Source organism: Paraburkholderia sediminicola (genome assembly GCF_046030555.1).
In the GTDB taxonomy this organism is placed as follows: domain Bacteria; phylum Pseudomonadota; class Gammaproteobacteria; order Burkholderiales; family Burkholderiaceae; genus Paraburkholderia; species Paraburkholderia sediminicola_E.
This window is the reverse complement of sequence record NZ_JAQQCH010000005.1, coordinates 173,014-230,684: the sequence shown is the minus strand read 5'-3', so window position 1 is coordinate 230,684 and position 57,671 is coordinate 173,014. Positions and strand designations below refer to the sequence as shown.

General features: G+C 62.3%; 53 protein-coding genes (2 of these 53 only partly in view). 38 read left to right on the top strand and 15 right to left on the bottom strand.

Translation table 11 applies throughout. From position 1 onward, the window contains the following. The 4 genes from pyrG to ftsB form a co-directional block, all read left to right on the top strand. On the top strand, positions 1-138 hold the final stretch of the coding sequence (gene pyrG, locus PQQ52_RS10395; protein ID WP_408210051.1) for a CTP synthase. It extends 1,536 nt beyond the left edge of the window; the window shows 138 of its 1,674 coding nt (coding positions 1,537-1,674); its start codon lies off the left edge, out of view; its stop codon occupies positions 136-138. Further along, the gene (gene kdsA / locus PQQ52_RS10390; RefSeq protein WP_097389693.1) at positions 135-989 is read left to right on the top strand and encodes a 3-deoxy-8-phosphooctulonate synthase; all 855 of its coding nucleotides are present in this window, start codon (positions 135-137) and stop codon (positions 987-989) included. Before pyrG ends, kdsA begins: the two co-directional genes overlap by 4 nt. Before the next feature lie 226 nt (positions 990-1,215). Then, positions 1,216-2,499 carry a phosphopyruvate hydratase gene (gene eno, locus PQQ52_RS10385; protein WP_097389692.1) on the top strand — a complete coding sequence of 428 codons (1,284 nt, stop codon included), beginning with the start codon at positions 1,216-1,218 and terminating at the stop codon, positions 2,497-2,499. Between the two features lie 107 nt (positions 2,500-2,606). Then, on the top strand, positions 2,607-3,038 hold the full coding sequence (gene ftsB / locus PQQ52_RS10380) for a cell division protein FtsB (RefSeq protein WP_408210048.1): 432 nt from the start codon (positions 2,607-2,609) through the stop codon (positions 3,036-3,038). Positions 3,039-3,228: 190 nt separating this feature from the next. On the opposite strand, the gene PQQ52_RS10375 is transcribed toward ftsB, so the two are convergent. The 3 genes from PQQ52_RS10375 to PQQ52_RS10365 all read right to left on the bottom strand — a co-directional run bounded on the left by PQQ52_RS10375 (position 3,229) and on the right by PQQ52_RS10365 (position 5,314). Next, a complete protein-coding gene (locus PQQ52_RS10375) occupies positions 3,229-3,609 on the bottom strand; it encodes a hypothetical protein (RefSeq protein WP_408210045.1) in 381 nt (126 codons plus the stop codon). 165 nt (positions 3,610-3,774) lie between these two features. Continuing rightward, positions 3,775-4,725: an Hsp33 family molecular chaperone HslO gene (gene hslO / locus PQQ52_RS10370; protein ID WP_408210044.1), complete on the bottom strand. Its 951-nt coding sequence runs from the start codon at positions 4,723-4,725 to the stop codon at positions 3,775-3,777. Between the two features lie 64 nt (positions 4,726-4,789). Continuing rightward, the gene (locus PQQ52_RS10365; RefSeq protein ID WP_408210041.1) at positions 4,790-5,314 is read right to left on the bottom strand and encodes a gamma carbonic anhydrase family protein; all 525 of its coding nucleotides are present in this window, start codon (positions 5,312-5,314) and stop codon (positions 4,790-4,792) included. A gap of 314 nt (positions 5,315-5,628) precedes the next feature. On the opposite strand from PQQ52_RS10365, the gene PQQ52_RS10360 reads away from it, so the two are divergent. From PQQ52_RS10360 to PQQ52_RS10315, 10 genes are all read left to right on the top strand, one after another. Continuing rightward, a complete protein-coding gene (locus PQQ52_RS10360; RefSeq protein WP_408210039.1) occupies positions 5,629-6,540 on the top strand; it encodes a ferritin-like domain-containing protein in 912 nt (303 codons plus the stop codon). Between the two features lie 85 nt (positions 6,541-6,625). Beyond that, on the top strand, positions 6,626-7,510 hold the full coding sequence (locus PQQ52_RS10355) for an alpha/beta fold hydrolase (RefSeq protein ID WP_408210037.1): 885 nt from the start codon (positions 6,626-6,628) through the stop codon (positions 7,508-7,510). Positions 7,511-7,612: 102 nt separating this feature from the next. Continuing rightward, complete coding sequence (locus tag PQQ52_RS10350) at positions 7,613-8,443, top strand: 3',5'-nucleoside bisphosphate phosphatase (RefSeq protein WP_408210035.1); 831 nt, start codon at positions 7,613-7,615, stop codon at positions 8,441-8,443. 136 nt (positions 8,444-8,579) lie between these two features. Further along, positions 8,580-9,215, top strand: coding sequence for an L-threonylcarbamoyladenylate synthase (locus tag PQQ52_RS10345; protein WP_408210033.1), 636 nt, complete (start codon positions 8,580-8,582; stop codon positions 9,213-9,215). A 47-nt stretch (positions 9,216-9,262) separates the two neighbouring features. After that, positions 9,263-9,925 carry a site-2 protease family protein gene (locus PQQ52_RS10340; RefSeq protein WP_408210031.1) on the top strand — a complete coding sequence of 221 codons (663 nt, stop codon included), beginning with the start codon at positions 9,263-9,265 and terminating at the stop codon, positions 9,923-9,925. Positions 9,926-9,931: 6 nt separating this feature from the next. Continuing rightward, positions 9,932-11,134, top strand: a complete 1,203-nt coding sequence (locus PQQ52_RS10335; protein ID WP_408210028.1) for a tryptophan--tRNA ligase — start codon at positions 9,932-9,934, stop codon at positions 11,132-11,134. A gap of 16 nt (positions 11,135-11,150) precedes the next feature. After that, positions 11,151-11,765: a class I SAM-dependent methyltransferase gene (locus PQQ52_RS10330; RefSeq protein WP_408210026.1), complete on the top strand. Its 615-nt coding sequence runs from the start codon at positions 11,151-11,153 to the stop codon at positions 11,763-11,765. Positions 11,766-11,808: 43 nt separating this feature from the next. Beyond that, positions 11,809-12,723: a 4-hydroxy-tetrahydrodipicolinate synthase gene (gene dapA / locus PQQ52_RS10325; RefSeq protein ID WP_408210024.1), complete on the top strand. Its 915-nt coding sequence runs from the start codon at positions 11,809-11,811 to the stop codon at positions 12,721-12,723. A gap of 126 nt (positions 12,724-12,849) precedes the next feature. Continuing rightward, positions 12,850-13,989, top strand: coding sequence for an NlpB/DapX family lipoprotein (bamC, locus tag PQQ52_RS10320; RefSeq protein ID WP_408210021.1), 1,140 nt, complete (start codon positions 12,850-12,852; stop codon positions 13,987-13,989). 7 nt (positions 13,990-13,996) lie between these two features. Next, positions 13,997-14,770, top strand: coding sequence for an MBL fold metallo-hydrolase (locus PQQ52_RS10315; RefSeq protein ID WP_408210018.1), 774 nt, complete (start codon positions 13,997-13,999; stop codon positions 14,768-14,770). Positions 14,771-14,912: 142 nt separating this feature from the next. On the opposite strand, the gene PQQ52_RS10310 is transcribed toward PQQ52_RS10315, so the two are convergent. After that, positions 14,913-15,611 carry a Bax inhibitor-1/YccA family protein gene (locus PQQ52_RS10310; RefSeq protein WP_408210015.1) on the bottom strand — a complete coding sequence of 233 codons (699 nt, stop codon included), beginning with the start codon at positions 15,609-15,611 and terminating at the stop codon, positions 14,913-14,915. 309 nt (positions 15,612-15,920) lie between these two features. Here PQQ52_RS10310 and ndk point away from each other — a divergent pair, with 309 nt between their 5' ends. The 17 genes from ndk to PQQ52_RS10225 all read left to right on the top strand — a co-directional run bounded on the left by ndk (position 15,921) and on the right by PQQ52_RS10225 (position 35,453). After that, positions 15,921-16,346: a nucleoside-diphosphate kinase gene (ndk, locus tag PQQ52_RS10305; RefSeq protein WP_012433533.1), complete on the top strand. Its 426-nt coding sequence runs from the start codon at positions 15,921-15,923 to the stop codon at positions 16,344-16,346. Positions 16,347-16,558: 212 nt separating this feature from the next. Beyond that, positions 16,559-17,710 (top strand): dual-specificity RNA methyltransferase RlmN, encoded by a 1,152-nt coding sequence (rlmN, locus tag PQQ52_RS10300; RefSeq protein WP_121112351.1) that lies wholly within the window; start codon positions 16,559-16,561, stop codon positions 17,708-17,710. Between the two features lie 217 nt (positions 17,711-17,927). Continuing rightward, positions 17,928-19,031, top strand: a complete 1,104-nt coding sequence (locus PQQ52_RS10295; RefSeq protein ID WP_408210012.1) for a helix-turn-helix domain-containing protein — start codon at positions 17,928-17,930, stop codon at positions 19,029-19,031. Positions 19,032-19,116: 85 nt separating this feature from the next. Then, positions 19,117-20,433: a flavodoxin-dependent (E)-4-hydroxy-3-methylbut-2-enyl-diphosphate synthase gene (gene ispG / locus PQQ52_RS10290; protein WP_408210009.1), complete on the top strand. Its 1,317-nt coding sequence runs from the start codon at positions 19,117-19,119 to the stop codon at positions 20,431-20,433. A 20-nt stretch (positions 20,434-20,453) separates the two neighbouring features. After that, the gene (gene hisS / locus PQQ52_RS10285; protein ID WP_408210006.1) at positions 20,454-21,794 is read left to right on the top strand and encodes a histidine--tRNA ligase; all 1,341 of its coding nucleotides are present in this window, start codon (positions 20,454-20,456) and stop codon (positions 21,792-21,794) included. A 66-nt stretch (positions 21,795-21,860) separates the two neighbouring features. Further along, positions 21,861-22,490 carry a YfgM family protein gene (locus tag PQQ52_RS10280; RefSeq protein ID WP_325047344.1) on the top strand — a complete coding sequence of 210 codons (630 nt, stop codon included), beginning with the start codon at positions 21,861-21,863 and terminating at the stop codon, positions 22,488-22,490. 75 nt (positions 22,491-22,565) lie between these two features. Next, entirely contained in the window at positions 22,566-23,711 is a 1,146-nt protein-coding gene (gene bamB, locus PQQ52_RS10275; protein WP_408210003.1) for an outer membrane protein assembly factor BamB, read from the top strand. A gap of 430 nt (positions 23,712-24,141) precedes the next feature. Continuing rightward, positions 24,142-25,479, top strand: a complete 1,338-nt coding sequence (der, locus tag PQQ52_RS10270; RefSeq protein ID WP_408209996.1) for a ribosome biogenesis GTPase Der — start codon at positions 24,142-24,144, stop codon at positions 25,477-25,479. Positions 25,480-25,632: 153 nt separating this feature from the next. Continuing rightward, a complete protein-coding gene (gene hfq, locus PQQ52_RS10265; protein ID WP_006051315.1) occupies positions 25,633-25,869 on the top strand; it encodes an RNA chaperone Hfq in 237 nt (78 codons plus the stop codon). A gap of 30 nt (positions 25,870-25,899) precedes the next feature. Next, the gene (hflX, locus tag PQQ52_RS10260; protein ID WP_408209993.1) at positions 25,900-27,114 is read left to right on the top strand and encodes a GTPase HflX; all 1,215 of its coding nucleotides are present in this window, start codon (positions 25,900-25,902) and stop codon (positions 27,112-27,114) included. A gap of 49 nt (positions 27,115-27,163) precedes the next feature. Continuing rightward, entirely contained in the window at positions 27,164-28,555 is a 1,392-nt protein-coding gene (gene hflK, locus PQQ52_RS10255) for an FtsH protease activity modulator HflK (protein WP_408209990.1), read from the top strand. Between the two features lie 12 nt (positions 28,556-28,567). Further along, entirely contained in the window at positions 28,568-29,470 is a 903-nt protein-coding gene (hflC, locus tag PQQ52_RS10250) for a protease modulator HflC (RefSeq protein WP_408209987.1), read from the top strand. A 44-nt stretch (positions 29,471-29,514) separates the two neighbouring features. Beyond that, positions 29,515-29,706, top strand: a complete 192-nt coding sequence (locus PQQ52_RS10245) for a DUF2065 domain-containing protein (RefSeq protein ID WP_408209984.1) — start codon at positions 29,515-29,517, stop codon at positions 29,704-29,706. Between the two features lie 229 nt (positions 29,707-29,935). After that, positions 29,936-31,087, top strand: a complete 1,152-nt coding sequence (locus PQQ52_RS10240) for an ATP phosphoribosyltransferase regulatory subunit (RefSeq protein ID WP_408209982.1) — start codon at positions 29,936-29,938, stop codon at positions 31,085-31,087. Positions 31,088-31,289: 202 nt separating this feature from the next. Continuing rightward, on the top strand, positions 31,290-32,636 hold the full coding sequence (locus PQQ52_RS10235; RefSeq protein ID WP_408209981.1) for an adenylosuccinate synthase: 1,347 nt from the start codon (positions 31,290-31,292) through the stop codon (positions 32,634-32,636). A gap of 3 nt (positions 32,637-32,639) precedes the next feature. After that, on the top strand, positions 32,640-33,230 hold the full coding sequence (locus PQQ52_RS10230; protein WP_408209978.1) for a phosphoribosyltransferase: 591 nt from the start codon (positions 32,640-32,642) through the stop codon (positions 33,228-33,230). A 336-nt stretch (positions 33,231-33,566) separates the two neighbouring features. Then, positions 33,567-35,453 carry a potassium transporter Kup gene (locus PQQ52_RS10225; RefSeq protein WP_408209975.1) on the top strand — a complete coding sequence of 629 codons (1,887 nt, stop codon included), beginning with the start codon at positions 33,567-33,569 and terminating at the stop codon, positions 35,451-35,453. Between the two features lie 148 nt (positions 35,454-35,601). Here the strand turns inward: PQQ52_RS10225 and PQQ52_RS10220 are convergent, their stop codons facing one another. Next, positions 35,602-37,944: a Tex family protein gene (locus PQQ52_RS10220; protein ID WP_408209973.1), complete on the bottom strand. Its 2,343-nt coding sequence runs from the start codon at positions 37,942-37,944 to the stop codon at positions 35,602-35,604. Positions 37,945-38,312: 368 nt separating this feature from the next. On the opposite strand from PQQ52_RS10220, the gene PQQ52_RS10215 reads away from it, so the two are divergent. The 3 genes from PQQ52_RS10215 (at position 38,313) to yoaA (ending at position 41,943) form a co-directional block, all read left to right on the top strand. Further along, a complete protein-coding gene (locus PQQ52_RS10215) occupies positions 38,313-39,257 on the top strand; it encodes a hypothetical protein (RefSeq protein WP_408209971.1) in 945 nt (314 codons plus the stop codon). Positions 39,258-39,393: 136 nt separating this feature from the next. Then, entirely contained in the window at positions 39,394-39,612 is a 219-nt protein-coding gene (locus tag PQQ52_RS10210) for a DUF465 domain-containing protein (protein WP_028199545.1), read from the top strand. A gap of 63 nt (positions 39,613-39,675) precedes the next feature. Continuing rightward, complete coding sequence (yoaA, locus tag PQQ52_RS10205) at positions 39,676-41,943, top strand: DNA repair helicase YoaA (protein ID WP_408209968.1); 2,268 nt, start codon at positions 39,676-39,678, stop codon at positions 41,941-41,943. A gap of 147 nt (positions 41,944-42,090) precedes the next feature. On the opposite strand, the gene PQQ52_RS10200 is transcribed toward yoaA, so the two are convergent. Beyond that, positions 42,091-42,360, bottom strand: a complete 270-nt coding sequence (locus PQQ52_RS10200; protein WP_325043080.1) for a hypothetical protein — start codon at positions 42,358-42,360, stop codon at positions 42,091-42,093. Positions 42,361-42,591: 231 nt separating this feature from the next. Beyond that, positions 42,592-43,842 carry a JmjC domain-containing protein gene (locus tag PQQ52_RS10195; RefSeq protein WP_408209965.1) on the bottom strand — a complete coding sequence of 417 codons (1,251 nt, stop codon included), beginning with the start codon at positions 43,840-43,842 and terminating at the stop codon, positions 42,592-42,594. Between the two features lie 32 nt (positions 43,843-43,874). On the opposite strand from PQQ52_RS10195, the gene PQQ52_RS10190 reads away from it, so the two are divergent. Continuing rightward, positions 43,875-44,417: an FKBP-type peptidyl-prolyl cis-trans isomerase gene (locus tag PQQ52_RS10190; protein ID WP_093633511.1), complete on the top strand. Its 543-nt coding sequence runs from the start codon at positions 43,875-43,877 to the stop codon at positions 44,415-44,417. Here PQQ52_RS10190 and PQQ52_RS10185 read toward each other — a convergent pair. The 4 genes from PQQ52_RS10185 to PQQ52_RS10170 form a co-directional block, all read right to left on the bottom strand. Further along, positions 44,397-45,767 (bottom strand): hypothetical protein, encoded by a 1,371-nt coding sequence (locus PQQ52_RS10185; RefSeq protein ID WP_408209962.1) that lies wholly within the window; start codon positions 45,765-45,767, stop codon positions 44,397-44,399. The two genes, PQQ52_RS10190 and PQQ52_RS10185, sit on opposite strands and share 21 nt — an antisense overlap. After that, positions 45,754-48,453 carry a DNA mismatch repair protein MutS gene (gene mutS / locus PQQ52_RS10180; RefSeq protein ID WP_408209959.1) on the bottom strand — a complete coding sequence of 900 codons (2,700 nt, stop codon included), beginning with the start codon at positions 48,451-48,453 and terminating at the stop codon, positions 45,754-45,756. The genes PQQ52_RS10185 and mutS overlap by 14 nt, the downstream gene beginning before the upstream one ends. A gap of 148 nt (positions 48,454-48,601) precedes the next feature. Continuing rightward, positions 48,602-49,900, bottom strand: a complete 1,299-nt coding sequence (lplT, locus tag PQQ52_RS10175) for a lysophospholipid transporter LplT (RefSeq protein ID WP_408209956.1) — start codon at positions 49,898-49,900, stop codon at positions 48,602-48,604. 226 nt (positions 49,901-50,126) lie between these two features. After that, positions 50,127-50,930, bottom strand: coding sequence for an inositol monophosphatase family protein (locus PQQ52_RS10170; protein WP_408209953.1), 804 nt, complete (start codon positions 50,928-50,930; stop codon positions 50,127-50,129). A 376-nt stretch (positions 50,931-51,306) separates the two neighbouring features. On the opposite strand from PQQ52_RS10170, the gene PQQ52_RS10165 reads away from it, so the two are divergent. Both PQQ52_RS10165 and cysE read left to right on the top strand, forming a co-directional pair. Then, positions 51,307-52,143 (top strand): RNA methyltransferase, encoded by an 837-nt coding sequence (locus tag PQQ52_RS10165; RefSeq protein WP_408209950.1) that lies wholly within the window; start codon positions 51,307-51,309, stop codon positions 52,141-52,143. Between the two features lie 179 nt (positions 52,144-52,322). Beyond that, entirely contained in the window at positions 52,323-53,159 is an 837-nt protein-coding gene (gene cysE, locus PQQ52_RS10160; protein WP_408209947.1) for a serine O-acetyltransferase, read from the top strand. A gap of 46 nt (positions 53,160-53,205) precedes the next feature. Here cysE and PQQ52_RS10155 read toward each other — a convergent pair whose 3' ends face one another. From PQQ52_RS10155 to PQQ52_RS10140, 4 genes are all read right to left on the bottom strand, one after another. After that, complete coding sequence (locus PQQ52_RS10155; protein ID WP_408209945.1) at positions 53,206-54,003, bottom strand: UDP-2,3-diacylglucosamine diphosphatase; 798 nt, start codon at positions 54,001-54,003, stop codon at positions 53,206-53,208. A gap of 47 nt (positions 54,004-54,050) precedes the next feature. Then, entirely contained in the window at positions 54,051-54,545 is a 495-nt protein-coding gene (locus PQQ52_RS10150; RefSeq protein WP_408209942.1) for a peptidylprolyl isomerase, read from the bottom strand. A gap of 143 nt (positions 54,546-54,688) precedes the next feature. Further along, on the bottom strand, positions 54,689-55,270 hold the full coding sequence (locus tag PQQ52_RS10145) for a peptidylprolyl isomerase (RefSeq protein WP_408209939.1): 582 nt from the start codon (positions 55,268-55,270) through the stop codon (positions 54,689-54,691). A 48-nt stretch (positions 55,271-55,318) separates the two neighbouring features. Next, positions 55,319-56,047, bottom strand: a complete 729-nt coding sequence (locus PQQ52_RS10140) for a tetratricopeptide repeat protein (RefSeq protein ID WP_408209937.1) — start codon at positions 56,045-56,047, stop codon at positions 55,319-55,321. 245 nt (positions 56,048-56,292) lie between these two features. Between PQQ52_RS10140 and cysS the strand changes: the two genes are divergently transcribed. Beyond that, positions 56,293-57,671, top strand: the 5' portion of a protein-coding gene (gene cysS / locus PQQ52_RS10135) for a cysteine--tRNA ligase (RefSeq protein WP_408209934.1). 19 nt of this gene lie beyond the right edge of the window; 1,379 of the gene's 1,398 nt are visible here — the first part of the coding sequence; its start codon is at positions 56,293-56,295; its stop codon lies off the right edge, out of view.

Sequence of the window (57,671 nt, the reverse complement as noted above, 5' to 3'; positions counted from 1 at the left end):
TGGTTCGTCGGCGTGCAGTTCCACCCGGAATTCACGTCCACGCCGCGTGACGGCCATCCGCTGTTCAAGTCGTTCGTCGAAGCGGCGCTCGCGCATCAGCAGTCGCGCGCGGTGAACGAAGTTGGGGAGAAAGCATGAAACTGGGCGATTTCGAAATCGGGCTCGACAAGCCGTTTTTCCTGATCGCAGGCACCTGTGTCGTCGAATCCGAACAGATGACGATCGACACGGCAGGCCGGCTGAAGGAAATCTGCGCGAAGCTGAACATTCCGTTCATCTACAAATCGTCGTACGACAAGGCCAACCGCAGCAGCGGCAAGTCGTTCCGCGGTCTGGGCATGGACGAAGGTTTGCGCATCCTGTCGGAAGTGAAGCGTCAGCTCGGTTTGCCGGTGCTGACCGACGTACATGCCGAGCACGAGATCGAGCAGGTTGCGTCGGTGGTCGACGTCCTGCAAACGCCCGCTTTCCTGTGCCGTCAAACCGACTTCATCCATGCTTGCGCGCGTTCGGGCAAACCGGTCAACATCAAGAAAGGCCAGTTTCTCGCACCGCACGACATGAAGAATGTGATCGACAAGGCGCGTGATGCGGCGCGTGAAGCAGGTCTCTCGGAAGACCGCTTCATGGCGTGCGAGCGCGGCGTGTCGTTCGGCTATAACAACCTCGTGTCGGACATGCGATCGCTTGCGATCATGCGCGAAACCAACGCGCCGGTCGTGTTCGACGCCACCCACTCGGTGCAGTTGCCGGGCGGGCAGGGCACGAGCTCGGGCGGTCAGCGCGAATTCGTACCGGTGCTGGCGCGTGCCGCAGTGGCGACGGGTGTGGCGGGTCTCTTCATGGAAACTCATCCGAAGCCTTCGGAAGCCAAGTCGGACGGTCCGAACGCGGTGCCGTTGCATCGCATGGCCGATCTGCTCGAAACGCTTGTTACGCTTGACCAGGCCGTCAAGCGTGCGCCGTTCCTCGAAAGCGATTTCAACTGATTCAGGCGTTCGCGGCGTGTCATGATCGGGCTGCACAATGGGCTCCATCGGTATCATCGGCACGCGGCGAATGCACGCAATGGTCGTCGAAAGCATCAGGGTGCGCGTAGTGTGCTGGGGAGACCGGTGCGCTGCATGAGACAGGAGCGCTGAAGCGCTAACTCCGGATCGACACGCCCGGTGCAGTTTCACAGTAAAGAATTCAACGTCATTTCTTGAGGAAACCATGAGTGCTATCGTAGATATCATCGGTCGAGAGATTCTCGATTCGCGAGGCAACCCCACCGTCGAATGCGACGTGCTGCTCGAATCGGGCACGATGGGCCGCGCTGCGGTGCCGTCGGGTGCATCGACGGGTTCGCGCGAAGCGATCGAACTGCGCGACGGCGAAGCCGGCCGTTACGGCGGCAAGGGCGTGCTGAAGGCCGTCGAGCACATCAACACCGAAATCTCCGAAGCGATCATGGGCCTCGACGCTTCCGAGCAGGCCTTCCTCGACAAGACCCTGCTGGAACTCGACGGCACCGACAACAAGTCGCGCCTCGGCGCGAACGCGATGCTGGCCGTGTCGATGGCCGTCGCCAAGGCTGCGGCTGAAGAAGCCGGTCTGCCGCTGTACCGCTACTTCGGCGGCTCGGGCGCAATGCAACTGCCGGTCCCGATGATGAATATCGTCAACGGCGGCGCGCACGCAAACAACAGCCTGGACATCCAGGAATTCATGATCGTGCCGGTCAGCCAGCCGACCTTCCGCGAAGCACTGCGCTGCGGCGCCGAAGTGTTCCACGCGCTGAAGAAGATCCTGTCGGATCGCGGCATGAGCACGGCAGTGGGCGACGAAGGCGGCTTCGCACCGAACTTCGGCAGCAACGACGAATGCCTGTCGACCATCCTGCAAGCCATTGAAAAGGCTGGCTACCGCGCTGGTGAAGACGTACTGCTGGCACTCGACTGCGCAGCGAGCGAGTTCTACCACGACGGCAAGTACCAGTTGGCGGGCGAAGGCCTGCAACTGTCGTCGACGGAATTCGCCGACTACCTGGCGAACCTGGCCGACAAATTCCCGATCGTCTCGATCGAAGACGGCATGCACGAAAGCGACTGGGCCGGCTGGAAGATCCTGACCGACAAGCTCGGCAAGAAGATCCAGTTGGTGGGCGACGATCTGTTCGTCACCAACACGCGCATCCTGAAGGAAGGCATCGAGAAGGGCATCGCCAACTCGATCCTGATCAAGATCAACCAGATCGGTACGCTGACGGAAACCTTCGCGGCGATCGAAATGGCGAAGCGCGCCGGCTACACGGCTGTGATCTCGCACCGCTCGGGCGAAACCGAAGATTCGACGATTGCGGATATCGCAGTCGGCCTGAACGCCGGCCAGATCAAGACGGGTTCGCTGTCGCGTTCGGACCGCATCTCGAAGTACAACCAGTTGCTGCGTATCGAAGAAGACCTCGGTGATATCGCCAGCTACCCGGGCAAGTCGGCGTTCTACAATCTGCGCTAATCGCCTGGCTGCTAGCGCCGACCGATGACCCGGTTATCCTTCGTTTCTGATTGACCCCGCCGCCCTGCGTATATCGCAGGGCGGCGTGTATTTATTGTGCTTACTTCATGCGGCTTGTCACTGCTGTCCTGATCGTTCTACTGGCGCTGATCCAGTACCCGCTCTGGTGGGGACACGGCGGCTGGTTGCGCGTGCACGAGTTGCAGCAGCAACTGGCGCAGCAACTGCAGAAGAACACCGATTCGAAGCTGCGCAATGAGCGTATCCAGGGCGAAGTTCAGGATTTGCAGAACGGTACGGCCGCAGTGGAAGAGCGGGCGCGTTACGAAATGGGCATGGTGAAGGACAGCGAGGTGTTCGTGCAGTTCGTTGCGCCGAACGCGCCGTTGCCGGCTGCGAACACGCCTTCGGTTGCCACGTCTACGCGCGGTGTGGTGTCGGCGGCGCCGCTGCATATGGTGCCGAATCCGGAGTCGCGCGCGAAGCCGGAGCGCAAGCGTGGCGGTAAGGTGGCGACAGAGAAGAAGGCCACGCACTGAGTTTGTTCAGGCTGGTTGAGCTCGCAATTGAACGCGAAACAAAACGCAGGAACGAGCGTAAAAGCTCGCAGGAAGACGAAAAAAAGCCGCTGATCCACAAGATCCGCGGCTTTTTATTTGCCTGTGATGCCTGCCGCTCCGTCGGGTCGCCGTATCGGCATGCTTACCGTTCGCGCGTGCACGCTTCGGCTTACCAGCCCCAATACGGTGAATAGCCCACGCCGACACTCGTGCCCCAGCCACGACCCCAACCGCCGCCATAGTAACTGCCGTACACGCTGACGGGTGGCGAGTAATAGCGTGAGTACGCTTGAGCAGCGTTTTCGGCGGCAATGGCCTGATTCTGATCGGACAGCACCTGACGGTCGATCGCATCGTAGCGCTCGCGCTCTTCAGGCGTGAGCGGCCGCGCGCTGCCTGCCATGCCCGACTGATCGGCCGGCAACCGGCTATAAATCGGCGATGGGCCCGGCGGGTCCATCACGCAACCCGTCAGCGCAGCGCTGCCGCCGATGACCGTCATCACGGCGAACGTACGCATGCAATGCTTCAACGAAGTAGGGAGGTTCATTTTTATCTCCATCGGTCGGATGCCTAAGCAAAACACGCGCAGCACGCACCGCCGACGATCCAGCGCAATGATCGACGATAACGCGCCACCCGAGCCCGAAAAGGCAGCGAACGGCGCGTCATTTTTACTACCGCAATGCCAGCGTAATGAACCGCCGCGGCCGCTTCAGTGCCGCTGGTCGGCCGCCGGGGTCACGCCTTGTGAGAGCGCATTGGCGACAAAAAGTTGCGCGACGTCGACCGGATCGAATTCGTACCGTTGATTACAGAATTCGCAATGAATCTCGACGTGGCCGCGCTCTTCGATCACGCTGTCCACTTCCTCGCGGCCCAGCATTTTCAACATGGCGCCGACTTTTTCACGCGAACAACTGCATTCGAAACGCGTCGTAGCCGGCTCGAAATGCTGCACATTCTCCTGCCAGAAGAGACGGCGGAAAATCGTTTCCGGTTCTTCCTTCAACAGTTCGTCTTGCGACATCGTGCCGCCGAGCGTGCAGACGCGCTCCCATGTGTCCGCGTCCAGGTCGCCCGGATGTGGGACGATGCCGCCGTCACCCGGCAGCTTTTGCAGCAGCATGCCGACCGCGCGCTCCGTGTTTGCCGCAAGCCACAGGCGCGTGTCGAGCTGCTCCGAGTGATGCATGTAGTGCTCGAGCACTTCGGACATCGACTTGAGCGGGCCGTCCACACCCGACAGCGGGACGATACTTTGATACGGCTGCTGGCCGGGCTGCTTGTCGCGCGGGTCGAGCGTGATCACGCAGCGGCCATGGCCGCTTGCGTTGACCAGGTCGATCATGGAGGTGGCGTCGTCGATCGTATTGGCCGCTTCGCCGGAGAGCTTGGCGGTAGCGCGCATCGACAGGTCGGAGCTGCATTGCACCACCAGCATCTTGGCTGGCCCGTCGCCAAAAATCTGCATGACGAGCGTGCCGTCGAACTTGAGGTTCGCCGAAAGCAGCGCGCACGCGGCCATCATCTCGCCCAGAATCGTCCGTACGGGCGCCGGGTAGTCCCGGCGCGTCAGCACTTCCTGCCACGTATTGCGCAGCGAAACGATCTCGCCGCGCACCGGCGCCGCGCTGAACATGAATTTTTGCAACTGGTCGCTCACAACTTTTCCTCGGTCGAATGACGCAGCCTGATGCTGCGCCTTGCGCGCCGCGCGCTCCGGCTGATTAGCCGATGCGCACTAGCTGCGCCTTGAAATATTCGCGGCGCTCGGCATAGCTTGCCGTGCCGCGCTGCATATTGGCGATATCCGTCTCGGTCAGCTCGCGCACCACTTTGGCGGGCGCGCCGAGAATCAGCGAATTGTCGGGAAATACCTTGCCTTCGGTGACGATGGCGCCCGCTCCGACCAGACAGTTGCGGCCGATTACCGCACCATTCAAGACCACCGCCTGAATTCCGATCAGCGAGCCTTCCTTGATCGTGCAGCCGTGCAGCATGACCTGGTGGCCGATCGTCACATTCGGCTCGATCTTCAGCGGGAAGCCGGGGTCGGTGTGCAGCACCGCGTTTTCCTGGACGTTGCTGCCGGCGCCGAGCGTGATCGGCTCGTTGTCGCCGCGCAGCGTCGCGCCGAACCAGACGCTCGAATTTTCCTCAAGCGTCACATTGCCGATAATGTTCGCCGAATCCGCGACGAACACGCTTTCATGGATGGTCGGGGCTGCTTCGCCAAGCTTATAAATTGTCACGGAGTCTCCTCTTGATCGGTCGCGGCGCGCTGCGCGGATTGGCCGGGGCTGCGAAACGGGCCGGGCTGCAAAGCGGGGCTCCGAAACACAGGAAAACACCGGAAAACGCGCGAAACGCCCTGATGAACCGGGTTGTCCCGCCGGTCATGTGCAACAGGCGCGCGAGATGGTCGAATCGAGTATTGTAAACGGTTGTGTGCTTAGGTCGGTTGGCGGCGGCGCAGGCCGTCCGGCGTTCATCGGCTCCGGTGACCGCCACGACCGCCGCGCCTCCCGTCTTGCTTGCCGCCGTGCCCTTTGCCAACCGGGTTGCCATGAATTCCGCTGCTCCGTCCGTTTCGCCCGCTCTGCCGATATCGAATCCCGAGCATGGTTCGGATCGCGCGAATTGCGCGCGCACCGCGGCGCTAGCCGCATTGCGCGAGATCGACCCGACAACCAAGGCAGCCGCGACCCGCGCTTTATACGCCGCAATGCTCGACGGCAGCCTCGCATGCGCCGCGGACCTCGAACTCGCTGAGCCGGCAGACCTGCCGGGCCGTCCCGCGCGCCCGGAACTGGTCGATCCGCGCAAACTGAAACGCCGCAGCATGCAATCGCCCGAGGGGCGAGCCGTCTTGCTGCATGCGCTGGCACACATCGAATTCAACGCCATCAATCTCGCGCTCGACGCCGTCTGGCGTTTCGCCGGCTTGCCCGCCGCGTTCTACACCGATTGGCTCAAAGTCGCCGCCGAAGAGGCGCATCACTTCTCGTTGCTGGTCGCGCGGCTGGCGGAATTCGGCCACGCCTACGGCGATTTTCCCGCACACGACGGCCTCTGGGACATGTGCGAGCGCACGCGCGCCGATGTGCTGGCGCGCATGGCGCTGGTGCCGCGCACCCTCGAAGCGCGTGGCCTCGACGCCTCGCCGCCGATCCGGGCACGCTTGCAGCAGGCGGGCGACCAGGCATCCGCAGCGATTCTCGACGTGATCCTGCGCGACGAAATCGGCCATGTGCTGATCGGCAACCGCTGGTTCCGTCATCTCTGCGACGCGGGCGGCCTCGACCCGCACGATACCTACACGCGCCTCGCCGACCAGTATCACGCACCGAAATTACGCGGTCCGTTCAATTTCGAGGCGCGCCGCGACGCCGGTTTCGACGAAACCGAGCTGGTCGCGTTGGCCGGCCTCAACGCGGAACAGCCGGCCCCGCCAGCCCCACCGGCCATGAGCGACTGAAGCCTTTTTCCATAGTCAGCCCCCACGCATCGCCCGACTATCTCGTTATAATCGAACGACCATTCTTTTTTTGGGCAAGCCGTTCATGAATACCTCCAAGTCTGAATTTGTCGCCGTGCACGGCATCCGTCTGCATGTGCGGCGCTGGGGCAATCCGGATGCGCCGATGCTGTTCATGCTGCACGGCTGGATGGATGTGGCGGCGTCGTTCCAGTTCGTCGTCGACGCGCTGGGCGGCGACTGGCAGGTGATCGCGCCCGATATGCGCGGCTTCGGCCTGTCGGATTGGCCGGTCGCGGAGCGCGGCGGCGGCAACTACTGGATTCACGATTATCTCGGCGATCTCGACGCGCTGCTCGACCACTATGCACCGACCGGCGAAGTCAATCTGGTCGGCCACAGCATGGGCGCGAATATCGTCTGCCTGTATGCGGGCGTGCGGCCGGAGCGGGTACGCCGCGTGGTTGATCTGGAAGGCTTTGGGCTCGCGCCGTCGCACTCGGCGCAAGCGCCCAGGCGCCTGCGCAACTGGCTCGACGAACTGCGCGATCCGCCACAATTGAAGCGCTACGCGTCGCTGGACGACGTCGCCGGGCGTCTCATCAAGACCAACCCGCGCCTCGCTCCGCAGCGCGCGCAGTTCCTTGCCCAGCATTGGTCGAAACCGGACGGAGAAGGGCGTTTCATGCTGCTCGCCGATCCGGCACACAAGCTGCGCGGGCCGACGCTGTACCGCCTCGACGAAGTGATGGCCGTGTGGCGCAAGGCAAGCGCCAAAGTACTGCACGTCGAGGCCGCTAACTCGCCCACCCTGGCACAGATCGCCGGCGAGATTCCGCTCGACGAATTCAAGGCGCGTTTCCAGGCTTTCCCGAACTGGCGCGGGAAGATCATCGACGAAGCGGGGCACATGGTGCATCACGATCAACCGGAGCAGGTGGCCGCGCTGATCGAGGGCTTCTGCGCCTGAACCTTGCAAAAAGGTTTCGATGCGAGGTCCACTACGCGAGATAGCGCTGCGGCCATTTACTGCGTTGCAGTAAAATGAGTGCAGAACCTTCTCAAGACAAAGATGAACGCCGACCTCCACTGCCATTCCACCGTTTCCGACGGCCAGTTCGCGCCGGCCGATGTCGCGCGCCGCGCGCACGCGGGAGGCGTGACGCTGTGGGCGTTGACCGACCACGACGAACTGGGCGGCCAGCACGAGGCGCGTAGCACCGCTGAGGCGCTTGGCATGGGCTACGTGAGCGGCGTGGAGATATCGGTGACGTGGGCGTCGCGCACTGTGCACATAGTCGGCCTCGGCGTCGATCCGACCAGCACAACGCTGATCGACGGCCTCGCGCGCACCCGCAACGGCCGCGCGGCGCGCGCCGAAGCAATCGGCGAACAATTGGCCACGCTTGGCATCCCCGACGCCTATCAGGGCGCACTCAAGTACGTCTCGAACCCGGACATGATTTCGCGCACGCACTTTGCGCGCTTCATGGTCGAAAGCGGCTATGCCAGTTCGACGCAGGACGTGTTCAACCGCTATCTCGGCGACGGCAAGCCCGGCTACGTGTCGCATCGCTGGGCGAAACTGGCGGACGCAGTTGGCTGGATTCAGGCGGCCGGCGGTGAGGCGATCATTGCGCACCCGGGCCGCTATGCGTACTCGCCAGTTGAATTCGACGCGTTTTTCGCTGAATTCATCGACCTTGGCGGCAAAGCGATCGAAGTGGTGACCGGGAGTCATACGCCGGATCAATACCGCGAATATGCTGACGTCGCGCGCCGCTTCGGCTTTGAAGCCTCGCGCGGTTCCGACTTCCATGCACCCGGCGAAGGCCGCGTCGACCTCGGCACGCTGCCGCCACTGCCTTCCGATCTGAAGCCCGTCTGGGAACGCTGGCTGTGATCGCGCGCCGTGCCACGGCGGCACGATATGCGCGCAAGCCCTCGGACGAGGGCTTGCTTTCGCCCGATCTGCTGTCCGGCTTGCCACTTTTCGTCCGACTTCCATCCGCAGCCACCTGTCGCTACCGTTAGTCAAAATGTCCCAATACTTTCGGCTTCATCCGGATAACCCGCAGCCGCGCCTTGTTAAACAGGCCGTGCAGATCATCAATGACGGCGGCGTCGTCGCGTTGCCGACGGATTCGAGCTATGCGCTTGCCTGTCATCTCGACGACAAGGACGCAGTCGAGCGCTTGCGGCGCATTCGCGGGCTCGACGAGAAGGCACTGCTGTCGCTGCTGGTGCGCGATCTCTCTGAACTGTCGAACTTCGCGATGGTCGACAACCGGCAGTACCGCCTGATCAAGTCGGTCACGCCGGGCCCCTACGTCTTTGTGCTGCAAGCCACCAAAGAGGTGCCGCGCCGGCTGTCGCATCCGTCGCGCAAAACCATCGGCCTGCGGGTACCGGAGCACGCGATCACGCTGGCAATTCTCGAAGAGCTCGGTCAGCCGTTGCTCGGCTCCACGCTGATCATGCCGGGCGAAACCGAGCCGCTGAACGACCCGGAAGAAATCCGCGAACGGCTCGAGAAGCAGTTGGACCTGGTGATCGACGGCGGCCCGTGCGTATGCGAGCCGTCCACCGTGGTCGATTTGAGCGGCGCCGAGCCAGTGCTGGTGCGGGCAGGGCGCGGTTCTCTTGCGCCATTCGGTCTCGAAGAGACGGCATGAGCGAAAGCGGACAGACGCACGCAATCGCGTTGTTACAATAGCGAGTTATGGATTCTTCCCTGATACAAACCATTGCGGTTTACGCGTTGCCGGTGATTTTCGCCATCACGCTGCATGAAGCCGCGCATGGCTACGTCGCGCGCTGGCTTGGCGACAACACCGCGTATGTGCTCGGCCGCGTCTCCATCAATCCGATGCGGCATATCGATCCGCTCGGCACGATCGCGATTCCCTTGCTGCTGTACTTCGCTACGAGCGGCGCGTTCATGTTCGGTTACGCGAAGCCCGTGCCGGTCGCCTTTGGCAATCTGCGCAATCCGCGTTGGGGCAGTCTGTGGGTCGCTGCAGCGGGGCCGGCCTGCAATTTTGTGCAGGCGCTGGTGTGGGGCCTCGTCGGCGTCGCGCTCGCGGTATCTGGCGTCGAAGAGCCTTTCTTCACGCGCATGGCGGCCGCCGGCGTCGGCGTGAACCTCGTGCTCGGCGTGCTCAACCTGTTTCCGCTGCCGCCGCTCGACGGCGGCCGCGTGCTGATGGCGCTGTTGCCGCCGCGGCAATCGATCGTGCTGTCGCGCCTCGAACCGTACGGCTTTTTCATCGTGATGGCGTTGGTCATGACGGGCACGCTCACGCGTTATTGGCTCAGCCCGCTCGTGACGCTCGGCTACGGTGCGATTACCGCAATCCTGACTCCACTTGTTTCGCTTTTCTAAATAACCATGTTCCCAGACCGTATCTTCTCCGGCATGCGGCCCACCGGGTCGCTGCACCTCGGCCACTATCACGGCGTGCTGAAAAACTGGGTGCGGCTGCAGTCCGAATACCCGTGTTTCTTCTGCGTAGTCGACTGGCACGCACTGACGACGCACTACGAAACGCCCGAAGTGATCGAAAAGAACGTGTGGGACGTGCTGGTCGACTGGCTCGCCTCCGGCATCGATCCGGCGCAGGCTACGCTCTTCATCCAGAGCAAGGTGCCCGAGCATGCGGAACTGGCGCTGCTGCTCGGTATGAGCACGCCGCTCGGCTGGCTCGAACGCGTGCCGACCTACAAGGAGCAGCAGGAGAAGCTGAAGGACAAGGACCTGTCCACCTACGGCTTCCTCGGCTATCCGGTGCTGATGGCGGCGGACATTCTGTTGTATCGCGGCTCGCTCGTGCCGGTTGGCGAAGACCAGGTGCCGCACGTCGAAATGACGCGTGAAATCGCGCGCCGCTTCAACTACCTGTACGGCCGCGAACCGGGCTTCGAAGAGAAGGCGAATGAAGCGGCCAAGAAGCTGGGCGGCAAGCGCGCCAAGCTTTATCACGAGCTGCGCAACGCCTATCAGCAGGAAGGCGACGACGAAGCACTCGAACAGGCACGGGCGATGTTGCAGGAATCGCAGAGCCTGTCGATGAGCGACCGCGAGCGTCTGTTCGGCTACCTCGAAGGGTCGCGCAAGATCATTCTGGTCGAACCGCAGGCCATGCTGACCGAAGCGTCGCGCATGCCGGGTCTGGACGGCCAGAAGATGTCGAAGTCGTACGGCAACACGATCGGCCTGCGCGAAGACGCGGAAACGATCACGAAGAAGGTTCGCACCATGCCGACCGATCCGGCACGCGTGCGCCGCACCGATCCGGGCGATCCGGACAAGTGTCCGGTGTGGCAGTTGCATCAGGTCTACACGGACGAAGCCACGCACGAATGGGTGCAGAAGGGCTGCCGGACCGCGGGTATCGGTTGTCTCGAATGCAAGCAGCCGGTGATCGAAGGGATTCTGCGCGAGCAGCAGCCGATGCTCGAGCGCGCGCAGAAATACATGGACGATCCGTCGCTGTTGCGCGCGATCGTCGCCGACGGTTGCGACAAGGCTCGCAGGTTCGCCACGGAAACGATGCGTGACGTGCGCGAAGCGATGGGCCTGTCGTACAACTGATCGCGGTGCTGAAGCGATGAGCACGCCCGTTACCACCATGCCGAACGATTCCTCGCACGGAAACGGCGACCCGTCGCGCTGGGTGCGCCACTGGGCGCATCTGGTCGAGGCGGGCGGCGCTGTGCTCGACGTGGCGTCGGGGGCAGGGCGACACGCGCGCTTCTTTGCGTCGCTGGGCCATCCGGTGACCGCGCTCGACCGCGACGCGGCTGCGCTGGACGCCATGCGTGACGAGCCACTCGTCACCACGCTCCAGGCTGACATCGAAGGTGCCGCGTGGCCCTTGCCCGCCGAGGCGAAATTCGCCGGAATCGTGGTCACGAACTATCTGCACCGGCCGCTGTTTCCGCAGTTGATTGGCTCGCTCGCACCCGGCGGCGTACTGGTTTACGAGACCTTTGCGCAAGGCAATGAAAGGGTCGGCAAGCCGTCTAATCCGGCGTTTTTGCTTGCACCCGGCGAGTTGCTCGACGTGGTGCGCGGCCATCTCCGCGTGGTCGCATTTCAAGACGGATTTCTCGCGCAGCCGCGCCCGGCTTACGTCCAGCGGATATGCGCAATTATGGAGGCGGATCGCTCAGCCGAGCGTGCAGATGCGGCACCCCCGCGTTGTTACGAGCTGGCTGGCTAATCCGCTACAATCGCGGTTTACCTGATCAAATTCATGGCGTTTCATGACTAACGGCAATCAAAGCAGCACTGGCGGCGTTCAGATTCGCGGCAGCATCCCTGCCATCATTACTCCGATGCTCGAAGACGGCGGCCTCGATCTGCCGGCGTTTCGCAAACTGATCGACTGGCACATCGCAGAGGGCACGAACGCACTGGTCGTGGTCGGTACAAGCGGCGAGTCGGCCACGCTGACGGTCGAAGAACACGTGCTGATGGTTAAAACCGCAGTCGAGCACACAGCGGGCCGGATTCCGGTGATCGCGGGCTCGGGCGGCAACTCCACCGCTGAGGCCATCGAGCTCACGCAGCAGGCCAAAGCGGTCGGCGCGGACGCCACGCTGCAGGTCGTGCCGTACTACAACAAGCCGACCCAGGAAGGCATCTATCGCCACTTCGCGAAGATCGCCGAAACCGTCGAACTGCCGGTGATCCTGTACAACGTGCCGGGCCGTACGGTCGCGGACATGAGCAACGAAACGATTCTGCGTTGTGCGCAGGTGCCGGGCATCATCGGTGTGAAGGAAGCGACCGGCAACATCGATCGCGCCGCGCACCTGATCAAGTCGGCGCCCGCGCATTTCGGCATCTACAGCGGCGACGATCCTACGGCGATCGCGCTGATGCTGCTTGGCGGCCACGGTAATATTTCGGTCACCGCGAACGTCGCGCCACGCGCAATGAGCGATCTCTGCAAGGCCGCGCTTGCTGCGGACGCAAAGACCGCTCGTGAGATTCATCTGAAACTCCTGTCGCTGCATAAGAACATGTTCGTCGAATCAAATCCGATTCCGGCGAAATGGGCGTTGCAGCAACTGGGTCGTGTGCAGGGCGGAATTCGCCTGCCGCTCACGCCGCTCGACGCGCAATACCACGAAGTGGTGCGTGGCGCGCTGCGCGAAGCGGGCCTGCTGGGCTAAGCGGGCTCATCCCGCTCCCGGCGCTAACGAAAGCCTGTTACCGGCACTCCCTTAACCGACGTCGATCCAGCCCACGTTCCCGGCACACAGAACCAGGCACCGCGTTCCAGCATCACGAAGGACCTCATGAAACGTTCCGCACTTTCCCTCCACGCAACCCGCATGGCGGCGCTGGCGCTTGCCCTGGTGACACTCGCCGGCTGTGACTCGCTGAACGACTGGTTTGCTTCCGACCGCGTCAACTACAAGGGCGCGGGCAGCGCACCGCCGCTCGCCGTTCCGGGCGATCTAACCACCACGCAGACCGATCAGCGCTACGTGGCGCCGCCGGCCAATCTGGCGCTGGGCGGCTCACCGCAACGCGCGGTCACCGCAGCGGGCAATTCCACCGAAGGCCAGCCGAATGCGCAAGACCCGCTGGGCATGCACATCGAGCGTGACGGCGATCGTCGCTGGCTGGTAGTCGACGGCCGCACGCCGGAACAACTGTGGCCGCAGTTGCAGGAGTTCTGGCAGGAGAACGGCTTTGCGCTGAAAACCGATGCGCCGGCCACCGGCATCATGACCACCGATTGGGCTGAAAACCGCGCCAATATTCCGGACGACTGGTTCCGTCGCACGGTCGGCAAGGTGATCGACTTCGCGTACTCGTCGGGCACGCGTGACAGCTTCCGCACGCTCGTTTCGCGCGGTCCGGCTGGCGCCACGGACATCTCGATCACGCATAGCGCGATGGAAGAAATGCTAACGGGCCAGGACAAGACGTCGTCGCGCTGGGAAGAGCGTCCGCGCGATCCGGCGCTGGAAGCGCTGTTCCTGACCAAGCTGATGCAGAAATTCGGCCTGACCGACGCCCAATCCAGGCAACTCCTGACCGACGCACGTCCGGCCAGTGCTCCGGCTACGATCGACCAGAGCGCGGGCGCATCGACGCTCGACTTGCAGGAATCGTTCGACCGCGCCTGGCTGCGCGTGGGTCTCGCGCTCGACCGCACCAACTTCACTGTTGACAACCGCGATCGTTCGAAGGGTATCTACTACGTGCGTTACGCGGACTCGATGCAGGAGCTGAAGAAGGAAGGGCTGTTCGGCAAGCTGTTCTACAGCGGCAATTCGTCGAAGAAGCCCGGTCAGGAATTCCTCGTCAATGTGCGCTCGAAGGGCGACACCGTGACGCAGGTGGCGGTGCTGGACGCGAACGGGCAGGTGGATAACTCGTCCGACGCGCAACGCATCGTGACGCTGTTGCACGCTCAACTGAACTAAGCGGGCTGTGCGCTTCGCCAGTCTCGGCAGCGGCAGTGAAGGCAATGCCATGCTGGTGGAAGCGCAAAGCGGCGCGACCACCACGCGCGTTCTGCTTGATTGCGGCTTTTCAGCCAAGGAAGTCGAGCGGCGTTTAACGCGGCTCGGAGCGGGCGTCGAAGGTATCGACGCTATTCTGATTACGCATGAACACAGCGACCACATTGGCAGCGCGCTGACGCTGGCGCGCAAGTGGTCGATTCCGTTGTACATGAGCTGGGGCACCGCCCGCGCGGTGGGTGCCGACGAAGCCGACGTCGACCTGCAGGTGCTGTGGGGCGATGAAGCGGTGGCGATCGGCGACCTCAGCATCCTCCCCTACACCGTTCCTCACGACGCGCGCGAGCCGCTGCAATACGTGCTCTCCAATGGCGCGAGCCGGCTTGGCGTGCTGACCGACGTCGGCACCTCCACGCCGCACATCAGCGCGGTGCTGAGCGGCTGTGACGCGCTGGTGCTCGAATGCAATCACGATGTACGGATGTTGGCGAGTAGTCGGTATCCGCAATCGCTGAAGGCGCGCATTGGCGGCAATCATGGGCATCTGAACAACGAAGCGGCGGCTGAAATTCTGGCCTCGCTCGACCGTTCGCGCTTGCGCCATCTGGTGGCCGCCCATCTGAGTCAGCAGAACAACTCGCCGGAACTGGCGCAGGCTGCCATGGCGGGTGTGCTGGGTGCCGCGCCGACCGAAGTAGTGGTCGCCTCTCAGGACGAAGGTTTCGCCTGGCTGAGCTTGTGATCCATTCCTGATTGTCTGGCATCCCCGTACGCCGAGATTCGCCGTTAAGGCGCCGGCAGTGCAATGGAAAAAGCCCATGACGATTGCTCGCCATGGGCTTTTTCCTTCAAGACCGGCGTTTTGGCCGTGCCTCGCGTCAGACTTAATTGCGGTTGCCGCCGAAGATGCCGAGCAGCGCGAGCAGGTTGACGAACACGTTGTACAGATCCAGATAGATCGCGAGGGTCGCGGTGATGTAATTCGTCTCACCGCCGTTCACGACGCGCTGGACGTCGAACAGCATGTAGGCCGAGAAGATCACGATGGCTAGCACCGACACCGTTAGCATCAACGCCGGCAAGTGCAGGAACACGTTTGCGACCGAAGCCAGCAGCAGGACGACCACGCCCATGAATAACCACTTGCCGAGACCGGAGAAGTCACGTTTGCTGACCGTGGCGATCGTTGCCATGGACGCGAAGATCACACCAGTCCCACCGAAGGCGAGCATGATCAGCGACGGGCCGTTCGAAAAACCGAGCACGAAGCTCAGGATGCGCGACAGCATCAGGCCCATGAAGAACGTGAAGCCAAGCAGCACGAACACGCCGATTGCGCTGTCTTTAGTCTTCTGGATGGCAAACATGAAGCCGAAGGCGATCGCGAAGAACGCCAGCATGCTCATGCCGGGGCTGGTGGCGGCGAACAGCGAGAAACCGGTTGCCAAGCCTACCCACGCGCCAAGCACGGTCGGGATCATTGACAGTGCCAGCAGCCAATAGGTGTTCCGCAGTACGCGGTTGCGCGTTTCGACCGTGCTGACCGCGCCATTGCGGCCAAAGCTATACGGATGATCGTTCATGGTCTCTCCTTACCTCAGAAGCGTGTTGCGTAATGGTTGTGCTGCGGGTCGTGCCGCGGTTGTGTAGCGGGCCGTGCTGCGCCGGGCGGGATATTTGCCGCTAGTCGCAGCGTGTCCATCCCTAAGATTGATGCGGTGGCACGGAGTTTCAATGCCCGGAAAATGTTCACACAGCTACGCTACCAGCATTCAGAAACTCCTGCTCGGAATCTTTCAATACTGTAAGGGTTCAATCGCAATCATACACGGGAACATGCTACAATAGCGGATTCATTTGAATCTGTAACCTCTTAATTTTTTGGAGTTTTTATGGCGATCGAACGCACCCTGTCGATTATCAAGCCGGACGCAGTGGCCAAGAACGTGATCGGTCAGATCTACAGCCGTTTCGAAAACGCTGGCCTGAAGATCGTGGCTTCGCGCATGGTTCACCTGTCGCGCGCCGACGCGGAGAAGTTCTACGCTGTGCACGCTGCACGCCCGTTCTTCAAGGACCTGGTCGATTTCATGATCTCGGGTCCGGTGGTCGTGCAGGCGCTGGAAGGCGAAAACGCGATCCTGAAGCACCGCGACCTGATGGGCGCGACGGATCCGAAGAAGGCAGAAAAGGGCACGATTCGCGCAGATTTCGCCGACAGCATCGACGCTAACGCGGTGCACGGTTCGGACGCCGCTGAAACGGCCGCAGTTGAAATCGCGTTCTTCTTCCCGCAAGTGAACGTCTATTCGCGTTAAGCGGATTTGGGCGGTTTAAGCGCGTTCAGGCGCGTTTAAGTCGCAGGGGCTGTTCGCGCATTTGGTGCGCAGCCGTTGGATTTGTCGCACGAATCCGCACGAACAGCCCGGCAAAGTAGTAAGGTAAAGCAGCAGGAATGGGCGCGAACGGCATTGCGTTCATGCAGCTTGTTGCATGAATGTAGTCTCGCACTGAAATGGCAGGATTCGATATGACGAGCAGTTCCACCGTCAACCTTCTCGACCTCGACGCCCAAGGGCTTGTCGCCTACTGCGATAGCCTGGGCGAGAAGCCGTTTCGCGCCAAGCAATTGCAGCGCTGGATCCACCAATACAACGCCGCCGACTTCGACGGCATGACCGATCTGGCGAAGTCCTTGCGCGAAAAGCTCAAAGGGCGCGCAACAATCACGATGCCTGGCATCGTTAGTGACAATATTTCGACCGACGGCACACGCAAGTGGCTGATCGACGTCGGCAACAGCAACGCAGTTGAAACCGTTTACATCCCCGAAGAAACGCGTGGCACGTTGTGCGTGTCGTCGCAGGCCGGGTGTGCGGTCAACTGCCGGTTCTGTTCGACCGGCAAACAGGGTTTCTCCCGCAATCTCACCACCGGCGAAATCATCGGCCAGCTGCGTATGGCCGAATTTGCACTGCGCGCGACGCGCGGTACGGACGGTGGGCGTGCCACGGGTGGTGACGGCAAGGGCGAGCGCGTCGTCACGAACGTCGTGATGATGGGCATGGGCGAGCCTCTGCTCAACTACGACGCGGTGGTGCCCGCCATGCGCCTCATGCTGGACGACAACGCATACGGCCTGTCGCGCCGGCGCGTCACGCTGTCCACGTCGGGCGTGGTGCCAATGATGGACCGGCTTGGCGCCGATCTGCCGGTGGCGCTCGCGGTATCGTTGCATGCGCCGAGCGATCCGCTGCGCGACATGTTGGTGCCGCTGAACAAGAAGTATCCGCTGCGCGAATTGATGGCTGCCTGTCAGCGCTATCTGAAAGTTGCGCCGCGAGATTTCATTACGTTCGAATATTGCATGCTCGACGGCGTGAACGACAGCGAAGCGCAGGCGCGGGAATTACTGGCTGTTACGCGCGACGTACCGTGCAAGTTCAACCTGATTCCGTTCAATCCGTTCCCCGAGTCGGGCCTCATCCGCTCGAAACCGGAGCAGATCAAGCGGTTTGCACAAGTGTTGATGGACGCGGGCGTCGTCACCACGGTGCGTAAAACACGCGGCGATGATATCGACGCTGCCTGCGGTCAGTTGGCTGGTGCGGTGAAAGACCGCACGCGCCTCGCTGAGCGCACCGGGAAGGCGGCGAAAGTTATCGAGGTTCGCGCCGTGTAATCGTGCGAGGCAGCAGGGCGCGAACGCTCGGAGGAAAGACACCCGAGCGGGCGAAAAGGCTCCACGCCATCCGCGATTGAAAAGAAAGTTTGCAGAAGCGATCGGAAGCGGCACACAAGGCCGCGCATTTTGTTATAAACGGTCTGCGATTCGGGTGTGAGGCTTTGGCCCATCCGGGTTGCACAAGTGAAAAAGAATCGACGCGAAAGGATTTGGGATGAGTGAGCCGCAGCACCCGCAGCCGCAGGACACAGACGCAAACGAAGGCCATCCGGCGCCGGTCGCACGGGCGGTGGTGCAGCCTGTTGCGCAACCGGACCTGACGGGTCTGGACTCGCTGGCAGCGGTTGGCGCGCGCTTGACTCAATTGCGTGAATCGAAGGGCTGGACGATCGAAGACGTCTCGGCGCGCCTGAAGGTATCCGTCGCCAAGTTGCGTGCGCTCGAATCGGGTGACATCAGCCATTTGCCGGACACGACCTTCGCGCTCGGCGTGGTGCGCAGCTACGCGAAGATGCTCGGCGCCGATCCCACGCCGTTCACGCAGGCTTTGCGCCGCGAGAAGGGTGTGCCTGCGCCGGATCTGTCGATGCCGGCTTCGTCCGGTAAGGATTTGCCGCGCGGCCGCGTATCGCTGTCGCTTGGCGGCAGCGGGCAAAAGAGCCGCTCGTGGTTGTGGGGCATCGCGGCGGTGATCGTCGCCGTGATCGCGCTCGGCATGTGGCATACCAATGGCGGCGAGTCGTCGGCATGGCTCGCACGGTTGAAGGCGAGCGCTAACGGCGCCGCGGGTGGCGCGACCGGCGCATCGGGCGCGGTGGCGCAAGGCCAGGCGGCCGGCTCCGAGGCAACGGCGGAAGACGCTGCTTCCGCGCCGGAAACGCAGGCCGCGGCGGATAACGCGGCGTCGGCTACACCGCTGGCGACCGGTACGGCGCCGTCTTCCGAGCCGGCTGTCACGGCAGCGGCGGTCGCGCCAAAGGCCGGTCCGCAGAGTCCGGCTGCGACGCAAGGCGCGAGCGCGCCGGTAGTCGCCGCGATAGGTTCGCCGGACACCGCGGCACCGGCTGCCGGTGAGGCGATTGTCGCGTTGCGCGTGACGCAAGATAGCTGGTTCAGCGTGCGTAGCAAGGACGGCAAGGAGGTATTCTCCGGCCTCGTGCATGCGGGCGATACGAAGGAAGTGACGGGCGCGGCGCCTTTCAGGATCACGGTCGGCAACAAGGCGGGTCTCGAGTCGCTGACCCTCGATGGCCAGCCGGTCGATCCGTCGAAATATTCGGCAGCCAAGGGCAATGTTGCGCGCTTCGCATTGCCTTGATAGATACGGTGTGCGTCGCGGCCAACCGGTCGCGGCGCTTTTTCAATTCAGGCGCTACGTCTTTTGTGTAGCGCATGCGGCGTAAATGGGTTTTTCGATGCAATCCGAAGCTCAATCCCAATCCAGTAGCAGGATCGTTTCAAACGAGCCGGTGTTTGGCGGCCACGCAGCGCGGCGCAAGTCTCACGCGGTCGATGTCCGTTGGGGCGGCCAGCTCGTCACCATCGGTGGTGATGCGCCGGTGCGCGTGCAGTCAATGACCAACACCGACACCGCGGACGCGATCGGCACGGCGATCCAGATCAAGGAGCTTGCGCAAGCCGGTTCGGAACTGGTGCGTATCACGGTCAACACGCCGGAAGCGGCGGCGGCCGTGCCGGCTGTTCGCGAGCAGCTCGACCGCATGGGCGTGTCGGTGCCGTTGGTCGGCGATTTTCATTACAACGGCCATTTGCTGCTGCGCGACTACCCGGCGTGCGCGGAGTCGCTGTCGAAGTATCGGATCAATCCGGGCAATGTCGGCCACGGCGCGAAGCGCGACACGCAGTTCGCGCAAATGATCGAAGCGGCGGTGAAGTACGACAAGCCGGTGCGGATCGGTGTCAACTGGGGCAGTCTCGACCAGGATCTGCTCGCGAAGATGATGGACGAAAACGCCGCGCGCGCCACGCCGTGGGAAGCGCAGAGCGTGATGTACGAAGCACTGATCCAGTCGGCGATCGGCTCGGCCGAGCGCGCGGTCGAACTCGGTCTCGCGCGCAACAAGATCATTCTGTCGTGCAAGGTCAGCGGTGTGCAGGACCTGATCGCCGTTTATGGCGAGCTGGCGCGTCGTTGCGAATTCGCGCTCCATCTCGGCTTGACCGAAGCGGGCATGGGTTCGAAGGGTATCGTGGCGTCGACCGCTGCGTTGTCGGTGCTGTTGCAGCAAGGCATTGGCGACACGATCCGTATCTCGTTGACGCCGGAACCGGGTGGCCCGCGCACGGGCGAGGTGATCGTCGGGCAGGAAATTCTGCAGACCATGGGGCTGCGTTCGTTCACGCCGATGGTGATCGCGTGTCCGGGTTGCGGCCGTACAACCAGCACGTTGTTCCAGGAACTGGCGTCGCAAATCCAGACCTATCTGCGCACGCAGATGCCTGCGTGGCGCGATCAGTATCCAGGTGTCGAGAAAATGCACGTGGCGGTGATGGGCTGCATCGTCAACGGCCCGGGTGAATCGAAGCAGGCGAATATCGGCATCAGCTTGCCGGGTTCGGGCGAAAATCCGGCTGCGCCAGTGTTCATCGACGGCGAGAAGGTCAAGACGCTGCGCGGCGATAACATCGCGCAAGAATTCCAGCAAATCGTGAGTGACTACGTCGAGCGCCGCTATGGCCGCGCCGAAGCACTCAACTAAAAACCGTCAATCGAAGACAGATGACTGAACAGAAGAAAAAGCTCGAAAAGTTGTCCGGCGTGAAGGGCATGAACGACATCCTCCCGCAGGAAGCCGGGCTGTGGGAGTTTTTCGAAGCGACCGTCAAGTCGATGCTGCGTTCGTACGGATACCAGAATATCCGTACGCCGATCATCGAGCATACGCAGCTGTTCAAGCGCGGCATCGGTGAGGTGACCGATATCGTTGAGAAGGAAATGTACAGCTTCACCGACGCGTTGAACGGCGAAAATCTGACGATGCGCCCGGAAAATACAGCGGCTGTCGTGCGCGCGACGATCGAGCACAACATGTTGTACGACGGTCCGAAGCGTCTGTGGTACATCGGCCCGATGTTCCGTCACGAGCGTCCGCAGCGCGGCCGTTACCGGCAGTTCCATCAGGTCGGTGTGGAAGCCTTGGGTTTCTCCGGCCCGGACACCGACGCTGAAATCATCATGATGTGCCAGCGGTTGTGGGACGACCTCGGCTTGATCGGTATCAAGCTCGAACTCAATTCGCTGGGTCTCGCGGAAGAACGCGCGGCACATCGCGTCGAGTTGATCGCCTACCTTGAAAAGCACATGGACGTGCTCGACGAAGAGGCGAAGCGCCGTCTGTACACGAACCCGCTGCGCGTGCTCGACACGAAGAATCCGGCGATGCAGGAAGTCGCGCAGAACGCGCCCAAGCTGATCGATTTTCTCGGCGAAGAATCGCGCGCGCACTTCGAAGGCCTGCAGCGCATTCTGAAGGCGAACAACATTCCGTTCACGATCAATCCGCGTCTGGTACGCGGCCTCGATTATTACAATCTGACCGTGTTCGAATGGGTGACCGACAAGCTTGGCGCGCAAGGCACGGTCGCGGCCGGCGGCCGTTACGATCCGCTGATCGAGCAGCTCGGCGGTAAGCCGACGGGCGCTTGTGGCTGGGCAATGGGCGTTGAGCGTATCCTCGAGTTGCTGAAAGAAGAGCAGCTCGTGCCGGAAGACGAAGGTTGCGACGTTTACGTGGTCCATCAGGGCGACGCCGCACGCGAACAGGCCTTTATCATCGCCGAGCGTTTGCGCGATACTGGCCTCGACGTGATTCTGCATTGCAGCGCGGACGGCCAGACGGCGAGCTTCAAGTCGCAGATGAAGCGTGCTGACTCGAGCGGCGCGGCATTCGCGGTGATCCTCGGGGAAGACGAGATCGCCAACGGCACGGTCGGCGTCAAGCCGCTACGCGATGCAGGCGCTAACGGCGGTAAAAACGAGCAACATAACGTGCCCGCCGAAGACTTGACCGAATTTCTAATCAATGCGATGGTTGCAACCGCCGAAGACGGCGACGACTGATCGCGATGTCGTCGGGCCCCCTGGCTCGACACGCACACGTATCAAGAAAGAGGAAATCGCCGGGCGATGAGTTACCACGACGAACAAGAATCGATTGAAAGTCTGAAAGCATGGTGGACGCAATGGGGTAATGCCACCACGTGGATCGTGCTGGTGGCATTGGTCGCCGCAGCGGGCTGGAACGGCTGGAATTTCTGGCAACGGCGCCAGGCGACGGAAGCCGCCGTGCTGTATGACCAGGTGCAGCAAGCTGTGGCATCGGGCGACAAGGCGAAAATCACGCGTGTCGCCACCGATATGGAAGACAAGTTCAGCCGCACCGCGTATGCGCAGATGACCGCGCTGGGCGCCGCCAAGGCGCTGTACGCCGCAGGCGACGAAGCCGCCGCGAAGGCCCAGTTGCAATGGACCATCGATCACGCGAAAGACGACGAGTTCAAGCAGATCGCCAAGCTGCGTCTGGCATCTCTGCTGCTCGACGACAAGGCGTACGATCAGGGCCTCGCACTGCTCGCCGAACCGCAGTCCGATGCGTTCAAAGGCATTGTGGCGAACGGCCGCGGTGACCTGCTTGCTGCTCAAGGCAAGCGTGACGATGCGCGTGCGGCCTACAAGCTCGCGCTCGACTCGCTGTCGAAAAACGATAGCTCGGCTCGCCAGTTGATACAGTTCAAGCTGGACGCGCTGGGCGGCTAATCGCCGCGTGCAGTGCGCCGCATGTAACGACCAACCGGTCTCCTTTAATTAATTTCCTGAATGCTTCGTCCACCGATGAATCTGCTGAAACGTTACGCTGTGCCCGTTGCCTGTGCGATGACCGTCCTCACCCTGGCGGCTTGCTCATCCGCGAAAGACGAGCGCCGCGTGCCGACGCCGCTCACCGAGTTCAAACCCGTGCTCGACGTGCAGCAGGCGTGGAAGACAAGCGTGGGCAAGGCGGGTCGTTACCTGTTCTCGCCGGTCGCGGTCGGCAACGCGGTGTACGCGGCCGGTGCGAACGGCTCGGTTGCGAAGATCGATGCGCAGACCGGCAAGGACATCTGGCGCGTCAAGCTGCATGACGATCTGTCGGCGGGTGTCGGCAGCGACGGCACGCTCACGGCGGTCGGCGGCCTGAAGGGTGATGTCTACGTGCTCGGCGCGGACGGCAAGCAATTGTGGACTGCCAAGGCGCCTGGCGAAATCATCTCGCCGCCGCTGGTCGGCAACGGCCTCGTGGTGGTGCGCACGGTCGACGGTCAGATCGTCGCGTTCAACGCGCAAACCGGTGAGCAGAAGTGGAACTACCGCAACCGCGCGGTGCCGCTCAATCTGCGCGTCTCGTCGGGCATGACGTTCGCGGGCGATGCAGCTGTGCTGGCGGGCTTCCCGGGTGGCGCGTTCGCCGCGATCAACGTGCAGACCGGCGACAACTACTGGCAGACGCCGGTGTCGTATCCGAAGGGCGTGACGGAAGTGGAGCGCATCAATGACGTGACGGGGCCGCCCACGCTGATCGGTTCGGAAACATGCGCGGTGACGTTCCAGGGCCAGATTGGCTGTTTCGATGCGAACTCGGGCCGCGCGCTGTGGGAAAAAGCGTTTTCGAGCACGAGCGGCCTAGCGCAGGATGACCGCGCCGTGGTGGCGGCCGACGACTGGTCGGTGGTGCAGGCGTTCGATGTCAGCAATGGCGCGCCGCTGTGGAAGAACGACAAGCTGAAGAACCGCGACCTCGGTGTCCCGTTCATCCTGGGTCACGCCGCCGTGCTGGGCGACTATCAGGGTTACGTGCACTTCCTGTCGCGCGACGACGGCACACTCGTGGCCCGCGCGAAGACCGACGGCACCCCAATTACCGCAGCGCCGGTGCTGGCCGGCGAGACGCTGGTTGTGCAGACGCACGACGGCGACCTGTACGGCTACCGCCCGCGCTAAGCGCGCAGGCCATAATAGGTAGTCAAGCGTGCAGGCCGGCTTCGCCGGCCGCACGCGTTTTTGTAGTGCAGCAGAGTAATCAGAAATATTCCGCCGGACTGGCTGGTCCGGCGAGTCGGATCAGAAACGGCCCAAGTGGCCATCGGTGGCTGCTTGCGGCGCCATCTTCGACGCCAATCCTGGTCGATACCGCAGAGAATCGTATCGAACTGGTGTGCGAGCCGTTGAGCAAGAAAGACTGAACCTGGCGGCCCGTTGGCGCCGCCCCATACAGCCAAACCCCCGTCCGCCCGGGTGCGCATATTGACAGCACATCCGGGGCTGGCCGAATTCGTGATAATTTTCGTCAAACGCTGCCGTGTAGCGGCCGCATGGCGTCGCTACGCGGGCGGTCGATTTCGATCCCGCGTTTCACCGTGAACAACATCTGATGAAACCCGTTATTGCCCTGGTTGGGCGCCCCAATGTGGGGAAATCCACGCTATTCAACCGTCTCACGCGCACGCGTGATGCACTGGTTGCCGACCTGCCCGGTCTCACCCGTGATCGCCATTACGGCGAGGGGCGCGCCGGTGACCGGCCGTATCTGGTCGTCGATACTGGCGGCTTCGAGCCGGTCGCGAAAGACGGCATCCTGCATGAGATGGCGCGTCAAACCCGTCAGGCGGTCGAGGAATCGGACGTCGTCGTGTTCATCGTCGACGGCCGCAACGGTCTCGCGCCGCAAGACAAGACGATCGCCGATTATTTGCGCAAGGTTGGCCGGCCGATCTTCCTCGTCGTCAACAAGGCGGAGGGGATGAAGTACAGCATGGTGTCCGCCGACTTCTACGAACTCGGTCTCGGCGACCCGCGCGCGATTTCCGCGGCTCACGGTGACGGCGTCACCGAAATGATCAATGAGGCCCTCGGCGTCGCGTACGCCGGCCAGCCGGAAGAAAGCGACGAGGAAAAAGAAACGCGCGGCGTGAAGATCGCGATCGTCGGCCGGCCGAACGTCGGCAAGTCAACCTTGATCAATGCGCTGGTGGGCGAAGAGCGCGTGATCGCGTTCGACATGCCCGGCACCACGCGCGATTCGATCTACGTCGACTTTGAACGGCAGGGCAAGCCGTACACGCTGATCGACACGGCCGGTTTGCGCCGCCGTGGCAAGGTGTTTGAGGCGATCGAGAAGTTCTCGGTGGTGAAAACGCTGCAGTCGATCTCGGACGCGAACGTCGTGATCCTGCTACTCGACGCGCAGCAGGACATCTCGGAACAGGATGCTCACATCGCCGGCTTCGTGGTGGAGCAGGGCCGCGCGCTGGTGGTGGGTGTGAACAAATGGGACGGTCTCGATCCGCATGTGCGCGAGCGCACCAAGGCAGACCTCGAGCGCAAACTAAAATTTCTCGACTTCGCCAAATTCCATTTCATTTCCGCTGCGGAAAAAACCGGAATCGGCCCGCTGATGCGCTCGGTCGACGACGCCTATGCCGCGGCGATGGCCAAGCTGCCGACGCCGAAGTTGACGCGTGCGCTGATCGACGCAGTGGAATTCCAGCAGCCGCGCCGACGCGGTCCGGTGCGCCCGAAACTACGGTACGCGCACCAGGGCGGACAGAATCCGCCGATCATCGTGATTCACGGTAACGCGCTCGATGCGATCACCGAAACGTACAAACGCTACCTCGAAAACCGCTTCAGGGAAACTTTCAAGCTGATCGGGACTCCATTGCGCATAGAGTTCAGATCGTCGACGAACCCTTACGCGGACAAAGGCTAAACCCAGGCTGAAAGCCGCGTGTGTGTTGGGTTTGGCCGTCAGGGCCGCCCTCTCGCGCAAAAATGAAAATCGGCTATAGTGTAGCGGTTGACGGCGGATCTCTTTTTCTTCGTCGTCAATTTAGTCAACCTGCAAAAAAATACGGAGTTTGCTATGAGCAACAAAGGGCAATTGTTACAAGACCCGTTTTTGAACGCACTGCGTAAAGAGCATGTGCCGGTGTCGATCTACTTGGTCAACGGCATCAAGCTTCAAGGAAACATCGAATCGTTCGACCAGTACGTCGTGTTGCTCAGGAATACGGTCACCCAGATGGTCTACAAGCACGCAATTTCTACTGTCGTGCCTGCCCGTCCGGTGAATTTCCACCCGGATTCCGAACAGTCCTAACCCCCGTCGCGGCCGGCGTAGCGTCGCCCGTTGGCGATTACTCCCGGCCGCCTCATTTTGATACCCTCCAATTTGATCAATGCAGCGCTTGTCGGCATCGACTTCGGTAAGATCGATTTCGAAGCCAGTCTCGAAGAACTCAGCCTGCTCGCGCAAAGCGCGGGCGCGAATCCCTTAGTCACCCTCACGGGGCGCCGGTCCAGTCCCGATGCCAAGATGTTCGTCGGCAGCGGCAAGGCCGAAGAATTGCGTCTTGCCTGTGAGGCGAACGACATCGAACTCGTCATTTTCAATCACGCTCTGGCACCTGCGCAGCAGCGCAATCTGGAGCAGGCGCTTAATCGCCGCGTGATTGATCGCACCAGCCTCATCCTCGATATTTTTGCGCAACGCGCCCGCAGCCATGAAGGCAAGCTCCAGGTGGAGCTCGCGCAGTTGCAGTACTTATCGACGCGGCTAATCCGCGCATGGACCCACCTTGAACGCCAGAAAGGCGGTATTGGTTTGCGCGGCCCTGGCGAAACGCAGCTCGAAACCGACCGCCGTTTGATCGGCGAGCGCATCAAGGCGCTGAAGACCAAGCTCGAAAAACTGCGCCGTCAGCACGGCACGCAGCGCCGTGCGCGCAGCCGTAACCAGACGATGTCCGTGTCGCTCGTCGGCTACACCAACGCGGGCAAATCCACACTTTTCAATGCGCTGACGAAGGCCCAGGCCTACGCCGCCGACCAGCTGTTCGCTACGCTGGATACGACCTCCCGCCGTGTCTATCTCGGCGACGAAGCTGGCCAGGTGGTGGTATCCGACACGGTGGGTTTCATCCGCGAATTGCCTCACCAACTGGTGGCGGCTTTTCGCGCCACGCTCGAGGAAACCATCCACGCCGACCTGCTGCTGCATGTGGTCGACGCGTCGAGCGCCGTGCGCCTCGATCAGATCGATCAGGTAAACGAGGTATTGCACGCAATCGGTGCAGACACGATCCGTCAGGTGCTGGTGTTCAACAAGATCGACGCCGTGCCTGAGTTGGCGGCCCGTGGCGACGCGGTCGAGCGGGATGAGTATGGTAATATTTCGCGCGTCTTTTTGAGCGCGCGCACGGGGCAAGGGCTGGATACATTGCGCGCTGCCATCGCTGAAATCGCTACTGCCGAACCTCTCTCCGATACGCAGGTCGATCTATCGGAAGAAGACCGGTCGGCAGCACCACGCGAGGACCGTAAGGTCTCAGAACTCGGGCACTGACCCGCTCCAATTGCACTGACCCGCTGTCTACTCTGGTGAACGAACACAGGTGAACGATTACAACGAGCGGAGTATCTGGCTGCGCATGCGCGCCATGCTGTCACTGAACGATCCGCGCTGGGGCCGGGGCGACGGCAATGGCGACCGCCAACGACCCAACGAACCCAAGCGTCCGCCGAACAAGAACGGTGAAGGCCCGCCTGATCTCGACGAGATGTGGCGCGATTTCAACCGCCGTTTGAGCCGGGTGTTCGGCCGCAAGGGCGGTGGTGCGGGCGGCGGTGGCCGTCCGGACAACGGTCGCGGCGCGCGCATCGGCGTGGGCATCGTGATCGGCGTGTTGATCGCGATCTATCTCGGCAGCGGCGTGTTCGTCGTGCAGGATGGCCAGGCCGGCGTCGTGATGCAGTTCGGCAAGTATCGCTACACAGCGGGGCAGGGTGTGCATTGGCGCCTGCCGTATCCGTTCGAAGCGCATGAGCTCGTCAATATCGGCCAGATCCGTCAGGTGGAGGTCGGCCGCAACAACGTGGTGCGTCTTGCCAACGTGAAAGATGCGTCGATGCTCACGCACGACGCCGACATCGTCGACGTGCGCTTTGCCGTGCAGTACCAGGTGAGCAAGCCGACCGATTATCTCTTCCGCAGTGTCGATCCCGAGCAGAGCGTGATGCAGGCCGCTCAGGCGGCGGTGCGCAGCATCGTCGGTGCGCGCAGCGCCAACGATATCCTCTATCAGGATCGCGAAACAATCCGCCAGCAACTGATGGCGTCGATTCAGCAATCTCTGGATGAATACCAGTCCGGTCTCGCCGTGACCGGAGTGACGATCCAGGGCGTGCAGGTACCCGACCAGGTGCAAGCCGCTTTCGACGATGCGGCCAAAGTGCGTCAGGACAATGAGCGCGCCAGGCGCGAGGCGCAGGCTTATGCCGCCGAGTTGCTGCCGCGCGCGCAAGCCGACGTCGCGAGCCAGATCGACGCTGCGAAAATGTATAGCGACAAAACCGTGGCCCAGGCGCAAGGCGATGCTGAGCGCTTCAAGCAGGTCTACGCGCAGTACTCGAAAGCGCCCGCGGTGATTCGCGAGCGCATGTACCTGGAAACCATGCAGCAGATCTATTCGAATACGACCAAGGTGTTTGTGGACAGCAAGAGCGGCAACAACGTGTTGTATTTGCCGCTCGACAAGCTGGTCGAGCAGACTCGTCAGCGCGTTGCTGACGCGGCCGCGGCCGCTTCCGGCGCTGCCGCTGCGTCGGGTGCTGCCGTGCCGCAAGCCGCGAGCAGCGCCGCCGCACCGTCTGCCGCAGCACCGGCTGCCGCAGCTTCCGCACCCGCTGCGGTCGCAACGCCTGCCAGCCAGGCGGCAGCCAGCAGCGACGCGCTGCGTTCACGCGACTCCTTCCGCAGCCGTATGCGCGAAGACGACGTTCAATAAGGAGCGCACACCATGAACAAGATCATTGCGCTCGTCGTCGCCTTAGTCATCGTACTGTTCGCCGCATCGTCGATGGTATTCGTGGTCGACCAGCGGCACCTGGCTGTGCTGTCATCGCATGGCGACGCCGCTCCCACTTTGCTCGGCCCCGGTCTGCACGTGAAGCTGCCGCCGCCGTTGCAAACGGTCACGCTGGTCGATAACCGCATCCAGTCGCTCGACGCACCGGATGAAGATCGCTACGTCACGTCGGATAAAACCGATCTGCTGGCCAACCCGGTTATCAAATATCGTGTGACCGATCCGCTGAAGCTGCTCGCTGAAACCAGGGGCGACGTGCAAAGCCTGTCGGACCGCCTCGCGTTGCTGTCGCGCAGTGCGCTCGGCGACGCGTTCGGCAAGGTCACGCTGACCGACGCGCTTGCGAAGCAACAAGCCATTGCCGACGAAGCACGCGGCACGATGGATAAAGCCGCGGCATCGCTGGGCGTTTCGGTGCTCGACGTGCAACTCACGCGTGTCGACTTCCCGGCGGCAATGGCCGACTCGGTCTACAAGCGGATGATTGCCACACGCGAACAGGCTGCGGCTGACGAACGTGCGAAGGGCTCGGCCGAGGCTGACCAGATCAAGGCAGACGCCGTCGGTCAGCAACAGGCGATTCTCGCGGACGGCTATCGCCAGGCGCAGACTATCAAGGGCGAGGGCGATGCCAAGGCTGCGGAGATCGCCGCCGAAGCGTACGGCAGCGACCCGCAGTTCTACCAGTTTTATCAAAGCATGCAGGCGTACAAGAACACCTTCAAGCCAGGCGACGTGATTGTGGTCGACCCGAGCAGCGAGTTCTTCCGCTTCATGCGTAGCCCGACCGGTGGCACCGCCCCGGACGCTCCCGCGGTTCCGCGCAAACACTGATAACCGGAACGCCGCGGCATCCGCATCGCGGCCCCTTCATTCGCATGGACATAGCCGGCTCGTTACTGCTCGCGATCGCATTGATGCTGATTATCGAAGGGATGTTTCCCTTCGTTTTTCCGAGCGCCTGGCGCGACACGTTCCGTAAAATAGCGGAGCGGCCCCCGCATCAGATTCGCGTCGGCGGGCTGCTCGTGATGGTGCTCGGGCTGATCCTGCTGTTTGTCGTGACCTGAAGGGGCGCAGCGGCCGCGGTTGCGCTGGCGTCAAACGCGACAAGCGCGGCAACAGCGAGCACTCCGGCGCGGGCCAGGTTTGGCCAAGAGGCTGCTAAAGGGCCGCGAAGGGGCTGCAAAGCGCAGTCCCGATGCCTGCGATAGCCGCCAGAATAGAGCCGTCGCCCGCCATTCACACTCATTTACCGGCGCACCCAGTCGCCGTGTTCAACGTCGTAGGACTGTATCGATGTCGACCTGGTTACTTCCCGAGAATATCGCCGACGTGCTGCCGTCGGAAGCCCGCAAGATCGAAGAGTTGCGGCGCCACTTGCTGGACCGTTTCCGCTCGTACGGCTACGAGATGGTGATGCCGCCGCTGCTCGAGTACATCGAGTCGCTGCTCACCGGCGGCGGGCGCGATCTGGATCTGCGCACATTCAAGCTCGTCGATCAGCTGTCCGGGCGCACGCTCGGTCTGCGCGCCGACATTACGCCGCAGGTCGCGCGTATCGATGCGCATCTGCTGAACCGTCAGGGCGTGACGCGTCTTTGCTATGCCGGCAATGTGGCGCATACGCGTCCGCGCGGTTTGCACGCTACGCGTGAGCAGATCCAGATCGGTGCAGAAATTTATGGCCACGCCGGCCTCGAAGCGGATCTGGAAATCCAGCAGTTGATGCTCGACGCGCTGCGTCTGGCCGGACTCGCGAAGGTACGGCTCGATTTGTGTCACGCAGGGGTGCTGGCCGCGTTGATCGAAGCGGAGCCAGCTGCTGCCGAGTTGGGTCAATCGCTCTACGACGCATTGGCCGGCAAGGATGTGCCGCGCCTCGTCGAGTTGACTGCCAATCTCACGCCGGTCACGCGCGACGCATTACGTTCGCTCCCCACGCTCTATGGCAATGCGTCGGTGCTCGATGAAGCGCGTGCACGCCTGCCGAACGCACCGGCCATCGCCCGCGCGCTCGACGATCTCGCGTTCCTCGCAAGCCAGGTGGACGGCGCCGAAGTGATGATCGACCTCGCCGATTTGCGCGGCTACGCGTACCACAGCGGTGTGATGTTCTCGGCGTATGTCGACGGTGTGCCGAATGCGGTTGCGCGCGGCGGCCGTTACGACCACGTTGGGCAAGCCTACGGCCGTGCGCGTGCGGCCACCGGCTTCTCGCTCGATCTGCGTGAGGTCGCGCGTATTTCACCCGTCGAAGCCCGCAGCAGCGCGATTCTCGCGCCGTGGCAGCACGACGACGCGCTGCGCGTCAGCGTCGCCGCATTGCGTGACGCCGGAGAAGTTGTGATCCAGGCGCTGCCTGGCCACGAACACGATCTGGACGAGTTCGCCTGCGACCGCGTGTTGGTCGAGCGCAACGGCGCGTGGGTCGTCGAACCCCGTTCCTGAGCGCGAGTCGATAGGCCGCCTGAGGGGCGTCCCAAGGGCATTTCAGCAGGCGTCCAAAGCGTCGCCGGACCCGGTGCGGCCACTCGCCGTGCTATTTTCGATATACCCACCATAACGTGCATACCGTTGAGCGGAAACGGAAAAATTCGGAAGGTTCCGCGAACATAGGTAGAATACGTTTTTAACCAGCTTACGAAACAACATGTCTGCCAGCGCAGTGAATGTGAACCCCGGGCGCAACGTCGTCGTCGTGGGGACCCAGTGGGGTGATGAAGGCAAGGGCAAGATCGTCGACTGGCTGACGGACCACGCCCAAGGCGTCGTTCGCTTCCAGGGCGGTCACAATGCCGGTCACACGCTTATCATCGGCGGCAAGAAAACCATCTTGCGTTTGATTCCGTCGGGCATCATGCATCCCGGCGTCGCGTGCTACATCGGTAATGGCGTCGTGTTGTCGCCGGAAGCACTGTTCAAGGAAATTGGCGAGCTCGAAGCCGCTGGGGTCGATGTTCAGAATCGCCTCTTCATTTCCGAAGCCACCACGTTGATTCTGCCGTATCACATTGCCATCGACCAGGGCCGCGAAGCGCGCCGTGGCGCGAGCAAGATTGGCACGACCGGCCGCGGCATCGGGCCGGCCTACGAAGACAAGGTGGCGCGCCGCGGTTTGCGCGTGCAGGACCTGTTCGAGCCGGAAAGCTTCGCCGAACGCCTGCGTGAAAACCTCGACTATCACAACTTCGTGCTGACGCAATATCTGGGCGTCGCCGCGGTCGATTTCCAGCAAACGCTCGACACGATGCTGAGCTATGCCGACCGTCTGAAGCCGATGGTGATCGACGTGTCGCGTCGTCTGTACGACGAAAACGCAGCCGGCAACAATCTGCTGTTCGAAGGCGCGCAAGGCACGCTGCTCGACATCGACCACGGCACCTATCCGTACGTCACGTCGAGCAACTGCGTGGCCGGCGCAGCTACCGCGGGCGCAGGTGTCGGTCCGCAAAAGCTCAACTACATTCTCGGCATCACCAAGGCGTATTGCACGCGCGTCGGTTCGGGCCCGTTCCCGAGTGAACTGTACGACGCGGATAACGCCGCGCGTCAGGAACCGATCGGCCTCGAACTCGCCAAGGTCGGCAAGGAATTCGGCTCGGTCACTGGCCGTCCGCGCCGCACTGGCTGGCTCGACGCCGCCGCGCTGCGCCGCTCGATCCAGATCAACGGCGTGTCGGGCCTGTGCATGACCAAGCTCGACGTGCTCGACGGTCTCGACGAAGTGAAGTTGTGCATCGGCTATACGGTCGACGGCAAGAACATCGACCTGCTGCCGCGGGGCGCATCGGAAGTCGCACGTTGCGTGCCGGTGTACGAAACCTTCGCGGGTTGGAAGGAAAGCACCGTCGGCATCACGGAATGGGACAAGCTGCCGGCCAGCGCGCGTGCGTATTTGACGCGTGTGCAGGAAGTCGCGGGCATTCCGATCGACATGGTGTCGACCGGTCCGGATCGCGACGAAACGATTCTGCTCCGTCATCCGTTCAAGGTTTAAGCCATGGTGCAAGGTGTACCCATGATTGCGATGAAAGATCCGCGCAACGACGACAAGAACCTGTGGGTCGGCTGGGACGAGTATCACCGGTTGATCGAACTGCTGGCGTTGGCCGTGCATGAGTCGGGTTGGAAGTTCGACAAGATCCTGTGCCTCGCGCGCGGTGGTCTGCGCGTCGGCGACCAGCTCTCACGTATTTACGATCTGCCACTGGCGATTCTCGCCACCAGTTCATATCGCGAAGCGGCCGGCACGGAGCAGGGCGAACTCGACATTGCGCAATACATCACGATGACGCGCGGCGAGCTGCACGGTAACGTGCTGCTGGTCGACGACCTGGTCGATTCGGGTGTGACGCTGGCACGCGTACAGCAGCATTTGAAGGAACGCTATCCGGCGATCACCGCAGTGCGGTCGGCTGTGCTCTGGTACAAGGGCTGCTCGAAGGTGAAGCCTGACTACCACGTGCAGTTTCTGCCTACCAATCCGTGGATTCATCAGCCATTCGAGGAGTGGGACACGGTTCGTCCGCACAACCTCGGCGCGTGGATCAAGCGTGGTACGCAGCAGGAGCAGGGATCGTCGGGTACGTGATGCACGTTACGACGCCGTACCTATTGCGTCGTAACCATTGCAGTGCCTGCAGAACGGAGCCCATTGGGCTCCGTTTTTTTGTGCCCCGAATGTGTGTCTTGAATATGCCTTGAACGTGCTTCGAGTGTGTGTCGCAGCGTGTCCTGCGAACGGGGCCTCGCGAAACGCGCATACCCGCACTGATGAAACGTCTGACGCAGCAGACTTGCCCAAATCGCAGTGCTACACTTCGCGGACCATCCACGTGGTGTATCCACAACAAGCCGGGCGGCGCTAGGCGGGCAGTTTAGAATAGCGGTCGTTTTTTCCGCTCAGGGAACGGATTTCCTCGCGTTTATGACAGATAACAATCACGTGCAAAAACAGCCTCTGCCTTCCCTCGCGATTGCCGCGATCGGAGTGGTCTTCGGCGATATCGGCACGAGCCCGTTGTACTCGCTGAAAGAGGCATTCAGCCCGTCACATGGCATTCCGCTGACCGATCAATCGATTCTGGGCGTGATCTCGCTACTGTTCTGGGCGATCGTGATCGTGGTCGGCGTCAAGTATGTGTTGTTCGAGATGCGCGCCGACAACAACGGCGAAGGCGGTGTCCTCGCGCTGATGGCGCTGGCGCTGCGCTCTCTCGACCAGAAGTCGAAAGCGGCCGGTTTGCTGATGATGCTCGGCATTTTCGGCGCCTGCATGTTCTATGGCGACGCGGTGATTACGCCCGCCATTTCGGTGATCTCCGCGGTCGAAGGTCTGGAAATCGCGGCGCCCCATCTGTCCCATCTGGTGTTACCGCTCACGATGGTAATTCTTGTGCTGCTGTTCTGGATTCAGCGGCACGGAACGGCCACCGTCGGTCGCCTGTTCGGTCCGATCATGGTGCTGTGGTTTGTGGTGCTCGCTGCGCTGGGTCTGTGGCACATTCTGCAGTCACCGAACGTGATCCGCGCACTGAACCCGTATTACGCCTACACCTTCATGGCCGCGCACGTGTTGCAGGCCTACGTAGTGCTCGGCTCGGTCGTACTGGTGCTGACCGGCGCCGAGGCGCTGTACGCCGACATGGGCCACTTTGGCGCCAAGCCGATCCGGATGGCCTGGTACTGTCTCGTGATGCCGTCGCTGGTGTTGAACTACTTCGGCCAGGGCGCGCTGCTGATGCACGACCCGAAGGCGATCGAAAACCCGTTCTTCCTGCTCGCGCCGGATTGGGCGTTGCTGCCGCTCGTGGTGCTGTCGACGGTGGCGACCGTGATCGCGTCGCAGGCGGTGATTTCCGGAGCCTATTCGCTGACGAGCCAGGCGATCCAGCTCGGCTACGTGCCGCGCATGAAGATCCTGCACACGTCGGAACTGGCGATCGGCCAGATCTATGTGCCGGTGGTGAACTGGATGCTGCTGTTCATCATTCTGTGCATCGTGATCGCGTTCAAGAGTTCGGATAACCTCGCCGCCGCCTACGGTATTGCGGTGACGGCCACCATGGTCATTACCACGATCCTCGCTTGCGTCGTCATGGTGAATGTCTGGAAATGGAACAAGTTCCTCGTGGCGATGATCATCGGCGTGTTCATGGCCGTCGACTTAGGCTTTTTCGGTGCCAATCTGCTCAAGGTTGCGGAAGGTGGCTGGCTGCCGCTCGGCATCGGCGCGTTGCTGTTCTTCCTGCTGATGACCTGGTTCAAGGGCAGGATGATCGTCAAGGAGCGCACGGCGGCCGATGGCATTCCGCTCATGCCGTTCCTGCAAGGCTTGCTTGCGCATCCGCCGCATCGCGTGTCGGGTACCGCGATCTATCTGACGGGCAGCGATTCGCTCGTGCCGGTGAGCTTGCTGCACAACCTGAAGCACAACAAGGTACTGCACGAGCGCACCATTTTCCTGACCTTCGTGACGCTTGATATCCCGTATGTGAACGATGCGGAACGCGTGACGGTAAAGGACCTCGACGGCGGCTTGTTCCTCGTCAAGGCGGCGTACGGTTTCAACGAAACGCCTGACGTGAAGGCGGTGCTGCTCGAGGTCGGCCGAACGCACGACATGACCTTCGAGATGATGGACACGTCGTTCTTCCTTGCGCGCGAAACGGTGGTGCCAACGCAGTTGCCGGGCATGTCGGTGTGGCGCGAACGTGTGTTCGCATGGATGCATCAGAACGCCGCGAAACCGACCGATTTCTTCAGCATCCCGGCCAATCGGGTCGTGGAGTTGGGCACGAAGATCGAGATCTGAGCGCGAACCCATGTTTGTAGGCGCCTTGCATGTCGAGGCGCGGCAAGCGATAAGCGATAAAAAAGCCCACGCAGTTGCGTGGGCTTTTTTTTGCCGCTCAGTCTCGTAAGCAGCAGCGCGTGAGCGAATCACACGCTGCTAAACGAGCTTACTTCGGCTTGAGTTTGGCGAATGCAGCGGCCATAGCGCCGCCGGCTTCCGGCTCGCGCGAGCGCTGTTGCTGCGCGGCGCGCCCACCGCCGCCGGAGCGGCCGCGATCCTGCTGGGCACCGCCACCGCTACGCGGCGCTGCTGCCGCACCGAACTCATCGTCCAGACGCATGGTCAACGCGATACGCTGGCGCTTCACGTCGACTTCCAGCACCTTCACCTTGACGATCTGACCGGCCTTGACCACTTCGTGCGGGTCTTTGATGAACTTCGTCGACATGGCCGACACGTGTACCAGACCGTCCTGATGCACGCCGATGTCGATGAATGCGCCGAAGGCCGCCACGTTCGTCACGACGCCTTCTAGCACCATGCCGGGCATCAGATCGCTAACCTTTTCGACGCCTTCACGGAAGGTCGCGGTCTTGAACTCCGGGCGCGGGTCGCGGCCCGGCTTTTCGAGTTCCAGCAGAATGTCGCGCACGGTCGGCAGGCCGAAACGTTCGTCGACGAATTCGGCCGGTGACAGGCCACGCAGCGCGTCGCGATTGCCGAGCACTTCGCCGACATGCTTGCTGATCTTCGCAAGCATGCGTTCCACGACCGGATACGCTTCCGGGTGGACCGACGAGCGATCGAGCGGGTTCTCGCCGTTGTTGATGCGCAGGAACCCAGCGGCCTGTTCGAAGGTTTTGTCGCCCAGACGTGGCACCTTGCGCAGATGTTCGCGCGACGGGAACGGGCCGTTTGCATCGCGATAGTCCACGATGTTGCGAGCCAGCGTCGCGTTCAGACCCGACACGCGCGCGAGCAACGCGACCGATGCCGTATTGGCATCCACACCGACCGCGTTCACGCAATCCTCGACCACCGCGTCGAGCGAGCGGGCCAGTTCGCGCTGATTCACGTCGTGCTGGTATTGGCCGACGCCGATCGCCTTCGGGTCGATTTTCACCAGCTCCGCGAGCGGATCCTGCAGACGGCGCGCAATCGACACGGCGCCGCGCAGCGACACGTCCATGTCCGGGAATTCCTTCGCCGCGAGTTCGGAGGCCGAGTACACCGACGCGCCGGCTTCCGACACGACGATTTTCTGCATCTTGAACTCCGGATGACGCGCGATCAGCTCGCTCGCCAGCTTGTCCGTTTCGCGCGACGCCGTGCCGTTGCCGATGCTGATCAACTCAGCCTGCGTCTGCGCGCAGATGCGCGCGAGCTTGGCGAGCGAGCCGTCCCAGTCGCGGCGCGGCTCGTGCGGATAAATCACGTCGGTGGCGAGCACCTTGCCGGTCCGATCGACCACGGCCACCTTCACGCCGGTGCGCATACCCGGGTCGAGGCCAATCACGGCCTTCGGGCCCGCCGGCGCGGCCAGCAGCAAGTCTTTCAGATTGCGCGCGAACACGCGGATCGCTTCGTGCTCGGCTTCGTCGCGCAGATTGGTCAGCAGCTCGTTTTCGATGTGCGGCTGCACCTTCACGCGCCAGCACCAGCGGCATACGTCGGAGAGCCACTTGTCGGCCGGGCGGTTCTGATTGGCGATGCCGAAGTGGCGGGCGATCAACGCTTCGCCTGGATGCGGCACCTGCGCGTCGAGTTCTTCGCCGAGACCCAGCTTGACCATCAGCACGCCCGCGTTGCGGCCGCGGAACAGGGCCAGCGCGCGATGCGACGGCACGGTCCTGATGGTTTCCGCGTAGTCGTAGTAGTCGCGGAATTTCTCTTCTTCCGCGTTTTCCTTGCCCTCGACCACTTTCGACGACACCACGCCCTGGTTGAACAGGTAATCGCGCAGCTTGCCGAGCAGATCAGCGGTTTCGCCGAACTGTTCGGAGAGGATGTCGCGCGCGCCGTCGAGCGCGGCCTTGATGTCGGCGATGCCTTTTTCGGCGTCCACGTAGGCGGCGGCTTCGGTTTGCGGGTCGAGCAGGGGATTGGCCAGCAGCGCGTCGGCGAGCGGCTGCAAGCCGGCTTCGCGGGCGATCTGCGCGCGCGTGCGGCGCTTGGGTTTATACGGGAGATACAGGTCTTCCAGCACCTGCTTGCTGTCGGCGGCCTCAATCGCGGTGCGCAGCTCGTCGGTCAGCTTGCCCTGCTCGTCGATGCTGGCGATGATGGTGGCGCGCCGGTCTTCCAGCTCGCGCAGGTACAGCAGGCGCTCCTCGAGATTACGCAGTTGCGTGTCGTCGAGATTGTCGGTCACTTCCTTCCGGTAGCGGGCGATGAACGGAACAGTCGCTCCTTCGTCGAGAAGTTGCACCGCGGCCGCGACCTGGCGCGGCTGGACGGACAGTTCGGCGGCGATGCGCTGTACGATCTTGAGTGCTACGGTTTCCGTCATAAGGTCTTGGTGTTCCTGCTACTCAATCAAAGGTCGCGCGATAGCGGCACATGCCAGGCACACACCGGGCCCACGTCGGGCACGCCGGTGCACGCTGGGCGTACGCGCTGCGACCAGGTTGCTGGAGCGGGGCATTTTGCCATAAATGCCAAAGGGCTCAACCGCGGGGTGATAGAATTTCAGGCATGTTCCGTTGACCATTTACGACGTTGCCAACCTCCTTGTCCCTCAACCGCCTGGGCTCCCGCTTGGTCTCTCGCTTGTCACAACTGCCGTCTTTTCTGTCGCTGAAAGCGTCGCGATCGGCGCTTACATTGCGCATATCGGCGTCGCGCTCCGTGTTCAGGTCAGCGTTTCCGTCCAATGGAATGTTTTTCGCTTCGTGCGCTTCGTGCGTGCTGGCGGCGTCGCTGGCCACGTCCGCACCGGCCGTGGCGCAATCCGCAGCGCCGCTCGAAACCGCCAGCAGTCTCGCGCCGGCAGCCGCTTCGGGCGCGCGGGCAGCAAGCGCGGCGGGCGCAACGAGCACCACGAATGTCACGGGTGGCGACAATACCGGCAACGCTGAGAATACCGATAACACGGCATCGCTTGACAGCGCATTCGACGCGCGGCAGAAAGTCCTGGATCAGCGCACCGAGGAAAACAACTACCGTTACGCGCTCGCCGAACACGATTGCTACAGTAAGTTCTTCGTCAACCATTGTCTGACCAAGGCGCGCGACAGCATGCGCCTGGTGCAGGCCGACATTCGCAAGGAACAGCTTGCGCTCGACGGCGAACAGCGTGTCGAGCGCGCCCGCCAGCGCGACGAGCAGGCAGCGCTCAAACGCGCACAAGACGAAGCGAGTGCGCCGCAACGCGCCGCCGACGACGCGCGCAACACCCAAGCCTACGAAGACAAGCAGCGCCAGCACCAGCTCGACCAGGCGCAGCGCGCAGCCGAGACGCCCCAGCGTAACGCCAACGCGCAAGCCTATCAGCAGAAGGTGCAACAGCATGCGCTGGATCAGGCGCAGCGCGGCGTCAGCCCGTCGCAGGCCGCGGCTAACCAGCAGGCTTACGACCAGAAACAGGGCGACTTCCAGCGCAAGCTCGAGGAGGCACGTCAGCAGGGTGCGCAGAAGGCTCAGGAGCGCGTCGAGAAGCAGCAGACCTTCGAGAAGAAGCAGGCCGATGCGGCGCAGCATAAAGCCGACGTTGAAGAACGCCAGAAGCAGGCGGCCGAGAAAGCCGAGCAGAAGCGTCAGGACCAGTTGAAACAGCAGCAGGAACTCGAAGAGCAGCAGAAGCAGCAACAGCAACAACAGTAGTCGCTGTGCTGTCTTTATCTCTCGTAGGGTTGCAGGAGCGGAGTATCGTAGTCGCTGTAACGCGTTTTAAGCCGGACAGCAACCTCCGGCACTGGCTGCACCATGCAGCTCGTGCCGCTTACGAGAGGAGGCGAGCATGCGCGATCAACATCACGTCATCACCGCGGACACACTTCGCGACCGTATTCTGCAGTTGGAATCGGAGCATAGTGGGCTCGATCGTTTGATCGACCGAATGTCGGATGAGCCCGGCATCGACGACTTCGAGTTGCAGCGCCTGAAAAAGCGCAAACTCAAAGTCAAGGACACCATCATCTTGCTGCAATTGCAGCTCGAACCGGACGCACGCGCCTGAGTTCGCGGCCTGGCAGGTGCCGGGTCGCGCCGCGCGCGCCGGACTTTGCAGGAAACGCTTGCCTTGAATTCACCGCTTGAAACTTCACCCCGTGCCACGGCGGACGACGCTTCGGCCGCCGGCACCCCGGTGGCCGGCACCCCGGCGCCGCGTCTTCCCGCGTCTGCGCTCTCCGCGTCATTGAACCCACGCCGTGTCACGGAACTGGACGACATTTTCGCCGACAACGGCCTGCTCGCCCGTCAGATCGACGGCTATCGCTCGCGCGCGTCGCAGATCGAGATGTCGCGCGCCGTCGCGGCGGCCATGGAAGCGTCGGGTCGCGCAATGCCCGAGCCTGCGATGTTCGAAGCGCAAAAGCGTCCGGCGCGGCGTCTGCAATCGCCAGGCGCGGATGCGCCAGCTGCCACCGTTGAAAACGACGAAGCGAATGGTCTCGATGGCAGCGAAAACACGCTGATCGTGGAAGCGGGTACGGGGACCGGCAAGACCTATGCGTATCTCGTGCCGGCCATGTTGTGGGGCGGCAAGGTGATCGTCTCCACCGGCACCAAGCATTTGCAGGATCAGCTTTTTCAGCGCGACATTCCGACGGTGCGCGATGCACTCGCCGTGCCGGTGTCGGTGGCAATGCTCAAGGGCCGCGCGAACTACCTGTGTCATTACTATCTGCAGCGCACAGCGGATAACGGCCGTCTGCCGTCGCGCCAGGAAACCTCGTATCTGCAGGACATCATTCGCTTCGCCAAGATCACGCGCACAGGCGACAAGGCCGAACTTGCGAGCGTGCCGGAAACGGCGGCGGTGTGGTCAATGGTCACGTCCACGCGTGAGAACTGTCTTGGCCAGGAGTGCCCGCATTACAAGGAGTGCTTTGTGATGCAGGCACGTCGTGAGGCGCAACAGGCCGACATCGTGGTGGTCAATCACCATCTGTTTTTCGCCGACATCATGTTGCGCGATACCGGCATGGCCGAATTGTTGCCTACGGCAAACACCGTCATCTTCGACGAAGCGCATCAACTGCCGGAAACCGCGACACTGTTTTTTGGCGAGACGCTCTCTACCGCGCAGTTTCTCGAGCTCGCGCGCGATTCCGTGGCAGAGGGTTTGGGTCACGCGCGCGAATCGGTCGACTGGGTGAAGCTCGGCTCGACGCTCGAACGCGCGGCGCGTGACGTGCGGCTCGCTTTCAAGGAAGACTCGGTGCGCTTGTCGATCGGTCAGTTGCCCGACGATCATCCCTTATTTCCCGCGCTCGAAACGCTCGAAACCGAGCTTGACGCGCTGACTTCGGCGCTGGCCGGTCAGGCGGAGCGAGCGGAATCGATTGGTGCGTGTTTGCGCCGCGCGCGCGAGTTGCAAGGCGTGCTCGCAGGCTGGACGACACCGCCCACCGAGACCGAACGCGCAGCCGCAGATGCGGCCGCGGCGGACGCCAAGGCCGAGCGTGCCGATCCGAATGAAAAGGTGCGCTGGATCGAAGTCTTCGCGCATACGGTGCAGTTGCATGAAACGCCGCTGTCGGTCGCGCCGATCTTCGCGAAGCAGCGCGCCGGCGTGCCGCGCGCATGGATCTTCACATCGGCTACCTTGTCGGTGCGGGGCGACTTCACGCACTATGCGGCGCAGATGGGTCTGAACGCAAAACGTTCGATGACGCTGCCGAGTCCCTTCGACTATCCGACGCAAGGGCTTCTGTACGTGCCGCGTAATTTGCCGCAGCCTTCGTCGCCGATGTTCACCGACGCAGTGTTCGACGCTGCATTGCCCGCCATCGAAGCATCGGGCGGCGGCGTATTCATGTTGTGCACGACGTTGCGCGCCGTGGACCGCATCTCGGCCAAATTGCGCGACACCATCGAAGCACGTGGCTGGAATTATCCGCTGCTCGTGCAGGGCGACGCGAGCCGCACAGAGTTGCTCGATCGCTTCCGTGCGTACGGCAATGCGATCCTGGTGGGCAGTCAGAGCTTCTGGGAAGGGGTGGACGTACGGGGCGACGCGCTCTCGCTAGTCGTGATCGACAAGCTGCCGTTTGCGCCGCCTGACGACCCGGTGTTGTCGGCGCGTCTGGACGCGCTGACGAAGAAGGGATTGAGCCCGTTCGCGGTCCATCAGTTGCCGCAGGCCGTGATTACGCTCAAGCAGGGCGCAGGCCGTCTGATTCGCGCTGAGACCGATCGCGGTGTGCTGATGATCTGTGACACACGCCTCGTCGACAAACCGTATGGGCGCCGTATATGGCAGAGCCTGCCGCCATTCAAACGCACCCGGGAGATCGAAGTGGTGCGCGAGTTCTTCGATGAGGGCGCGAAGCCAGCAGAATAAGTTATCCAATACACGCCGTTGTAAAAAGCGGCGCTTAAATGACAAAACGCCACGGATGTGAATCCGTGGCGTTTTGCTTTACTGCCCGGAAAATCAAATTTGATTTTCCGGGCAGTTCTCGCCCAGAGGCGAACCCTATGCGACAGCTTACTGGCTTGCGCCCGAAGCCGGAGCAGCGGTAGCAGCGTCGCTTGCAGCAGCAGCCGCACCCGAAGCAGCGTCCGTAGCCGAAGCAGCAGCGTCGCTCGCAGCAGCAGCCGCACCCGAAGCAGCCATAGCCGAGTCCGAAGCTGCAGCAGCCGGTGCCGAAGCAGCAGCTGCGTCGCTAGCCGGGGCAGCGGCTTGATCGTTGCTCTTGTTGCATGCAGCCAGTGCCACAGCTGCCAACAGGGATGCTACGAGGAGGGATTTCTTCATGATCACGTCCTTTTATGGTTAAAGGTAAGCAACAGCGCAAAATAATACCGGTAATGTGCTCCAACACCGACCTGGGCCGCTGGTGGAGACGCTCTTTTGACGAGCTAGAATCTTCCCTACGGCTTGGGCGGAAATTATATGCACTTTCGTACTGACAATCCATAAATCCGGGGTCAATACGTTGTCTTTCTCATACAAAATTTCACAGTACGGTATAACACGCGGGCAGAGTTACGCAAGCTCGCCCACTTGTATCCAGCCCGCACAATACCACTCGTGAAGCAGTGCTGTCACCGACGAATCGTGCGAGAGTGTTACAAAGCGTTTCGCACTCATACACCGGTAGTCGGCGAGGTCAATCAACCACTTTTTCGCGCCGTCGAACGGCATTTCCTCTCCATTTACGAAGAAAAAACGGCGGTTGTACAACAAATTACTCTTGCGGTCCAGCCGAATGCCGGACTTCGATGCCTGAGTGACGAAACGGGCTTCATTGAGCGGTCGTTGCGGGGGATCAAAGACGACGCTCGGCTTCGGTTCGCTGAGGTACGTCCCGAGGAACGATGCAATGTCCTGCTCAGTCCATTTAACGCGAGCAAGGATCGCGCCAACTCGTTCGACCAACGCTGCGGGCAGCTCTGCCGGACGCTCGACGGCGGGTTGCTGAGGGTCGCGATAAAGCGCATCGGGCCGCGCAGCCGACTCGCCGCGTTCGGCCAGATGGTAGAGGAACTGCGCGGTCAACTCGCTCGCCGAGGGCGCGCGAAAACCGATCGAGCAGGTCATGCATTCGCCGTCAGCGACTCCGTCATGGGCGATATGCGGCGGCAGGTACAACATGTCACCCGGCTCGAGCAGCCATTCCTCTTCCGGCTCGAAATGCTGTAAAACTTTCAAAGGCAAACCCGGTTGGAGCGTCAGATCTTTCTGTGCACTGATCCGCCACCGGCGCTTACCTTTTACTTGCAAAAGAAACACATCGTAGGAATCGAAATGGGGGCCGACGCCGCCGCCATCGCTCGCATACGAAATCATCAGATCGTCCAGACGCGCGTCCGGCACAAAGCGGAAGCGATCGAGCAGCGCCCGCGCGCGATCGTCGTAAAGGTCTACGCCTTGCACGAGCAACGTCCAGGCGCGCTGCTTCACCGACGGTAGTTCATCGGGCGCGAACGGGCCGTGCTCCATTTGCCATTTGTTGCGAAAGTGCGTGATCAGGCGCGCTTCGACTTCGTCATGGTCGGCCAGTTCGAAAAATTCATCGCGCGACAGCGGCGCCTCGACGTTCGGGATCGCCTGGCGGATCAGCAGTGGCTTTTTTTGCCAGTACCGGCGCATGAATTGCGACGGTGTCAGATTGCCGAGCAAGGGCGTGGGTGTGTCGGGCGAGGGCGGCAGGCCGGGGAGCGACGGCTTTGAAGCCGGCGAAGATTTCCGTGCCGAAGCTGCTTCGGCCGGGTGGTCAGTGGGCCGCTTGGGCATCGTATAATGTGAGTTGTATTCTGGAGAATCGAATGAAAATCGCAAAGAACACCGTCGTGTCGGTCGCTTATAAGCTATCGGATGCGCAGGGCAATCTGATTGAAGAAAGCGACGAGCCGATGGTCTATCTGCACGGCGGCTATGATGGCACGTTCCCCAAGATCGAGGAAGAGCTCGACGGCCACGAGGCCGGCTTCGAGACTCAGATCCAGCTCGAGCCGCAAGACGCATTCGGCGAGTACGACCCCGATCTCGTGAAGATCGAGCCGCGCGATCGTTTCCCGGAACCGCTCGAAGTCGGCATGCAATTCGAGGGCACGCCGGAAGAAGGCGATGAGGATCTCGATTCGCTCGTCTACGTGGTGACCGACGTGGCAGAAGACAAAGTCGTGCTCGACGGCAACCATCCGCTCGCTGGCATGGCGCTGCGTTTCGCGCTGACCGTCAAGGACGTGCGTCCGGCTACTGAAGACGAAATCCAGCACGAACATGCGCATGGCGCCGACGGCCTCGAAGTCCTCGATGACGATGACGACGAAGCCGAAGACGACAAGTCAGGGCCCACGCTGCACTGAGCTTGCGGGCGTACCGGGCGCATTTGAAGAGGCACCCGGTGCGCGCGGTAAAACGGCTGAGGCGGGCGGGGTGGACATGGCGGGGCCATACTCGCCGTTGCCGTCGTTCGCTGGTCTGTATTGCTGCTGGTCAGGTTGCTGCTGAGCCGGTTGTGGCTGCCCGGGTGTTTGCAACATCGGCGGCAAGTCGGACGCGGGGCCTAACGCAGGCACCGCCGGCATCGAAGCCGCTGGTTCGCCGCGCGGCTGCGTAGATGGCGCCGCGGGCATTGGCATTTGCTTCGGCACATCGCGCACACTGACGTGGAACGGCGGTTTCTTGCCGAGATCCGCTTCAATCTGAATCCACTGGTTAAGACGATCATGCGGCGCAATTGCGATACGTGTGAGATTCGTCACCAGCATCCCCTTGTCATTGCGTAATGGCTGATCGATCACGAAGCCGGCGCTCGCGCGTTCGTCGTCGCAATGAATCACCAGCACGGGTCCGCGAAAAATCTGCGCGAGTTTGACAAGGCTGCGTTTGAACTCCAGAAAACCGTCGCGGCGCGTGTTACGCGTAAAGCGCAGCCATGCGAAACGGTCAGGCCGTTCGTAGCGCTCCGGATCCGGGTCACCCTGAATGAAGACGACAATCGCGCGCGCGTCCCGGCGTTTCGCGTATTCGGCGGCGTGCTCGAGCCAGAATGCATTGGCGATCACGCGATCTTCGAACTCGCCGTTGCGTCCGCCTGCAGTCAGATAGTGATTGTTCGGACTCGGCGCGTTCAGACCGACAAACACGGTATCGTCGACTTGCCAGCGCACGTTCTCGCGGAACGGACGAAAGCGCGACACCTCGCTTTCGCGCGTCAACGCGATCGGGTTCTGCCCCATCGAGGTGGAGTCGGTGAAGAGGGTCTGGCGCAATTGATCGAGCCGCTCGACCGGATCGAAGCCGCCGGCCTCAGCCGTGCCGCAGTCGGCCCAGTCGTGCTGGCCGGGAATAAAGAAGAGCGCAGGCCGTGACGTTTCGAGCAGCGCGTGGCGTCGTTCGTACAACCCATCGCGGCAGGCTTCTTTCGCGCCCTTCAGATTACCGTCGTAGACGATGAACGATACATCACGGTCACGGCTGATCGCTTCGATGAGGCGTTGCGTGCGCGCTTCGTCGGCGGGGCTTTGCATCGTGTTGGCGATGACCGCGAAAGCATAACGCGGCGTTTCGGCATGCACGAGCGGAGCAAACACCCCAAGAGGCACAAGTGCCACCAGCGGCACGAGGCCACCCCTGAGCGTGAGGGCGATGGTCAGCGCCGCGCAAAGTTTGCACGGGCGCTGCGAGGGCTTGTGTGCGTCAATGATCTGCATCCGGCGCGGCGGCCAGCTCGTGCAGTTCGTACAGCAGATCGAGCGCTTCGCGCGGCCGCAGATCGTTCGGATCGATTGCACGCAGCCGTTCGACGAGCGCCTGCATGGCCGGCGACCCTACCGCCAATTCCCGCTTGTCGTCGCGCTTGTCGTCGCGTTCGTCGTCGGCATCTTCGACCAGCATGGGCAGGGGGGCTGCGAACAGATCGAGTTGCGGCGCGGGTTGCGCCGCCGACTGCTGTTCGAGATGCGCGAGATGCTTGCGGGCCGCGCGAATCACCGCGTTCGGCACACCGGCCAGTTGTGCGACTTGCAAACCGTAGCTCTGATTCGCTGGACCTTCACTAACCGCATGCAGAAACACGATGCCGTGCCCATGCTCGACTGCCGAGAGGTGCACATTGGCCGCGTGTGGAAACTCTGCGGGCAACTGCGTCAATTCGAAGTAGTGCGTGGCGAACAGCGTATGACAGCCGTTGTGCGACAGCAGGTGCCGCGCGATGGCCCAAGCCAGCGCGAGGCCGTCGAACGTCGACGTGCCGCGCCCGATTTCGTCCATCAGCACGAGACTTTGCGGTGTTGCGTCATTCAGGATCGCCGCTGCTTCCGTCATCTCGACCATGAAGGTCGAACGGCCGCCGGCCAGATCGTCCGCCGCGCCGATTCGCGTGAAGATGCGATCGATCGGACCGAATGCCGCGCGCCGTGCCGGCACATAGCTGCCGACGTACGCCAACAGTGCGATCAGCGCGGTCTGCCGCATGAAGGTCGATTTACCGCCCATATTCGGGCCGGTGATCAGCAGCAGTTTGCGCTCGGGTGTGAGCGTGCAGTCGTTTGCGATGAATTGCTCGACCTGCGCCTCGACAACCGGATGCCGCCCCTGTTCGATTGCGATGCCGGTATCCGGCGAAAACGTCGGCGCGACCCAATCGAGCGCGCGGGCGCGTTCGGCGAAGGCAGCCAGCAGATCGAGTTCGGCGAGCGCCGCGGCGACCCGCTGGCAGTCCGGGATAAAAGGCAGCAGCGCTTGCAGTAACGCGTCGTAAAGCGAGCGTTCGCGGGCCAGCGCGCGTTCCTGCGCGGACAGCGCCTTGTCTTCAAAAGTTTTCAGTTCCGGCGTGATGTAACGCTCGGCGTTTTTCAGCGTCTGACGGCGACGGTAATCGTCGGGCACCTTGTCAGTCTGGCCGCGGGTGACTTCGATATAGAAGCCGTGCACCTTGTTGTACTCGACGCGCAGATTGCCGATGCCGGTGCGTGCCCGTTCGCGCGTTTCGAGGTCAATCAGGAACTGCCCGCAGTTCTCCGAAATATCTCGCAACTCATCGAGTTCCGCATCGTAGCCGCGCGCGATCACGCCGCCGTCGCGCACCATCGCGGATGGCTCCTGCGCGACCGCGCGCTTGAGCAGTTCGACGCACGCGTGCGGCGGTTCCAAAGACGCGTCGATGCGCGCGAGCGAATCCGCATTGGACGAAACGGCAGCGAGCTGCGTGCGCAGTTCCGGCAAAGCAATGAACGTATCGCGCAGGCTCGACAGATCGCGAGGCCGCGCCGACAGTAGCGCCAGACGCCCGGTAATCCGCTCGATGTCGGAGATTTGCCGCAACGCCCCGCGCAGCGTGTCGACGCCCGCGCCCAGCGGTGCGTCGAGCAATGCGCCGATGGCCTGCTGACGTGCTTGCGCCACAGCGGCTTCGCGCGGCGGATGATGCAACCAGTGGCGCAGCAGACGACTGCCCATGGTCGTGCAACACGTGTCGAGCAGCGAGCACAGCGTGGGCGATTCGGTGCCGCGCAGCGTTTCCGTGAGCTCAAGATTGCGACGCGTAGCGGGGTCGAGCCCGATATATTCGGACTCGTATTCGACCTTCAGGCTGCGCACGTGACGCAATTGCTGACCTTGCGTGGCCGCCGCGTACAGCAGCAGCGCACCGGCCGCGCCGCATGCGGCTGTCAGCGAATGTGCGCCGAAGCCATCGAGGCCGGCTACTTCGAGCTGGTCGCACAGACGCTGCGTGCCTGAGGTGATATCGAAGTGCCAGACCGGCACGCGGGTGAGGGCCCCGGCGTTGACGGGCGGTGTCCAGCTCGCGGAGTCGGCGGGAGCATCTGCCACCAGAATTTCTGCGGGACGAATCCGTTCGAGCGCGGCGGCCACCTGGTCGGGCGCAACTTCAGCGAGGCGCAGCGCGCCGCTCGCCAGATTCAGCCACGCGAGCCCGACGCTCGTTGCGATGCCGCGGCGGTTATGCGCGACGCACAGCGCCATCAGGTAGACATCGTTTTTATCGGACAGAAGCGCTGCATCCGTCAGCGTGCCCGGCGTGACCACGCGCATTACCTTGCGCTCGACGGGGCCCTTCGACGTAGCCGGGTCGCCGATCTGTTCGCAAATCGCAACGGATTCGCCGAGCTTTACCAGCTTGGCCAGATACTGCTCGACCGCGTGATACGGCACACCCGCCATCTTGATCGGGTTGCCCGCCGATGCACCGCGTTGCGTAAGTGTTAAATCGAGCAGGCGCGCGGCTTTTTCCGCATCTTCGAAAAAGAGCTCGTAGAAGTCGCCCATCCGGTAGAACACCAGCGTGCCCGGATGATCCGCCTTGATGCGGAGATACTGCTGCATCATTGGCGTGTGGGGTGCGACGTCATTGGCCGCTGCGGTTTGAATGCCCATCCTTGGTGTCTTTTTGCGTTAGCTGTTCAGGGCGTGAGTTTAACCTGCCGGCGCGGCGAACGGACCCTGCCCGGACGGCTAATCCGCAAAGCAGTTCGCATGCCGCGCGGCAAATTCCCGCGCCGGCCGGGCGACGCTCGCCAAGCGGTCATTCTTCGACCAACGCCCGCATATCCACCGTGCGCTCGTTCACGGCACTGCGCCGTTTTGCGAGCCACATCATGAACGTGATGAAACTGCCGAACACGACGATGATCCATTGCGCCGGCATCCTGGCGGTGAGCAGTATCGCGTAGGCGCCGAGCATCAGCAGCACGGCCAGATTCTGGTTGAAATTCTGCACCGCGATCGAATGTCCCGCGGAGAGCAGCGTCGCGCCGCGATGCTGGAGTATCGCGTTCATCGGCACGATAAAGAAGCCGGACAGCGCGCCGAGCAGGATCATCAAAGGATAAGCGAGCAGGATATAGATCGGCAGGACATACGAGCCGATACGAATACCGGCGCCTGCCGGGAACAGGTCCTTGTTGTAGAACGCCACGGCGATCGCTACCGCGCCGGTGAGGATGCCGATCGGCAGCACGCGCAGCGAACTGCGCAACGGAATCAGCGCGGCCGCGGCTGCCGCACCGACGGCAATGCCCAGCCCCGTGACACCTTGCATCACGGCGGCCTTCGACAGCGACAGGCCGAGGTTCACGTTCGCCCATTTGAGGACCAGCAATTGCAGCGTGACCGCGCCGCCCCACATCAGCGTCGTGACCCACAGCGCGATCTGCGCGAGCTTGTCGGCCCACAGCACGTTAAAGCAATGATAGAAGTCGCCGACCAGTTTCTTCGGCTCGGTCAAACGGTTCGGATAACGCGCGCCGGTGTCGGGAATGAAGATGTTGATTCCCGCCGCGATGGCATACGTGACCATCACCGCGAACATGGCCAGATCGGCGGAGGAGCGGATCAGCGGCAGATGCGCATGCGCGACGAATTTATCGGCCAGGGTGCTGATCAGCGCGCCGCCGACCATCGTGCCGACAATCGTCGACAGGACGGTGGCCGATTCGAGCCACGCATTCGCCTTGACGAGTTTTTCCGCAGGCAGAAGCTCGGTGAGAATGCCGTATTTGGCCGGCGAATACGCGGCCGCGCCAAAGCCGACCACGCCGTACGCGATCATGGGGTGGACGCCGGCGATCATCATCAGGCAACCGCTCGCCTTGAGCGCATTGGAGACGAACATGACGTGCCGCTTTTGCATTGCATCGGCGAACGCGCCGACGAACGGGGCGAGCACCACGTAGGAAACGGTAAAGAAAATCTGCAGCATCGGCGTGACCCATGCCGCCGAGCGGATCACTGATAGCAACGCGATGGCGGCGATCAGCAGTGCATTGTCCGCGAGCGACGAAATGAACTGCGCCGCGATGATTGTGTAGAAGCCTTTTTTCATGAAGCGGATCGGAAGCTGCGCGGAAGTCTGGCGCGAAGCAGGGCGCTGCGAAACACGCGCAAAATGCAGCCGGCGATCGAGCGTGCCGGCGCGGCTTCCCGCTTTGTAGCACGAACGCCTGCCGGATGCAGGCGCGCCAACGAAAAAGCGGCCGAAGCCGCTTTTGTATTGCCGATGCCCGCCCGCAGCCGGCCGGATGACGGGCCGGAAGCGGAGTCCTGAGACCTTAAGCCGCTTGCTGGCGCGTGCGGCTGTAGCGCGACAGGATCGGGATCATCTGCGCGTAGACCTTCGGATTGCCCGCGACGATTTCGCCGACGTGCAGGAAATCCGAGTCACCCGTGTAATTGCCGACCAGACCGCCGGCTTCCGTGATCAGCAGGCTGCCCGCGGCGACGTCCCACGGATTCAGGCCTTGCTCGAAGAAGCCGTCCATACGGCCCGCGGCAACATTCGCCAGATCGAGCGCGGCCGCGCCCGGACGGCGCAGGCCGGCGCAGGCTTCGGTCATTTCAGCAAACTGGCGGCCGTACGCTTCCAGACCGTCCTTTTCACGGAACGGGAAGCCGGTGCCGATCAGGCCGTCAGCCAGGCGGTCGCGCTTGGCGACGCGGATGCGTCGGTCGTTCAGGAACGCCCCGCGGCCGCGCGAGGCGGTGAACAGGTCGTTACGGGTCGGATCGTAGACCACGGACTGCGTCACGATGCCCTTGTGGGCGAGCGCGATCGAGACGCAGTAGTACGGGAAACCGTGGATGAAATTGGTGGTGCCGTCGAGCGGATCGATGATCCACTGATACTCGGACTCGTTGTCCGACTTGCCGGATTCTTCGGCGAGGATGGCGTGATCGGGGTAGGCGGTCTTGAGCGTATCGATGATCGCCGCTTCAGACGCTTTGTCGACCTCCGTGACGAAATCGTTGTGCTGTTTCTTGCTGACCTGGAGAAGATCGAGGTCGAGCGACGCGCGGTTGATGATCTGGGCTGCGCGGCGCGCGGCCTTCACAGCGATATTGAGCATGGGATGCATGAGACTGGATCCTTGTGCCGGGGCAGCACGGCTGCTTACCGGTAAATGAGCGCGGGATAAGCGCTAACTGAGCGCCATCAAGGGGCGCGGAAACAGCACGGAACGCACGTCCGATAAAGGACTGGCGCGCATTCCGCCGACGGAGACGAATTGAATAAGAACGAGGCGCCGGAGTTTTCATAGGCAAAAAGCCGGGCGCGAATATTGGTATTTTACCTGAGTCCGGGCGCTGCGGCACCGGTTGCTGTCTGGCACGCGGTATGGCGGGCCGATTGGCGCGCGCTTTGTGCGCTTGTCGCGTGCAATTCACGTGCAATTCGGAGCCGATGCAGAGTTGGCGCTACCATACGCGTTCTTTAGCTTGCCGAGTTTCATCGTGGACCACACCCACCATTCTTCCGATCCTGCCGTGGCGGACCTGCGCGGCGGTTTTACGTCGACGCGCTTCGTGCTCGTCGAGCCCAGCCATCCCGGCAACGTCGGCGCGGCGGCGCGCGCGCTGAAAACCATGGGTTTCTCGCGTCTCGTGCTGGTGTCGCCACGTGTGCCGCATGTGCAAAGCGATCCGGAAGCCATCGCCATGGCGAGCAGCGCCGACGACGTGCTGGCCTCCGCGCACGTCGTGCCGACGCTTGCCGATGCGTTGAGCGGCGTGCATTGGTCGATCGCGCTGACGGCACGGCTGCGCGAATACGGGCCGCCGCAATGGACACCGCGCGCCGCGGCCGGTGCCGCGCGTGAGCAGGCAGTGCATGGCGAGATCGCGCTGGTGTTCGGCAACGAGCGCACGGGCTTGTCGAATGAGGACGTCGAGCGTTGCAGCGCGCTCGCGCATATTCCGGCCAATCCGGCCTATAGTTCGCTCAATCTGGCGCAGGCCGTGCAGGTGTTGGCGTATGAATTGCGCACGGCGTATTTATCCACGGGTGACGCACCGGCCTTGGCGCCGGCGCCGCGTCAGGCTGGCGCAGTGCCGGGCGAGCAGGTCGGCGTGCGGGCGGCGAGTGACGAGATCGAAAGCATGTACGCGCATCTGGAAAGCGCGCTGGTCGCGCTCGAGTTTCTCGATCCGGCCAATCCAAAGAAGCTGATGTCGCGCTTGCGGCGACTGTTCGCGCGTTCCGGTCTGGAGCGCGAGGAAGTGAATATCGTTCGCGGCATCGCCAAGCATATTCTGCTGAAGACCAAACCGCCGGGCAACGACGCGTCTTAAGGGCGATACTCCCAATCGACGACCTTGCCGCCAGCGTGGGCTTCCGGCAGGTTTCGCGCAATGGTCCTACAATCGCTCGAAACGTTCTAAGCAAAGCTGCCGATCTGCTATGCGGCAAGCATCCGTCGTGCGTGGTGTTTCACGCACGCGGTCTTTTCCCCCACGACACAGTCCCTGCCATGTTCACGAGACTCCGCGAAGACATCGCCACGATCCGCGAGCGCGATCCCGCCGCCCGCAGCGCCTGGGAAGTCCTCACGTGTTACCCGGGCCTGCACGCGCTCGTGCTGCACCGGCTCGCGCATGCATGCTGGCGGGCTAAACGCCGCTGGTTCGCGCGTTTCATCTCGCAGATGGCGCGTTTCATGACCGGCATCGAAATCCATCCAGGCGCGACGCTGGGCCGCCGCGTGTTCATCGATCACGGCATGGGCGTCGTGATTGGCGAGACGGCGCAAATCGGCGATGACTGCACGATCTACCAGGGTGTGACGCTCGGCGGTACGTCGCTCACTCGGGGCGCGAAGCGCCATCCGACGCTCGAGCGCGGCGTGATCGTTGGCGCGGGGGCGAAGGTGCTCGGCGGCTTTACGATCGGTGCGGACGCGAAAATCGGCTCGAATGCGGTGGTCACGAAGCCGGTGCCGGCACGTGGCACGGCAGTGGGTAATCCGGCGCGGATCATCGTCCCGGCGGCGGCTGCCGTGGCTTCAGCCGCAGCGTCCGATGCGGGATCCGACGGTGCTTCACGCGATGCGAAACGTACGTCCGAAAGCAGCGCATTCTGTGCATACGGCATCACGCCGAATGCGGACGATCCGGTGTCGCTGGCGATTCACGGTTTGATCGATCACGCCGCCACGCAATCGCGGCGTATCGACGAAATCGTCGATGCACTGGAGCGGCTGGGAACAAGCCTCGAAGGGCTGCAAGGCGCCGATGCGGCGCTACTCGACTTGCGGCGCCTGTCGGCCGCGATTGCAGGAAAGGTCGAAGGGGCGGTGGCCGAGCGCTGATGCTTCGCAGAGGCGGTGCGTGAGAGGCGGCGTCGACAGCCGCCAGTCAATCCAGTGGCAATGCCCGAATCCCTTCTGCATCGATCCGCAGATAACCGCCACGGCGCTCGCCGTGGTCAAGATCCCAATCAGGCAAAACCCAGCGCGTGCCGCCCGGTTCGCGATGTCGCGCCGGGCGATGCGTGTGCCCATGGATGATCGTGGCCGTTTTCGACGACTTGAATAACACCGCGACGCCCTTCGGCGTTACGTCATACTTCGGCGAAACCGGACGTGAGCGGCCTTGCTCACTTTTCGAACGCATGTTTTCCGCAAGCGCCTGACGCCAGCGAAACGGCCACGCGAGAAACAGCGTCTGCGCGAAACGGCTGCGCGCAAAGCGCCGAAAACATTGATAGCCGCGATCCGCGGTGCAGAGGCCGTCGCCATGCGCGAGCACGATACGTGTGCCGAATGCGGTAATCACAAACGGATCGGGCAGCCAGATCGCGCCGGCCGCTTTCATGAAGCGCTTGCCGAGCAAAAAGTCGCGATTGCCGTGCATGATATAGAGCGCGATGCCACGCTCCGACAGCGTATGCAGCAACGCCGCCATCCGCGCGGCGAACGGCTCGACGAGCATGTCGTCGCCGATCCAGTACTCGAACAGATCGCCGAGAATGAAAACTGAATCCGCCTGCTCGGCCGTGACGCGAATGAAGTGCTCGAACGCGGCGACCGTGCGCGGGATCGCCTCGCTCAGATGAATATCGGAGAGGAAAAAAAACGGGCGTGCGGCGTGCGGGCGTTTGCCCTCGCCAGGCACGCCCGCGGCGACGCTTCGCAGCGGCGTTTCTTGCAGCATTGAAGGTGCCTGATTTCAGTTCAAACGGGTTGGCCCTTGTCGGACGCTTAGTCGACGATCACAGCTTTTTCGATCACGACGTCGTCAGCCGGCACGTCCTGATGGTGGCCCTTCGAACCCGTTTTGACCTTCTTGATCTTCTCGACGATGTCCATGCCTTCGACTACCTTGCCGAACACGGCGTAGCCCCAGCCCTGCGGCGTCGGCGACGAGTGGTTCAGGAAGTCGTTGTCGTTCACGTTGATGAAGAATTGCGCGGTCGCCGAGTGCGGGTCGTTCGTGCGAGCCATCGCGATCGAGCCGTTGACGTTCTTCAGACCGTTGTTCGCTTCGTTAGCGATGGTTTCAGCCGTCGGCTTCTGCTTCATGCCGGGTTCGAAACCGCCGCCCTGGATCATGAAGCCGTCGATCACACGGTGGAACACCGTATTGTCGTAATGACCGGCTTTCACGTAGTTGAGGAAATTCTCAACCGACTTCGGCGCCTTTTCAGCGTCCAGTTCGAGTTTGATGACGCCGTGGTTTGTATGCAGTTCAACCATGATGGAATCCTTTGATGAACGGGGTGGGTAAAAGGCGCGGCCGCTCGTCAGGTGATAGGTATTGACGACGGGCCGCGCCGGGGACGTAGATCTGGCGCTTGCGTATGCTTGCGCAGCCTGCTTTCGTGCTGCCTGTCGTTCTGTTACTTACCGACAACCGTGGCCGATTCAATCACAATCGGTTTTTGCGGCACGTCGCTCATCGGGCCGCGCGTGGTGGTGGGCGTGCCTTCAATCTTCTTCACGACGTCCATGCCGCTCGTGACCTTGCCGAACACGGCATAGCCGTTGCCGTCCGGATTCGGATAGTCCAGGCCGGCGTTGTCCACCGTGTTGATGAAGAACTGCGCAGTAGCCGAATTCGGATCGCTGGTGCGCGCCATGGCGAGCGTGCCGGCGGCGTTCTTCAGACCGTTACGGCTTTCCAGCGGAATCGGCGCGCGCGTGGGCTTCTCGGCGAAGCTCTGCGTATAACCGCCGCCCTGAATCATGAAGCCGCGAATCACGCGATGGAAAATCGTACCGCTGTACTGGCCAGACTTCACGTAGTCGAGGAAATTGGCGACCGTCTTCGGCGCCTTCTCAGGATACAACTCGACGCGGATGTCGCCTTCCGTGGTCTTGAAGAGGACGGACGGATGCGCGGCCTGCGAACCGGACTGGGCAAAGGCGGGGGCGTTTGCGATCAGGGCGGCGCTGCCGAGCGCCAACATCAACCATTTCATGAATATCCTCAGGGTTGGAAAAACGTGTTGCCGAAACCGGAGACGGTGTTAATTCGATGGCGCCATGTAGGGCGGCATGGCGAGCGAACCATTGGCGCCGCCGAACTGGAAGCTCGGTGTTTGCGTCATGTCTGAGGTAGCGTGCGCGGCGCTGGCCTCGGCCGGCGCCGCGGCTTTTTTCGCCGGCCCGGTGCTCTTGGGCGGTGAGACGATCTTCTGAATGTCCGCGAGGCGCTGCGTGGTCGTGGCACTCGCCTTGCCGAGGCTCTGCGCGCGACGGTACGCTTCGTTGGCCATGCGCAGATACAGGTCGCCGAGATTCTCGTACGCGAGACCGTAGCCCGGATTCACCTTGGTCGCCGTTTCGAGGGCGGCGCGTGCTTCGGCATAACGGCCTTGCTTCGCATAGAGCGCAGCCAGATTGTTATACGGCTCGGGCAGTTCCGGATACAACTGGGTGAGTTCGGTGAACGCGGTAATCGCCTCGTCGTCCCGATTCAGGCGGGCCAGTACCGCGCCGCGCTTGAACTTTGCCTGCGCGTCGTGCGGATTCGAGGCGATGCGCGCATCGAGCTGGGTGAGGGAGGCTTGCCAGTTTTTCTGCGCAATCGACGCGTCGATCTCCGGCGTGTTGTCACGCACGGCGGGGCCCTGCGGCATCGTGGCGGCTTTCTGCGCGTAGGCGGCAGTACCCGGCAAGACCGTAAGGGCGACAGCGCAGAATGCCGTCGCGGCAAGGGTCGCAGCGCTGCGCGCGCGGCCGCTGGAAGGTTTCATAGGCTCGGGTCTGGATGTTATACTCCGACCCATTCTAACAAAAGGTCTGCGCGTTCCGTCGAACCGCAAACTGTCTTTTCGCCACTCGTGGTCGTCTCCGCCTTGATCGCAGTCTGATCGCCGCACCAGGTGCACCGATTTGCTGCTGTGCATGTTGCAGTACAGGACGCCTCCGCCGTCTTCTCGCGGGGCGCCTCATGCACCAAACACATTGTGGATTTCTTTCGGCCCACGCACCGTTCTCTATGGAATCACTGCGCATCTACAACACGCTCGCGCGTGACAAGCAAACTTTCGTGCCGCTGCAGGATGGCGTCGTACGGATGTACGTCTGCGGGATGACCGTGTACGACTATTGTCACGTCGGTCATGCGCGGGTGATGGTCGTGTTCGACATCGTGCAGCGCTGGTTGCGCACGCTCGGTTACGACGTGACCTACGTGCGCAACATCACGGATATTGATGACAAGATCATCCGGCGTGCAGTCGAGAACGGCGAAACGATCAAATCGTTGACCGACCGCTTTATCAAGGCGTTGCATGAAGATGCGGACGCGCTCGGCATCGAGCGGCCCGATCTGGAGCCGCGCGCCACCGACTTCATCCCGCAGATGCTCGGCATGATCGAGAAGCTCGAGGAGAACGGCTACGCCTATCAGGCGAGCGACGGCGACGTGAACTATGCAGTGCGCAAGTTCGTGGGCTACGGCAAGCTGTCGGGTAAGTCGCTTGAAGATCTGCGCGCCGGCGAACGCGTCGCCGCGAACGACGCGAAGCAGGACCCACTCGACTTCGTGCTGTGGAAGCAGGCGAAGCCGGACGAACCGACCGACACTGGCTGGGCGTCGAAGTTCGGGCGCGGCCGTCCCGGCTGGCATATCGAATGCTCGGCAATGGGCTGCACGTTGCTCGGCGATCACTTCGACATTCACGGCGGTGGTCAGGACCTGCAGTTTCCGCACCACGAGAACGAGATTGCGCAGAGCGAAGCTGCGACCGGACAAACCTTCGTCAATTACTGGATGCACAACGGCTACGTGCAGATCGACAATGAGAAGATGTCGAAGTCGTTGAACAACTTCTTTACGATCCGCGAAGTATTGGCGCAGTACGATGCCGAAGTGGTACGGTTTTTTATCGCGCGTGCGCATTACCGTTCGCCGTTGAATTACAGCGATGTGCATATCGACGACGCTCGCAATGCCCTCGCACGTTTGTACACCGCGCTGAAAGACGTTACGCCGGACGGCGCGGAGCTTGACTGGAACGAAGCGCATGCGCAGCGTTTCCACGCAGCAATGAACGACGACTTCAACACACCGGTTGCAGTGTCGGTGTTGTTCGAGTTGGCAACTGAAGTGAACCGCACGCGCGACCCCGCGCTGGCCCGTCAACTGCGCTCGCTCGCGCAGGTGATCGGGTTGCTCGGCCGAGAGCCGCGTGCATACCTGCAGCAGGCTGCGGGCGCAGCCGCTGAAGGTGCGCTCGACGCCGCCGCGATCGAAGCAAAGATCGCCGCGCGCGTGGCCGCCAAGCAGGCGAAAGACTATGCGGCAGCAGACCGGATCCGGGCCGAATTGCTCGAGGCCGGCGTTGCACTTGAAGACAAACCCGGCGGGTTGAC

Coding starts and splice junctions, on each gene's coding strand:
- PQQ52_RS10230 (WP_408209978.1), top strand. CDS start 32,640: ATGGTGCAAGGTGTACCCATGATTGCGATGAAAGATCCGCGCAACGAC.
- PQQ52_RS10225 (WP_408209975.1), top strand. CDS start 33,567: ATGACAGATAACAATCACGTGCAAAAACAGCCTCTGCCTTCCCTCGCG.
- hfq (WP_006051315.1), top strand. CDS start 25,633: ATGAGCAACAAAGGGCAATTGTTACAAGACCCGTTTTTGAACGCACTG.
- PQQ52_RS10215 (WP_408209971.1), top strand. CDS start 38,313: ATGTTTTTCGCTTCGTGCGCTTCGTGCGTGCTGGCGGCGTCGCTGGCC.
- PQQ52_RS10295 (WP_408210012.1), top strand. CDS start 17,928: ATGAGTGAGCCGCAGCACCCGCAGCCGCAGGACACAGACGCAAACGAA.
- PQQ52_RS10185 (WP_408209962.1), bottom strand. CDS start 45,767: ATGCAGATCATTGACGCACACAAGCCCTCGCAGCGCCCGTGCAAACTT.
- PQQ52_RS10375 (WP_408210045.1), bottom strand. CDS start 3,609: ATGAACCTCCCTACTTCGTTGAAGCATTGCATGCGTACGTTCGCCGTG.
- PQQ52_RS10195 (WP_408209965.1), bottom strand. CDS start 43,842: ATGCCCAAGCGGCCCACTGACCACCCGGCCGAAGCAGCTTCGGCACGG.
- rlmN (WP_121112351.1), top strand. CDS start 16,559: ATGACGAGCAGTTCCACCGTCAACCTTCTCGACCTCGACGCCCAAGGG.
- PQQ52_RS10240 (WP_408209982.1), top strand. CDS start 29,936: ATGTCGACCTGGTTACTTCCCGAGAATATCGCCGACGTGCTGCCGTCG.
- PQQ52_RS10210 (WP_028199545.1), top strand. CDS start 39,394: ATGCGCGATCAACATCACGTCATCACCGCGGACACACTTCGCGACCGT.
- PQQ52_RS10220 (WP_408209973.1), bottom strand. CDS start 37,944: ATGACGGAAACCGTAGCACTCAAGATCGTACAGCGCATCGCCGCCGAA.
- der (WP_408209996.1), top strand. CDS start 24,142: ATGAAACCCGTTATTGCCCTGGTTGGGCGCCCCAATGTGGGGAAATCC.
- PQQ52_RS10170 (WP_408209953.1), bottom strand. CDS start 50,930: ATGCATCCCATGCTCAATATCGCTGTGAAGGCCGCGCGCCGCGCAGCC.
- PQQ52_RS10200 (WP_325043080.1), bottom strand. CDS start 42,360: ATGAAGAAATCCCTCCTCGTAGCATCCCTGTTGGCAGCTGTGGCACTG.
- PQQ52_RS10340 (WP_408210031.1), top strand. CDS start 9,263: ATGGATTCTTCCCTGATACAAACCATTGCGGTTTACGCGTTGCCGGTG.
- eno (WP_097389692.1), top strand. CDS start 1,216: ATGAGTGCTATCGTAGATATCATCGGTCGAGAGATTCTCGATTCGCGA.
- PQQ52_RS10360 (WP_408210039.1), top strand. CDS start 5,629: ATGAATTCCGCTGCTCCGTCCGTTTCGCCCGCTCTGCCGATATCGAAT.
- ispG (WP_408210009.1), top strand. CDS start 19,117: ATGGGTTTTTCGATGCAATCCGAAGCTCAATCCCAATCCAGTAGCAGG.
- hisS (WP_408210006.1), top strand. CDS start 20,454: ATGACTGAACAGAAGAAAAAGCTCGAAAAGTTGTCCGGCGTGAAGGGC.
- hflC (WP_408209987.1), top strand. CDS start 28,568: ATGAACAAGATCATTGCGCTCGTCGTCGCCTTAGTCATCGTACTGTTC.
- PQQ52_RS10350 (WP_408210035.1), top strand. CDS start 7,613: ATGAACGCCGACCTCCACTGCCATTCCACCGTTTCCGACGGCCAGTTC.
- ndk (WP_012433533.1), top strand. CDS start 15,921: ATGGCGATCGAACGCACCCTGTCGATTATCAAGCCGGACGCAGTGGCC.
- PQQ52_RS10245 (WP_408209984.1), top strand. CDS start 29,515: ATGGACATAGCCGGCTCGTTACTGCTCGCGATCGCATTGATGCTGATT.
- PQQ52_RS10335 (WP_408210028.1), top strand. CDS start 9,932: ATGTTCCCAGACCGTATCTTCTCCGGCATGCGGCCCACCGGGTCGCTG.
- PQQ52_RS10145 (WP_408209939.1), bottom strand. CDS start 55,270: ATGAAATGGTTGATGTTGGCGCTCGGCAGCGCCGCCCTGATCGCAAAC.
- ftsB (WP_408210048.1), top strand. CDS start 2,607: ATGCGGCTTGTCACTGCTGTCCTGATCGTTCTACTGGCGCTGATCCAG.
- dapA (WP_408210024.1), top strand. CDS start 11,809: ATGACTAACGGCAATCAAAGCAGCACTGGCGGCGTTCAGATTCGCGGC.
- bamC (WP_408210021.1), top strand. CDS start 12,850: ATGAAACGTTCCGCACTTTCCCTCCACGCAACCCGCATGGCGGCGCTG.
- PQQ52_RS10280 (WP_325047344.1), top strand. CDS start 21,861: ATGAGTTACCACGACGAACAAGAATCGATTGAAAGTCTGAAAGCATGG.
- PQQ52_RS10330 (WP_408210026.1), top strand. CDS start 11,151: ATGAGCACGCCCGTTACCACCATGCCGAACGATTCCTCGCACGGAAAC.
- PQQ52_RS10150 (WP_408209942.1), bottom strand. CDS start 54,545: ATGGTTGAACTGCATACAAACCACGGCGTCATCAAACTCGAACTGGAC.
- PQQ52_RS10155 (WP_408209945.1), bottom strand. CDS start 54,003: ATGCTGCAAGAAACGCCGCTGCGAAGCGTCGCCGCGGGCGTGCCTGGC.
- PQQ52_RS10140 (WP_408209937.1), bottom strand. CDS start 56,047: ATGAAACCTTCCAGCGGCCGCGCGCGCAGCGCTGCGACCCTTGCCGCG.
- mutS (WP_408209959.1), bottom strand. CDS start 48,453: ATGGGCATTCAAACCGCAGCGGCCAATGACGTCGCACCCCACACGCCA.
- lplT (WP_408209956.1), bottom strand. CDS start 49,900: ATGAAAAAAGGCTTCTACACAATCATCGCGGCGCAGTTCATTTCGTCG.
- PQQ52_RS10190 (WP_093633511.1), top strand. CDS start 43,875: ATGAAAATCGCAAAGAACACCGTCGTGTCGGTCGCTTATAAGCTATCG.
- bamB (WP_408210003.1), top strand. CDS start 22,566: ATGAATCTGCTGAAACGTTACGCTGTGCCCGTTGCCTGTGCGATGACC.
- PQQ52_RS10345 (WP_408210033.1), top strand. CDS start 8,580: ATGTCCCAATACTTTCGGCTTCATCCGGATAACCCGCAGCCGCGCCTT.
- PQQ52_RS10235 (WP_408209981.1), top strand. CDS start 31,290: ATGTCTGCCAGCGCAGTGAATGTGAACCCCGGGCGCAACGTCGTCGTC.
- cysE (WP_408209947.1), top strand. CDS start 52,323: ATGTTCACGAGACTCCGCGAAGACATCGCCACGATCCGCGAGCGCGAT.
- kdsA (WP_097389693.1), top strand. CDS start 135: ATGAAACTGGGCGATTTCGAAATCGGGCTCGACAAGCCGTTTTTCCTG.
- PQQ52_RS10310 (WP_408210015.1), bottom strand. CDS start 15,611: ATGAACGATCATCCGTATAGCTTTGGCCGCAATGGCGCGGTCAGCACG.
- PQQ52_RS10355 (WP_408210037.1), top strand. CDS start 6,626: ATGAATACCTCCAAGTCTGAATTTGTCGCCGTGCACGGCATCCGTCTG.